Source organism: Rhodovarius crocodyli, assembly GCF_004005855.1.
Classification (GTDB): Bacteria; Pseudomonadota; Alphaproteobacteria; order Acetobacterales; family Acetobacteraceae; genus Rhodovarius; species Rhodovarius crocodyli.
Genome location: NZ_SACL01000006.1, coordinates 1 through 50,918 on the forward strand (window position 1 = coordinate 1; position 50,918 = coordinate 50,918).

Below are 50,918 nucleotides of genomic sequence, written 5' to 3' on the forward strand. Positions count from 1 at the left end.
ATCATCTCGGCGCGCGCCGCAGCAGTGTTCATTTTCTGCCGATGCATCTCGCGCACTGCACTGATTTTCTCGCGCGTCAAATAGCGATCCATGCTCACCCCTCCCCCTGCGCGCAGGGGGCGGTGGCTTCGGCGGGGAAGCCGTCGCCGACACGGGCGAGTGCTGCGTTCACGGCGTCGTCCACCAGCTGCGCCAGCTCAGGGCGGTTCTGCTTCAGCCAGGCGCGCTGACCGCTGAACTTCCCGTCAGCGATGACGGCGTCCAGGGCGGCCGTGTCCTGCGCGGCAGCGAGACGCGCCACCAGGGCATCCGCGCCTGCCTTCGCCTTGTCCTCGGCGGCCTGCTTCGGCGCCACAGGCTTGAGCACCTGCACCTTGTAGGGCTCGCGCTTCGCCTTCGTGACGGTCAGCGCCATCACTATGTCCCGGTCGATGTGGGACATGGCGCCGATCCGGATGCCGCCCACCTCCATGCCGCCGAACTTCACCTTGGGATCCCGGTAGAGGGTCATGGAGCGCCCAACATATTGCGACGCATCCGCCCCCCATGCGGCCACCATCACTCGGCGCATCATCTTGCAGGGTTTGAAAGGCCGGTTCTCGTCTCCCTCATAGTGGACAGAGACAGGCTGGTCGGCATTCCCGGTTCCCGAAACGTGGCTCACCGTGATGGTGCGCGGCCCTGAAATCAGATCATCCGCGTTGGTCTGGTCGCTTTTGGGCGCCAGGAATTGGGACATATCCATTTCTCTCTCCTATGCGCGCATGATCTTCCCGGGCCGAAGCTCCAGACGACGCGCCTCATAGGCCGCCGCCGCCTCTTCCTCGGTCAGGAATGCGCCGATGTAGATGTTCTTGTAATTGTGGGTGATTTGAGCCACCCACCGCCGGTTCGGGCCGTGCCACGACACACCACGGAACCGGGATGAGCCCGCTTTATGGCGCGCGCAGTTCACCATGTTGTCGTGGTGGGTCACGGACCGCAGGTTCACCCGGCGATTGTCCAGACCGTTCCCGTTGATGTGGTCGGTCAGCAGCCCCACCGGCGTCTGATTGATGAGGCGGTGCATCCAGATTGTGACCCGCTTGCCGTCAATCTTCACGTCGCGGGCCGCGTAATAGGTGCGCGGCTGCTTCAGGGCGTGCCACTTCCATTGGGACAGGATGGGGTAATCCTCGTCGTCAACGATGGCCTGCTGCCCGAGCGTGAGTTCGATCATCGCCATCAGATCATGATCTCCTGCTCGACGCGCCGCTCCGTGGGCAGCCAACGCATGTCGTCGGCTTCCAGGTTGGCGCGATAGGTTGCGATGTACTGGGCGGCGGCTTCCTCGAAGGCAGTCGCGGCCTCGATGATGGCGGCCTGGATGCGCGCGTCGGGGTAGACCCGGAGCGTCACCATCGGCAGGCCGCCGGAATAGCTTACGAAGTCGCACCACGCCCGGCCGGTCACGAGCAGGCTGGTTTGCACCTGCATCACGTAATCGTCCGGCATCTGGCGCGCGCAGATCGTCGCCACCTGGAACTTCTGTCGGCGGCTCTTGATCTCGATCAGGCCATTATCGCCCACCAGCCCGTCAGGCGAGCAGCCGATCGTGAAGCCCCACTCGTCGTTGGTGACGAAGCCGCATTCGGTCACGGGCGCATAGGCCTCGGCATAGCGCTGCCGTGCCTCGAGCTCGTCATCCTGGCCGCGCAGCATCTCGTCCCCGATGTAGGTAGGCTCGACGAAGCCGCTGATGCGCTGCGAGACCAGCTCGAACAGGTGCGCCCGCTGTTTGTCGTTGGCGGCCACTTTGAGCGTCGGCGTGACGATCAGCTTCATCTCGCTGGCCGTGAGCAGCCCGCACCGCAGCGCCAGCCACTCGTCGCTGCCCTGCACGACCTCGGGGTGGTAGATGATGGTCATGCCTGCCCCCGGGCCTTCTCTGCGGCGGCTATCTCCCTGACCAGCCATTCCCTCATTCGGCAAAAACGCTGTTCTGGGGTCTCTCTCCAAGAGCCCGCCTCATCGTTCATGAAGACGATTTCCCGCGCCATGGCAGGAGCGATCCCGAACGCGGTCGACACGCAATCTGCGTCTTCCGGGTCGATCCTCTCCATGCTGACGCCGCGAGCGACACCGACCGCGCCTATGAGGCAGACCTCGCCCTTCGCGTGAAGGTGGTCGGAGATGAGGCGCTTGGTGGGCATAGCGTCCAAGGCCGCCAGAGCCTCTCGAAGGAATGCGATGCCTCGATTGCCCCGCATGGCGGCCTTCACCGCGCCGCGCCAGCGGATAAGAGCCCACCCTTCGCAGGCGTCGCTGTATTCGGACCGGCTCACGGCTTCACCGCCTGCGCAGCCTGGCGGAACGCATGCGCCGCTGCCACGCGGTTGCCGTTGGCGAGGTCAGCGAACGCAGCCTGCGCCCACCACAGAGCCTCGGTTTCCTCGTCGGTGTGAACCTGGGCGGCGGCGTCTGCCGTAACGACGCTGAGCTTGCCCAGCACTGCGGCATCGGGCCAGCCGCAGCGCACGGGGCGAACCGGGCGTGTCGAGCTGGGGCGCCGGGGGAACTCCACATGCACCACCACAGGCGGCGGCACAGGCATCACGGGCGCGCTGGACGGGGCGGTCATGCGGCCTCCCCGGCTGCCGCCGCGATGGATGCGACCACCGCCGCGTGAGATGAATAGAGAGCCACCCTTGCCGGGTCGTTTGACCAGTAGGCATGCTCATCAGGGCGGTACTGCGCCAAGGGCTCTCTTTGTGCATACAGTGCCTTGGCGGCCGCGAGATGAACCTCAGCGGACCGCAGCGCAGCAAGCATCTTGCGGGCTGTTTCTTGGCTAATCATGCGGACACTCCCAGGGCGGCAGCGGTCGCGCGGCCCTTCTCGGTGAGGGTGATCGTCAGCTTCCCCTCGGCGCGCGATTTCTCGGCCATGCCGCACAGGATCAGGTTCTTCAGGCCGCGACGGTTCTGGGGCTCGATCCCGAGTGCCGTGGCCTCCAGCAGCGTCGCCGCGTCCGTGGACATCCTGGCGCCGTCGATCTCGTAGAGGGCGCGGATACCCTGGCCCTGGCACCAGCGCCGGGCGTGCTGGAGGTCGAGGAAGTTCTCGATGCTCATCTGCACGCCGTGTTCGGTCAGGTGGCCGAAAAACCAGAAGCCACGCGGCGAGGGGACGATGATAGGCTGGCCGACGCTAGCCATGGGGCGCCTCCTGCTTGGCGGATGCGCGGGCAACATCGAGCTGGACGAGGGCCAGCCGGGCGCCCTCCATCGCTTCCCCATGAACACGGAAGCTATTGCCGTTCGGACGGGGCCATGCGTCATCGACCACCCTGCGCAACGCCTTCTCCAGCAGCGCTACCTGCTCGTCGGCGGTCACAGCCGATACTCCCTGTCAGACTGGCGATAGGCCGCGCGGGCGTTGTCGAACGCGACGTGCGGCAGGCTATTCTGGGCCGCGCGTTCGCAGTCGCGCTCGATGTCCGAGACGATCCCGCTGGCCAGATCGACCATCATGGCGCCCAAGCTCAGACCGTCCTCGGTCGTCTGCTGGTCCGTGGCCATGGCGTCCGCGACGGGATCAGCCGCTTCACAGAACATGCGCAGCTGATACAGCGCGGTCAGCTTGCGCTCGTAGAACGCCTCAGCGTCGGCGTCCGAGACGGCATCAACAGCGCGCCGGTGCATCGCGTCGATCTGCTCGGCGTAGGTGGCGAGGATGGACATGGCTCAGCCCTCCCCACGCGAGGAGGCGATGGCGGTGGCCACCTTCTCCATGGCGAGGAACCGATCCGCGTCGGTCATGTCGGCGGCGCAGAACACCGCCTCGCACGCCTCCAGCAGCGCCGGGGCCGCGGCGATCAGGCGGGCGTCAGCCTCCGGAGCGCCGAGCGGACCGCTTCCAACCACAAAGGTGGTGTTCACCAAGGCGACATGGGCGCTGGGCTGTTCGATGGCAGGGTCTACCTGCTGCCAGATGCGCCAAGGCCCCGGAGTGTGGGCCGCCTTCTGCTCCGTCTTCGTCTCGCTCATCTCAGGCTCCTCTTGGAGCCAGCGGCTCCGTGTGTGGAGCTTATGTGGCCATAGCGGCCTTATATCGTCAAGGCCAAAGTGGCCACACGATGGGCAAAAAAATACCTCCTATCTCGCTGGCGCGTTTGCGGCGCGAACGAACGTGGCTAAGGCTTGGCTGAAGCGCTCGGTTGGCCTGGATTGGCAGTAGTTTTCAACCCAATAAGAGACACCTTCATGATCCACGCTTTGAAGAATGTCGTTAATTCCAAAGAAAATAGTCGCCCCCGACAGATACCCATTCATCCAGCTTTCCACATGGAAAAAACGGTCTTGCTCCCGCGATCCCAACGTCCCTGCTCTGTATCCTGACCGCCAAGCCAACCATTGGCCACAGGAAACAGACACTCCTGCGCCTCGAATTGTCACCTGCTGAGCCCCAGCGGGGAAAGACAGCGCTAACACCCCGAAAACCGCGCATAGCCACTTTTTCATAGTAGCTCCCTCCAATGCAGGGCACGCCACATCTCTTTGACGCGGGCGCGCTCTATCACCTTCTCGGTCTGCGGGTTGTATTGGCGCAGGGTGATGCGCTGATTGTCACCGCCGACGTATTCCTTGAGGTATGCCGCTGGCTGCTCGCCCTGGCCCATCTCCACCAGCACAACGGCGTAGCTCCCTGGTGTCACCGGGCGCTTCCGAGAGACGTACACCGTGTCCCCTGGCGCCCAGACCCCGGCCATGCTGTCACCCGCGACGAACAGCGCGAAGATGTCCGGTACACCCACCAGCTTCGCAGGAACGTCCACATATTCCAGGGGGCCATCCGTCAGGTTTACCTCGAACTGGCCATCCGTCCCGCAAGAGACCGTCCCCATAACTGGAACCTGCGCTGAAAGCGGTAGTCGGGCAGCCTCCATGGGCTGGCGCGTTGCAACAGGCTGCACGTCGCTTCCCGCGGCGAAAGGCTCCGCTGGGATGGGAGCCCCGGGCTTCGTAAGCAGATCCTCAGGACGGACAGTGAGCGGTGGGGCGAATTTTTCTGCCCAGTGCCGCCGCAGCTCTCTTGCGCCGCGCACGAGCTTGCTGACCGTGCTCGGGTCAGTGCCAGTGAGGCGAGCCAAATCAGCGGCCTGAAGGTGTCGCGCCGCAAGGACTTCAGCTAGACGGGTCATCGGGCCGTTATGGCCAAAAATGTCTTGATGATCACCGGCCGAAATGGCCTTGACTGTTGAGGCCATAGTGGCCACAATTCGTCCATGACCCTGGACGAGTACCGCGCCCGTGAGGGCCTCTCCTACGAGGCTTTGGCTGAGAGGCTTGGCTTTGCCGGCCCCAATGCCGCCAGGACCGTCCACCGCTATGCCGGCGGCGAGCGCATCCCGCGACCTGACGCTATGCGCAGGATTATGGAAGCCACCGGCGGCAAGGTCACGCCTACCGACTTCTACGCCGCTGCCCGGGAAAGCGCGTGATGTCATCGCCGCGCGCCCTCATCGGCAAAATCCTGCTGTGGTTCACGCGCGCCGCCGAACCCAAGCCCTTTGACTGGGCTGAGTTCGACCGCTGCCTCAAGGTCAATGAGCGCCGCCTGTGTGACCAGCTCCGGAAAAGCGTGTGATGTGCATGACCAGTTCATCCACGGCCGCCTCCATGTACGCGCCGTCTGGCGCCGTCGGTGCGGGGCGGTATTGCTCCAACGCTTCCATGATCCTGCCGCGCTGTGGACTTGCGGCGATCAGCGCCGCGACTGCGACGCGCAAGACCGCGATGGACGTGGTCGCCATCGCCAAGCGTTGCTGTTCTTCGTTCATGACTATCCTCCATGTCGTCATTCCCCTGACCATGGTGGATCACGGACCGGTTATTGCGCAATCGCGTAGGCCGGTCCGTGCTTCCTCTTCCCGCAGCGTCGCCAGCGGCTTCGGCCTGGCGCTCCGGGCAGCCGCGCGGGCCGGATATCCCCGCCTTGGGCCTCTCCTCCGTGTCTCGACTGCGGGTGTCGCTGGCGCGCCCTGCGCATTTTCCAGGGAGGTGCCCGAACAGCGCGCCAACGCTGCCCGGGCGGTTACTGCGATCTGCCATGCCCCGTTTTTTGCATCGGAGAGCATGGAATGTCCTGGTCAAATTCTGACCGAAGTTTTCACAGCATGACCGCCGCAACCGCATCCCCTGGCGACCGGGTGATGGAGGCCCTGCGGCGTCTCTACGGCCCGCTGCGCCATGCCGAGAAGCTGCTCGGCCGGCGCGCCAATTCCACCCCCAGGGCGGCCCGAAACTGGCTCGACGACAACTGCGCCATGAGCGTGGACAAGCTCGTCGAGCTGATGGCCGCCGATCCGAAATTCCATGCCGCGGTCAATGAGGTCGTCTCGACCCGCCGCGCCGAGAGGTCCCCCTGATGCGCAGAAGCATCATCTTCGTAATCGGCCTGCACGGCTTCGGGTTCGATCGAGGCGACGTGTTCCCCGAGCTGCGTCTCGGCCTGGTCTCCATCAGCTGGTGCAAGGGCCGCTGGATCGACGTCATCAACGAGGCCGCCAAGGCCAAGGCAGCGGCGGCATGAGCGGATACACCGGACGCCCGTGGTCTGGAGCAGATGACCAAGCGCTGATCGCCGCGTACTTCGCTGGCGATACTCGCCGCGCGATGGCCGAGCGCTTCGGCCGTTCCATGAATTCTGTTGCCACGCGCATCCTGCGCCTTCGCGAGTTGGCCGAACTGCCGACCGCGTTCGATATTGGGGCCTCGCGCCTTTCACCGGCCGCTGACCCGCCTGCCGGATCGCCCCACCCTGCCGACGCCATCGCGCCCCCCACAAGCAACGCGCAGGCCAAGGTTAACCCGTGCGAGGGCCGCGAGAGCGGTGAGCATGCGGGAAGGGTGGGAGCGGGTCACATCCATGACCGGATCGTCATGAGCCTCACGGCGCGTGGCGTTCCGCTCCATCGCGCCATCCGTGAGGCCGAGCTGTATCGGCAGCGGAGGTCGGCATGATCACCGCCATCCTGCAGGTTGCAGTCCTTCTGATCCTCGGCAGTGGCATCGCTCTCGTCGTCTGCGCCGGGTGCTGGATGCTCTTTGACGTGTGGAATGGCGACGATGACTGAGCCCGCCGCCGTGACCACGGACCAGATCACGACCGCCCAGGCGATGGCCCGCAGCGGCTGGACGGACTTCGACATCGCGGCCCGCACTGGCCTGCCGATCGAGCAGGTGCGTCGGCTGCTGCCGAAGGTGAAGCGCGCATGACGCTGACTCTCCGCCCCTATCAGGAAGAAGCTATCGAGGGCGTCCGCGACGCCTACCGCTCCGGTGCGCGTGCCCCGCTGCTGGTGGCTCCCACGGGCGCGGGCAAGTGCCTCGCGCGCGGTACGCCCGTCATCATGTTCGATGGCCGCGTGGTGCCAGTCGAGGATGTCGTGGTCGGTGACCTTCTGATGGGGCCAGACAGCCGCGCGCGCCGGGTGACCTCGCTGGCGCGCGGCCGCGAAGAGATGTTCCGCATCACGCCCCTCCGAGGCGGCGATCCCTACACCGTCAACCGGTCGCACGTCCTTTCACTGCGAATGACCGGCGGCTCGCTGCACACTTGCGGCATTCCAGACGGCACAGTTGTTAACCTGTCCGTCGATGAATACCTGGCCCGTAACAAGACCTTCCGCCATTGCGCAAAGGGCTGGCGTGCGGCGGTCGACTTCCCCGAGCACGAGGAGCCCTTGCGGCTCGACCCGTATTACCTTGGCGTTTGGCTCGGCGACGGCAGCAGCCGGGGCGCCTCGATCACCACTGGTGATCCCGAGGTCCATGAAGCGGTCGAGGCTTGCGCAGCGTCCCATGGGCTGGCTTTGCGGGTGGAGCCCAACAGCGCGCACAGCGTGATGCTGTTCCCGACGACCGGCAGGCGCGGCGTAGGTCGAGGTCATCGCACCAACGCCATCACCGGCGCGCTTCACCACTATGGCCTGCTGCAGAACAAGCATGTCCCGCATCGCTACCTGACGGGCTCACGCGCAGACCGCCTGGAACTGCTGGCTGGCTTTCTGGACGCTGACGGCTGCTGGACGGGTCGCGGCTTCGACGTGACCCTGAAGTGCGAACGCCTGTTGGACGGCATCATCTTTGTCGCTCGCTCGCTCGGGTTCGCCGCAAGGCGTCGCCCGGCTCGCAAGGTCTGCGGGAACAATGGGAAAGTGGGCGACTACTGGCGCTGCAACATCAATGGGCCGGTAGACGAAATTCCCTGTCGCGTGGCGAGGAAGCGCGCCGCGCCGCGCCGGCAGATCAAGAGCCAGTTGCTGACCGGCATCACCGTCGAAAGCGTCGGTCAAGGCGATTATTTCGGCTTCGAGATCGCTGGCCCGGATCGCCTGTTCCTGCTCGGCGACTTCACCGTCACCCACAACACCGTCATGTTCGGCTTCGTCTCCGGCCAGACCGCCTCTCGCGGCAAGCGCGTGCTCGTCCTGGCCCATCGGCGCGAACTGATCCGCCAGGCGTCCCGCAAGCTGCATGAGGCAGGCGTGCACCACGGCGTCATCGCGCCCGGCCATGACCAGACCGCGCACCCCGTGCAGGTCGCCAGCGTGCAGACCCTCACGCGCCGGCTCGACCGCCTGCAGCCACCGGACCTGATCGTCATCGACGAGGCGCACCACGCCATCGCTGGTCAGTGGGCCACCGTCATCGCCGCGTTCCCCTCTGCCCGGCTGCTCGGCGTCACCGCTACGCCTGAGCGTCTGGATGGCCGGGGCCTCGGCGTCGAGGTGGGTGGCTGCTTCGACGCGCTGGTCATGGGGCCCCGTGTGGCCGACCTGATCGAGCAGGGCCACCTCACCGGCACCCGCGTATTCGCCCCTGCAGATGCGCCGGACCTGACCGGCGTGCGCACCAAGGGCGGTGACTATGAGCATGCGGCCCTGAACGCCGCCATGTCCAAGCCCAGCATCACCGGCGACGCCATCCTCCACTACAACCGCCATGCTGCAGGTCAGCCGGCGATCCTGTTCTCCCCCTCCGTCGAGCATGCCCGCGAGATGGCCGAGGCTTTCCGTGCTGCAGGCTGGCGGGCGGCCTCTGCCTCTGGCGCCACGCCCACCGCTGAGCGCGACGCCGCGATCGCAGGTCTGGCCACGGGTGAGGTTCAGATCCTCTGCAGCTGCGACCTGATCTCCGAGGGCCTGGACGTGCCGGCCGTCGGCTGCGTCATCCTGATGCGCCCCACCAAGTCGCTCGGCCTCTACCTGCAGCAAGTCGGCCGCGGTCTGCGCCCTGCTGCCGGCAAGGATCGGCTGATCGTCCTCGACCACGCGGCCAACACGCTCATGCACGGCCCCATCGAGGCTGACCGAGAGTGGAGCCTGCGCGGCCGCCCTAAGCGCCAGGCTGCATCGGCTCGCCAGTGCCCGACCTGTTATGCCGTGCACGCGCCAGCACCGACCTGCCCCGCCTGCGGCCATCGCTATGCCAGCGAGGGCGGCGACGGACGCCAGGGGCCTGAGGTGATCGCGGGAGAGTTGCAGGAGCTGACGGCGGCCAAGATGCAGCCCCTCCGCAACGTTCTGTGGAAGGCCAAGACCGAGGACGACCTGCGCGCCCTGGCTCGTGAGCGTGGCTACAAGCCGGGGTGGGTGCGGCACATCATGGCCCAGCGCGCTGCGAGGCACGCATGATCGAAACCGAGATCCTGCAGAACATCCGCCTCGCCCTGGGCACGACACCCGGTGTGACGCTCTGGCGGAACAACACTGGCGCGCTGCAGGACACGACCGGCCGCCTGGTCCGCTACGGCCTGTGCGAGGGTAGCGCCGATCTGATCGGCCTGCGCACCATCACCGTGACGCCCGACATGGTGGGCCAGCAGGTGGCCATCTTTGCCGCCGTCGAGGTCAAGAACGAACGCGGCCGCCCGACCGACAAGCAGGTCAATTTCCTGCAGCATGTCCGCACCGCCGGCGGCTTGGCTGGCGTCGCCCGCAGCCCCGAGCAGGCGCGCCTCATCCTGGGGCTGCCGACATGAGGACCCCTGACCGCAAGCCCTGCTGGGCCACCGTCAATGCCTGGGCCGTCAGGGAAGAAGGCTGCCTGCCCCGCGTGCTGGCTGCCATGGACGTGAGCTACGCCCGTTCGGAGCCTTGGGGCCAGTCCCCGGGCCGCTGGACGCCGCCCTATGCGCGCGCGCTCGACGCTGGCCAGCTTCCCGGCCCGCCGAACGACAATCACGCCCGCTTCGCCGCGACCTGCAGGGCTCGTGTGGCCGGCCCGAACCGCGCCATGCGCGATGCCCTGGTGCATCTGCTGCGCATCGACGGCTGGCGGGCCCTGCTCGTCTCTGGCTACGACGGCTCCTGGCTCACCTACGACCGCGCCAACCGCGGCGATGACCTGATCACCCTGGGCATGTGGCGCTGGTCCTGCAGCTATGGGCGGGCCGGCAATCGCATCGCCCGCATCTGCGGCATCGAGGTGCCGACGTATCAGCCCCTGCAGCGCGGCACCTCCGCGTTCGCCGGCCTGTCCTTCCAAGCTCGGGAGGCAGCATGATGCCCGACGATTTCGCCAGCCAGTTCGAAGCCGCCAAGAAGCAGCTGCAGCCCGACACCAGCAACCCGCTCGGCATGCTGCAGGCGTCCCTTGGCACCAATGACAAGGGTGTGCCGCACAGCAACGTGGACAACGTGCTGCTGTGCCTGGCGCTGAACCCAGAGCTGCAGGGCTTGCTCGGCTTCAACGAGTTCCTGGAAGAGCCTCAGATACTCGCCCCGCCGCCGCGCATGCAGGTCACCGACCGGCCGGCACCGGGCCCGTATCCCCGCGCGATCCGCGCCGCCGACATCATCGCCATTCAGGCTTATGTCCAGCGCCAGCACCTCGCGCGCGTCACCCGCCAGACCGTCGAGGATGCCGTCTACACCGATGCGGAGCGCAACCGCTTCCATCCGGTGCGGCAATATCTCGATGGCCTGAGTTGGGATGGTAAGCCTCGCCTGGGTCACTGGTTGCGCTGGTCGTTCGGCGCCGAGGACACGCCCTACACCCGCGAGGTGGGCGCGAAGATCCTGATCGCCGCCGTGCGCCGCATCCGCCAGCCTGGCTGCAAGTTCGACACCATGCTCATCCTCGAAGGCCTGCAGGGTGCTGGCAAGTCTCAGACCGTGCGCGCGCTGTTCGGGGATGCTTGGTTCACCGACGCTCTGCCGCCCAACCTGCTGTCCAAGGATGGCAGTCAGTCGCTGCTGGGCGTGTGGGGCGTCGAGTTCGCAGAGATCGAGCATCTGATCCGCACGGACACAGAGAGCCTCAAGGCCTTCCTTAGCCGCCCCACGGAGCGTTTCCGGCCGCCCTATGGCCGATCGTTTATCACCCGGGGCCGCGAGTGTGTGTTCATCGGCACCACGAACCAGACGGACTATCTGCGCGACACCACGGGCAATCGGCGCTTCTGGCCCGTCGCCTGCCAGTTCGCGTCCCCCCAATGGGTGCGCGAGGTCCGCGACCAGCTCTGGGCCGAAGCCGCACACCGCGAGGCTGCAGGCGAGATCATCTGGCTGGAAGAGGAGGCACGGGAGCTGGCCATCGAGCAGCAGGCCGAGCGCCTGGCGGGCGATGTCTGGGAAGATCGCGTCCGCAAATGGCTGGACGAACAGCGCGGCCTTCGCATCGCCCATGTGACCGTGGGTGCCGTCCTCTCCGATGGCCTGGGTATCGACGCAGCCCGGATGGGGAAGAAGGAAGAGATGCGCGCGGCCGGCATTCTGGCCAAGGAAGGCCTGGTGCGAAAGCAGGTCAGGGTGGATGGCAAGCCTCGGTGGATCTGGAAATGGCCCGAATAGCCGCGCCAGCGCACCAAACCAGACTGCAGATAGGTGGGTACGCAAAGGTGGGTACGCGCGCCCAGGTGGGTACGGGTGGGTACGCCTTTCTGCACAATATCAAGGCAAACACCCATACCCTAGGTGGTGACAGTGGTTACGGCGGGTACAGCATAACCCACTGCAATCACTACCTAGTACCCACCGTAACTACCGTACCCACCTATATGGGTAAGTATTATAGAGGGGGTGGTATTCATATAGGGGTTTGGAAAACGCCCCTAGGTGGTGACGTGGTTACGCGCCGCCCCATCCCCAGCAGCAGATATCGCAATCGACATGGAGAGGTGGCCCACAGCCGCCCCCCAAAAACACGCGCGCGCGCGCGGCCTGAAGGAGGTGTGAGGTGGATCGACTGACAACAGAACAGGCGGCGATCATCGGTGCTTTCACCGGCATCGCGTGCGGGCCGTTTTCCGATATCCACAAGCTGGCCGAGCAACGGCTGGGGCGGCCGATCTGGACGCATGAATTCGCCATTGAAGGTGTGATCGTGCAGCTGAGGGAAGCTGTTCGCGAAGACTTCCTGGCCATCTGCGCCACCCCCGCGCCCGAGGGGGACGGGGCGTGAAGGAAGCTCTGATCTACGCGGGCATCTGCCTCGTGTGCGCCATAGCCGCGCTTGCAGATGGGATGCCTTGGTTGGCGTGCGCGGCCTTCTGGGTCTGCGGGCTGTGGTCGGGCGATGTGATCAACATCACCAAGCGACGCATGGGGTATACGAAGGGAGATACGCCATGAGCGCGCCCTGGGACGGCCGGCCGGAGCAGCCGGAGAAGGATGGGTGGCATTGGCTTGGCTCAGGGTGTGTCTATTGGGACGCAAAGAAGGGCGCTTGGTGGAATGGGGAGGAGCATCTCTTGCCTCGCTCTATGGCGTCCTGGCTAGGACTCTATCGAAGGACCTACCTCGGCCCCATCCCCCCGCCCTCCGAAACCGCCCGGCTGCGGGAGGCTTTGCTCGCTGTCCTGACCGACTGGGAGGTGTGCGGGGCCATGACGGACGGCACCAAGGCCCGCGTGCTGGCGGTGATCCCGGAGTGGCAGTTCGGCCCGATGCGCTCGGTCATGGAGAGCAGGCTACGGGAGGCTTTGCGGGAGTGTCTGACGGTCATGACCAGAGATGACGTCATCACCGCCCTGTCTCCAGCTGTGGCGCCCAGCGCAGCCAAGGCCGTCGAATTGCTGCTGGCATACGGTCGCGCGACGGACCGAGCCCGCGCCCTGCTCGGCAAGAAGGAGGCGGAGGATGGTTGACGAAATCTTCGTGTTCGGCAGCAATCTGGCCGGCCGCCACGGCAAAGGCGCTGCTCTCCATGCTCGACTGCATTGCGGCGCGAAGTATGGGCAGGGCGAAGGATTGCAAGGCCGCAGCTATGCAATCCCGACCAAGGACGCCCGGCTGGCCACGCTGCATCTCAGCGAGATCGAGAGGCATGTGGCCCGCTTCCTGGCATTCGCTGTTGAGAACCCGGGTCTCACCTTCCGGCTGACGCCCATTGGCTGCGGTCTCGCCGGCTATAAGCCGCAGGATATCGCGCCGATGTTTGCCGGCGCGCCGGGCAACGTGCGGATGCCGGTCGAATTCCTCGACGCGCTGACTGGACCCACCCCATGACCCCGCCTGAGCCGCCGAAGCCGTGTCCGTTCTGCGGATCGACGTTTGTGCGCGTCATCCCTGACGGCCGCGCTGGTCCTGGCACCTATGTCACCTGCTGCGAGTGCCACGCCATGGGAGGAACCGGCGTCCGCGAGCGTGCCATCGCCGCCTGGAACCGCCGCGCCGAGGATGGGAGGGAGTGATGAAGCGTCGCAGTTTCTTCGGCCTGACAGCGGGCCTGTTCATGTCGCCGGGCATCGTCTCGGCCACCAGCATCATGCCGGTGAAGAGCGTCACGCCGGTCGCGGATATGATCGAGCGCCTTGCTCGCGCTGGCGCACCTTTGCCGCCGGGCTTCTGGATACCCGAGCGTCCGATGTTCTTCGAGCGTGGCCTATACTTGTTCGGGTCGCTGGATGATCGTGGCCGAGCCGTGGCCACGATCAGCTTCGAAAAGCTCAAGCCCGGGCAGTGCATGTTCAACATTTTGGGCGTTTTCGAACGCTGTGGTGACGACCATGCCTGACCTCGCGGAGAAGCTGGAGCGGATCAGGGCGCGGCTGACCGATGAAGGGCGCCGCTTGCTGAACAATCCAATGCAAGAGTTGCTGCATGTTCACATCGGCACTCTGTACCAAGAAGTGGGCAACCTAATCGAAGCCCTCGCCGCCTCGCACCGGGAGTGCATGCATGCGCAACTACCCGGTAATTCCGGGGAGTTCGACACCGCGCAACCGGCAACCTCAAGTACCTGTAATTGCTGCGAGAAATGCGGAAATAAGGCCTCCAACCGGCCACCCCCAGCACCGCCCTATCCCAAGCCCGAGGGAGGGGAGACGTATGTGGCGCGAGGTGATGTTCACGCCCCCACGCAGATCGTCACGCGCCGTGATGGCCGATGGTATCTCGGCACCGCTGGCTACGGCGGCGTGTCCGAACAGCCCCTCTACACCGCCGCCCAGGTGCAGGAGCTGATCGAGGACGAGAACCGCAATCCGTGGAAGGCCGCCATCGCACAGGCCATGCTCGACTGGCACATGGCACCTCAGTTCGACGAGACGCCAGCCGCCGCCCTTCGCCGCTACGTCGAGATGGACAACATCGCCGCTGCCGATCCTCAGGTTTCCGAGCGCGCCGCCAAAGCCGTCTCCGATGCTGTGGCGAAGGAGAGGGAGGCGTGGAAGAGCCGTGTCTGGCAGACCCAGTGCCGGATGCCACCCAACTCAAGTGAGCGCCTTTTGCTCGAACTCATACTCGCATGGGACACAGCACGCTCGCGCGGCGGGGAGGGGTGATGGAAGAGGAAGCCATCCACCCGGCGGTAATCGCCGATTACTTCGCGGTTCGGGCCGCGCTCATCGATACCTGCGCCAATCTGGTGAGGCTCGTAAAAGATGGGAGCGTCCTCGACGCGACGGGGGCTCTCCCGGCCCTGGAACATCTGGCTGCCCTAGCGAACGCGCCCCTGCCGAAGGAGCCGGGTCTTTACACCTTCTGGCAGGCCAAAGCCTTTTCGGAGCATGCGCTGTTCGACGGCATTGCTGCGGTCCGCGCCTGTGCCGACGCCCATGCAGGCAAGTTCGCGCTGATGGACTGCCGCGATGCCATCCGAGCCGCCTGCGACGAGGCGGAACGCAAACTGCTCGCCATGCCTCCGCCGTTCCCGCCCCAGGAGCCCCGCCCATGAGCAACCGCAAGCGCACGCCCAAGGCGCGCTCCACCCTGCCGCCGCTCGACCACGGGCCCCGCGTGCAGCACCAGACTGGCAAGCTGGAGGTGGTGGAAGCCCCCGACCCCGACCGGCCGGCGCACAACGTCCGGCGCGCCCGGCGGGTCTATCACTACCACGCGGCGTGGCAGCGCGGATCGCTGACGGATGCCGAGCGGGAGGCGGCCGATCGCTACGCCATCACCTGCGAGATGGAGGAAGGGGCCAGGGACAAGCCGACGGGCGGGCCGCCGGTGCGCGTGCCGCCCTGGATGCAGGGGCAGCCGCTCATGACCCAGGTGCAGGCCGTGACGAGCCTGCGGTTCGCCCACCATGCTGTGGGCAAGGATGGCGCCGCCCTGCTGCGGCTCTATGTGCGGGACAACCTCAGCGCCGAGGTGATCGCATCGCGCCGCGGCCTGGACGGCGAGGGGCGCCAGCGTGAGACGAAGGACGTGACCATGGGCCGCATCCGTGCCGCGCTCGGTCGGCTGGCAGAGCACTGGGGGATGGTCGAGTGAGCGATATGACCTGGACCCCGGACATGTCGCAGGCCCGAAAGGGCGAACGCCTGCTGGGTGTCGTGGAAGGTGAAGTCCGCGTCATCATGTGGACCAAGACATCGCACGTGCCGATCTATGGCTGGTGTCTCGTGGATCAGGGGGGCGAGGACACGGACCTATGCAAGCCCACCCACTGGATGCCGCTTCCTAAACCTCCATCTCAACACCCCGCGATAACCCCTTGACACGACGCAGCGCATATCGTTAGGGTTTCGTCAGGATTGAGAATTGCGCCTGGAGCCTAGCGGCCCCGGGCGTTTTGCGTTTGGGGGTATCGTGGCGAGCGGCAGGACGCCAGGGACGCGGCCCAAGGGGACGAACGGCGGGGCGAAGGGCGGGGGCGACAAGCCCGCCGGCGGTCTCGGAGCGGGTGACGCCAACGGCGAAGGCCACCGTGGCGCTGGGCCAGGTCGTCCCAAGGGCGTGGGCGACGGCGAGGGCAAGAAGGCCACGTTCCGCAGCCTGCTTGCGCCCCATATCGAGAACACCGCGCGGCGCTGGCTGAAAATCATCAACGATCCCACGCACCCGCACCACCACACCATGATCCTCAAGCACGCCGAGCTGAACCGCGAGTTCAAGCAGGACCTGGACGTGACCCTTCGGGACGCGCCGCTAGAGGACCTGACGGACGAGGAACTTGCCGCCATCGTTGCACGAGGCCGCCGCGCATCTGCTGCTCCGGAGACGGGTCAGGGCTGACCTGGGCGCCTGGGCCGAGCATGCCTTGGCCGGCCAGGGGTTCGCGCCGGCGACGCACCATCGCCTGCTGATCGACGAGTTAAGCGCCGTTGCCCGAGGCGAGAATGACCGCCTCATGGTGTTCATGCCGCCTGGCAGCGCGAAAAGCACCTATTCGAGCGTCCTGTTCCCGGCGTGGTATCTGGCCCAGCGCCCGCGTCTAAACGTCATCGGGGCGAGCCACACCGCTACCCTGGCCGAGACCTTCTCGCGCCGCGTGCAGGGGCAAATCCGCGAGCACAGCCGCATGTTGGGCTATGGGTTGGCCACTGAGGCCGTGGAGCGGTGGGAGGCTACCAACCACGGCGAATACCGCGCGGTCGGTGTGGGCGGCCCGATTGCCGGCATCCGTGCGGACCTCGCGATTATCGATGACCCGGTGAAGTCTCGGGCGGATGCGGAAAGCGAGACGCTACGCGAGCGGACCTGGAACTGGTTCAACGCGGACCTGCGCACCCGCCTGAAGCCTGGCGGCGCCATCGCGCTCATCATGACCCGCTGGCATGAGGACGACCTTGCCGGACGGCTGTTGCAGGTCGAGCCCGAACGCTGGCGCGTCATCAAGCTGCCGGCCTTCGCGACGGCGAACGACGACCCGCTCGGCCGAGAGCTGGGCGCCCCGCTGTGGGGCGATGATGATTACGGCTACGGCGCCGAACTGGCCGAGAAGCGCGATACCTATGAGCGGTCAGGCGCCATGCGCGACTGGCAGGCGCTCTATCAGCAGGATCCCAGGCCCGGCGAGGGCTCGCTGTTCCGCATCTCGGCGATCGAGACCATGGAGGCAGAGCCAGCCGGGGGGCACACCGTCCGGGCCTGGGACCTTGCAGCGACGAAGCAGGCCGGCACGCGCGATCCGGACTGGACCGTGGGTGTGAAGCTGAAGCGGCTGCCGGATGGCCGGTTCGTGGTACTGGACGTGGTGCGAGACCGCGGCGGACCTGACGACGTGGAGCGCATGATCGTCAACACCGCCCAGCAGGACGGCCGAGGCGTGCGCATCTCGCTCCCGCAGGATCCGGGCCAGGCCGGCAAGACGCAGGTGCTCTACCTGACCCGCAAGCTGGCGGGCTTCACGGTCGAGAGCAGCCCGGAGACGGGCGACAAGGCAACGCGGGCGGCCCCGGTGGCCAGTCAGGTGAACGTGGGGAACCTCAGCATCGTGCGCGGGGCGTGGAACCGGCCCTTCCTGGATGAGCTGGGTGGCTTCCCGTCAGCGACGAAGGACGATCAGGTGGACGCTCTTTCGCGCGCATTCATGGTGCTCGGCCTCAAGCCTGGCCCGCTCAACATCACCTCCGCCGTGCTGGACGCGGTATGAAGTTCTCCTGGCCGTGGAGGCGGACGGCAGAGGAGCCCGCGCCGCCGGCGCCTCAGCCTGCTCCTAAGCGCTGGGCCGGCCTGGATGGGGCCGTGGCCGCCACTGCACCAGTGCCCGCTGAGCGCGCGTTCAAGCTGCCTACGCCCATGCCTGGCGTCCTGCCGGACGGCAACGACGGCATGGCGATGGATGAGTGCATTCCGGGCGGCTATGGCTGGGCGGCGCAGCAGGTCAACCTGTACAGCGCGGTCGGCGGCTTCGTCGGCTATCAGTATCTGGCCGAGCTGGCGCAGCTTCCCGAGTACCGGCTGATCTCCGAAAAGATCGCCATGTCCATGACCCGCAACTGGATCAAGCTCCAGGCGACGGGCGACGGCAAGCAGGACAAGGGGAAGGCAGACAGACTGAGGAAGCTGGAAGCGGCGATGAAGCGCTTCCGGGTGCAGGAGAAGTTCCGCGAGGCGGCCGAGCAAGACGGCTTCTTCGGCATGAGCCACATTTTCGTGGACACCGGGGCGGCTGGCGACGCACTGAGCCTGCCGCTGGTGATTGACAGCAAGACGATCCCCAAGGGCGGCCTGAAGGCGCTTCGGGTGATCGAGCCGGTCTGGACCTATCCGAACCAGTACAACAGCGTGAACCCAATGGCCGACGACTATTACCGGCCGTCGAACTGGTTCGTCATGGCGCAGGTGGTGCATTCCTCGCGCCTGCTGAACTTCGTCGGGCGCCAGGTGCCGGACATTCTGAAGCCCGCGTACAATTTCGGCGGCCTCTCGCTCACGCAGATGGCCATGCCCTACGTCAACAACTGGATCCGCACTCGCACCAGCGTGGGCGATCTGGTGCACAACTACTCGGTCATGCAGCTGGCGACGGATATGTCGAACATGCTGCAACAGGGCGGTGCAGCCGATCTCATCAACCGTGCCCGGCTGTTCAATCAGACTCGCGACAACCGTGGCGTGATGATGACGGACAAGGCGACGGAAGAGATTTCCAACGTCTCGGTTCCGCTGGCCAACCTCGACAAGCTCCAGGCCCAGGCCCAGGAGCAGATCGCGTCCATTTCCAGCATCCCTCTCGTGGTGCTGCTGGGCACGACGCCGGCGGGGCTGAACACCTCGACCGACGGCGAAATCCGGGCGTTCTACGACTGGATCAGGGCCCGGCAGGAGCAGCTGTTCGCTGACAACCTGGAACGGGTCATCCAGATTATCCAACTGCACGAGTTCGGCGAGATCGACCCGGAGATCGGCTTCGTGTTCGAGCCGCTGTGGCAGATGGACGACTTGCAGGCGGCCACGGTTCGCAAGACCGATGCCGACACGGCTGCGGTCTATATCACCGCCGGCGTGCTCGACCCGTCCGAGGAGCGCGAGCGCCTGGCGATGGCCGAGGACAGCATGTACCCGGCGCTGGACCTGGACGTGCTGCCGGATGTGCCGGATGAGGATGTGGGCGAGCCTGAAGGTGCGGCGGCGGAGGAGTAGCCATGGCGCTCAACCGCCTGCTGCCTCGCAAGCCTCGGGATGTGGTGCTGCCGGCCGTGCGGCCTAACGCGGGCCTGACGGTCGCATTCCGGAAGAAGCTGGACGCCCTCGTGGCGCAGATGCACGCGGACATCGTGCGTAAGGTCACGGCGGCGTGGAAGGCCAAGACGCCCCGGCTGGCGCAGGACGACGACGGGCCGCAGGGCAAAAGCGCGGCCATGTATCTGCGCGACGAGATGAAGCGGCTCGGGCGCCGGTGGGAAAGCCGGTTCGATACGGCGGCCCCGGAATTGGCCGCGTGGTTCTCGAAGTCGGCGTTCGAGCGGTCGGATGCTGCCATGCGCCGCATTCTGGACGATGCCGGGTTCTCGGTGCGTTTCAGCCTGAGCCCGACCGCGAATGACGTGCTGCAAGCCACAATTGGTGAGCAGATCGACCTGATTTCGAACCTCGCGGCTGAGCATGTGACCCAGGTGCAGGGTGCCGTGATGCGGTCGGTGCAGTCCGGGCGGGACCTGGGCGCGCTGACAAAGGATCTGGAAGCCCGGCTGGGCATCACCCGCCGGCGCGCGGCCCTCATAGCCAGGGACCAGAATTCAAAGGCCACGGCCACCATCACGCGGGTGCGACAGCAGGAACTCGGGATCACCGAGGCCATCTGGCAGCACTCGCATGGTGGGAAGCACCCCCGCCCGTCGCACCTCGCGGCGGACGGCGAGAAGTACGACATCGCCAAGGGGATGTACCTCGACGGTGTTTGGACGTGGCCGGGGCGGGAAGTGAATTGCCGATGTGTGTCGCGCTCCGTGATCCCCGGCTTCGACTGACTTCGGAGACAGCATGGCTCAGGTGACGATGCGCGTAAGGCGCTCGCGGTTCTTCTGGTTGCGCTTTGTGTTGCCTCTTTTCGTCAGTGCGACGTGGCGCGTGCTGCGAGGCCGCGACATGCACCGGGACGAGATGGTTATTCGGCTCCTGCGTGGCTACCGACTTGAGATGACCCTATGACGACCGTTGCAGACGCCGATATGGCGCTGGACCGCTCCGTGCGGGCCTTCGACAAGTCCGGCCACCTCATCGTGGAGATGGCGAACCTCTCCAAGGCGAATGTGGGTGGCTATCTGGGGCGTGAAATCCCCGGCTGGCGCGACCTCAGGCTGGATGCTGAACGGGTCTATCGCCTCTACCGCGATGCCGATGCGCTTGCCGCCGCAGCGCCGTCCTTTACCGGCAAGCCTCTCATGCTGGTGCACCGGCCGCAGATGGCTGGCGACCATGACCGCGAGGTTGTGGTGGGCGCCGTCGGTGAGGCGGTATGGGATGCCCCCTTCGTGCGCGCGCCCCTGACCGTGTGGGACGGCGAGGGGATCGCGGTCATCGAGAGCGGGACGCAGCGAGAGCTGTCCTGCGGCTACTTCTACCGGGCGGATATGACGCCCGGCGAAATCGACGGCGAGGCCTATGACGGTCGCATGGTGGAGATCACCGGCAACCACGTCAGCCTCGTAACGACGGGGCGCGCCGGCCCCGAATGCATCGTCGGCGACCAACTCCCGAAGGAGATTTCCATGCCTACCCTGACCCGGAAGGCCGCTCTGGTGAAGGGCGCGCTCTCCGAATTCCTTCAGCCGCGCCTCGCGGCCGACGCCACCCTGGATGGCCTCGACGCCCTCCTGGCCAAGCACTTCCTCGCCGCCGATGAGGCGGATGAGAAAGAGAAGCCCAAGGCCGAGGATGAGGACGACGAGGACAAGTCCAAGGCCAGCGACAAGCCCAAGGGCGAAGACGAGGACGAGGAGGAGGAGAAGCGCGAGCAGGCGATGGATGCTGCCATCAACGCCCGCGTGAAGGCCGGCCTTTCTGCCGAGATTGCGGCCATCCGCGCCGAGCAGTCCGCCATCCGCGAGGCCGAGCGCGCCGTCCGCCCCTATGTGGGTGAGATCGCCGTGGCCATGGACAGCGCTGCCGAGGTCTACAAGTTCGCCCTCGACAAGCTGAACGTCGAGGTGGGCGCCGATGTGCCTGCCGCGGCCTACCCCCACATCCTCAAGGCGCAGCCCGTCCCCGGCGCCTTCCAGCCGCGCAAGCCCCTCGCCATGGACGCCGCCGGCGCCAAGGGCCTGGCGGAGCGCATCCCGGGCGTCAACCGCCTGAAGAGCGCGTAAGGAGCCACGCACATGCCTTTCCAGACCCAGGTCAACCTGACGCAGGCTCCGGCCGTCGAAGGTGACTTCGCTTCCGCCAACCCCCGCTTCACCTACAACGCTGGCGAAGGCCAGATCGTGGCCGGCCCTCTCGGCGTGACCGTCGGCCGCTTCGTGTGGGTGGACCCGAGCGGCACCACGGCCACCAACTACGGCTCCGGCCCCGTCGCGGGCTTCATCCATCGCGAGCAGCAGGGCCTCATCACCACCTTCCTGGCCGAGTCCTCCATGCTGATCCGCCCCGGCATGCCGGTGACGGTGATGACCGGCGGTGACTTCTGGGCGCGCTCGGCCACGGGCGGCATCATCGGCCAGAAGGTGTACGCGAACTACGCGACCGGCGTCATCACGACCGGCGCGACTGGCTCGCCGCCCTCCGGCGCGGTGACCACGGCGTCCATCGCCGCCGGCTCCGCCAGCGTCACGGCTTCCATCACCGACAACGTGATGACCGTGACCGCGGTGGGCTCCGGCACGCTGGTTCCGGGCGCGATCCTGTCCGGCACCGGCGTCGTGACCGGCACGACCGTCGTGCGCCAGCTGACCGGCACGACCGGCGGTGTGGGCACCTATCAGGTGTCGATCTTCCAGACGGTGGCCTCCACGACCGTCAGCGCCTCCTACGGCACCATGACCGTCACGGCCGTCGCTTCCGGCGCCCTCGCGGTGGGTGACGTGCTGAGCGGCACCAACGTCACGGCCAACACCATCGTGACGGGCTTCGGCACCGGCACCGGCGGCACGGGCACCTACTACGTCAACCTCACGCAGACGGCTGCCTCCGCCACGGTGAATGCCACCGGCGCGGTCGAGACCAAGTGGATCGTCGCGTCGAACAGCTTGCCCGGCGAGCTGCTCAAGATCTCCTCGCAGCCGCTGGGTTAAGGGAAACCGACATGCGCAACGCAGATTTCGCCGCCCTGGAAAGCCAGTGGGGCATTTTCATGCCGGAGGCGCGGGAGTACCTGCCCGACGCCTACCGCCACAATTTCGCCCTCGCCATGGACGCGCAGCCGACGCTGGTGACCACGGCGAACAGCGCCATCCCGGCCTATCTCACGCAGTGGGTGGACCCGGAGATCGTCAAGGTGATCGTCGCGCCGATGAAGGCCGCCGAGATCATGGGCGAGGTCCGCAAGGGCACCTGGCTGGACACGACGGCCCTGTTCCCCGTCGTGGAGAACACCGGTGAGGTGAGCTCCTACGGCGACTACAACAACAACGGCCACGTCGGCGTGAACGCCAACTGGCCGCAGCGCCAGTCCTACCTTTACCAGACCATCACCGAATGGGGTGAACTGGAACTGGAGCGGGCCGACCTGGCGCGCCTGAACTGGGCGTCGCAGCAGAACCTGGCCTCCGTGCAGGTGCTGAACAAGTTCCAGAACAAGACCTATTTCTTCGGCGTGGCCGGGCTGCAGAACTACGGCATCCTGAACGACCCGAGCCTGTCCGCGGCGCTCCAGCCCGGCCCCAAGGCCTATGGCTCTCAGGCGCACGGCCCGTGGGTGACGGCCGGCGTGGTGACGGCGACCGCCAACGAGATCTACAGCGACATCCAGTCGCTCTACATCCAGCTGGTGGCGCAGCAGGCGCAGGGCGCGATCGACATGGCCACGCCGATGAAGCTGTGCATGTCGCCGGGCTCGTCCATCGCGATGACCGCGACGAACTCGTTCAACGTGAACGTCGCCGACCTGCTGAAGAAGAACTTCCCGAACCTGCGCATCGAGACGGCGCCGGAATACGCGACCGCGGCCGGCAACGTCGTGCAGCTGATCGCGGATCAGGTGCAGGGTCAGGACACCGGCTACTGCGCCTTCAACGAGAAGCTGCGCGCCCATCCCGTGATCCGCGAGATGAGCGCCTTCAAGCAGAAGAAGACGCAGGGCACCTGGGGCGCGATCATCAAGCAGCCCTTCGCCATCGCGCAGATGCTGGGGCTCTGATCCATGGCCGATACCGTGACCATCGCCAGCAAGCTGCCGCATGGCCTGCGCCTGGACCTGATGCCCGAGGTGGACACCCGCGCGAGCGGGCGCCCCGGCGAGACGGAGGCTGTCCAGCGGCCTCCCGTGGCCAGCGTGACCCTGCGCGGGTGCGCGCTTCCGGTGGGCGTTCCTCTGCCCGAGGACGCCCCCACCATCGCCGGCGGCTTCGCCCTGACGCCGGACGTGCCGGCCGACTTCTGGGCGAAGTGGCTGGAGCAGAACCGGGACTACGCCCCGGTGAAGGCTGGGCTGATCTTCGCGGCGTCCAAGGGCGCTTCCGTCGCCGCCGAGGCGCGCGAGAAGAAGGCGGTCCTGAGCGGCTTCGAGGGTATGAACCCCGACAAGCCGGCGCCCGGCATCCAGCCCGGTAAGGCCGCCTGACCATGGCCGATGGCGTCGTCACCTTCGACTATGCGGCTTGGGTGGCGCGCTATCCCGAGTTCTCCACGGTCACGCAGCCGCAGGCTGATGGCTTCTTCGCGGAAGCCTGCCTGTATCTGGACAACACCGCGTCCAGCATCGTGTGCGATCTGGGGCAGCGCGCCACGCTGCTGAACATGCTCACGGCCCATCTGGCTGCGCTCTATGCCGGTGTGGGTGGCCAGCCCGCTTCGCCGCTGGTGGGGCGTGTTACGAACGCCACGCAAGGTTCGGTGAGCGTGGGCGTCGATGCCGGGCCGGTGACGGCCTCTCAGGCGTGGTTCGTACAGACCAAGTACGGCGCGGCCTACTGGCAGGCGACGGCGCGGTACCGGACCATGCGCTATGTGCCGGGCCCGGTGACGCCGATCCCGTTCGGCTGGCCCGTGGTCGGGCCTGATTGGGGGTTCCGATGAACGCCCTCTCCGGCGGCGCCAAGCTACAAGCCAAGCTGGCCGAGTTGTCGCAGCAGGTCAGCAAGAAGGCCGAGCTGCGGGTGGGGTTCCTGGAAGGCGCGACCTATGAGGACGGTAAGCCCGTCGCCATGATCGCGGCCATTCAGGAGTTCGGCGCGCCCAAGGCCGGCATCCCGCCGCGGCCCTACTTCCGCACCATGGTCTCGGAGAAGTCCTCCGAGTGGGGCGACAAGGTGGGCAAGGTGCTGGTTGCAGCTGAGTATGACGTGGACCGTGCCATGGGTTTGATGGGCCAGGGTATCGCTGGGCAGCTGCGAGCCTCGATCATCAAGACCAACTCCCCGCCGCTCAGCGATGTGACCCTGCTGCTGCGCGAGCGGTTCGGCAACCGCCGCGACGAAATCACCGGCGCGGACGTGGCCCAGGCTCGACGCGACGTGGCCGCGGGCGTGAAGCCCAGCGTCACCGGCACGCAGGCCAAACCCCTCGTGTGGACCGGCCACCTGCTGAACAGCGTGGACTATGAGGTGCGGTCGTGAACCTGCATTCCATCGTCTATGGCGCCATCGGCACGGTGAACCCGCATGTCCTGGCCACGCTGCAAGCCAGCCAGGGCTACACGACGCTGCCCGACGGCACGCAGGTGCCCAACTACGACGCGCCGCAGAACGTGATGGTGCAGGTCCAGGCGCTGTCCTTCGCTGACCTCAAGCAGATTGAGGGCCTGAACATCACCGGGGACGCGCGGGCCATTTACCTCGCCGGCGACTGGCGCGGTGTCGTGCGGCCCGGCCAGAATGGCGGCGACCTGATCACCATCGGGACGGACCGCTTCCTGGTCGCGCAGACGCTGGAACAGTGGCCTGATTGGACGAAGCTGGTCGCGGTGCTGCAGGTCTGATGCCCACCACCATCAGCCTAACGGAAACGCAGATCCTCACGGTTCTGCGGTCCTTCCTGCTCGCCGTGCTGCCGAGTGGCACAGAGGTCGTGCGGGGCCAGACGAACCGTGTGCCCGAGCCCATCGGGCCGGATTTCGTCGTCATGACGCCGATCATGCGCGAGCGGCTAGCGACCAACGAGACCAACTACCACGATGCGGCCCTGACCGGCAGCGCGACGGGTCAGACCTTGGACGTGACGGCCGTGGATTTCGGCGAGGTGGTCATCGGCGCCCCGCTTTATGGCCCCGGCATCCCCGCCGGCATCTACGTGTCCTCCTTCGGGACTGGCACGGGGGGCGTCGGGACATACAACCTGAATGCCCCCATCGCCCCCGTCTCTGGCGACCTGTTCGCGGGCACCGGGCAGGCCATGCAGGCCACGCGTGTGACGGTGCAGATCGACGTGCACGGCCCGCTCTCGGGCGACAACGCGCAGCTCATATCGACGCTGCTGCGCTCCGACTACGCCTGCCAGTTCTTCGCCGATCAGCGCAGCGATGTGGCGCCGCTCTATGCGAGCGATCCCCGCCAGGCGCCGTTCCTCAACGGCGAGAAGCAGATCGAAACCCGCTGGACGCTGGATGCCGTCCTGCAAGCCAACCCGGTTGTCACCACGCCGCAGCAGTTCGCCGGCGAGGTGGTCATCGACTTGAACCCACTCCCGTAGGAGCCCCGCCGCAATGGCCACCATCCCCGTAAGCGCGATCGTCTCGGTCACGCCGCAGGTCGTCAGCGCCGGCGGCTCGGCCCTCGACCTGAACGGCCTGCTGCTGACCACCAGCACGCGCGTTCCCATCAACTCGGTGCTGTCCCTGTCCTCCGTGGCGGATGTGGAGAGCTACTTCGGCGCGTCCTCGACCGAGGCCGCCGCGGCGGCGATCTACTTCAACGGCTTCGACAACAGCAACGTGAAGCCCGGCGCCTTGCTGTTCGCGCAGTATCCGACCGCCTCGGTGGCCGGCTATCTGCGCGGAGGCAATGTAGGCGCCCTGGGCCTGGATGCCGTGAAGGCGCTGTCCGGCGTGCTGACGGTCTCCGTGGATGGCACGGCCAAGACCAGTTCCAGCATCAACCTCTCGACGGCCACCAGCTTCAGCAACGCTGCCTCGATCATCCTGGCGGCGTTCACCAGCCCCGGCTTCACGGTCACCTATGACAGCGTGAGCGGCGGGTTCCTGTTCACCAGCGCCACGACCGGCGCCAGCAGCTCCATGAGCTATGCCACCGGCACGCTCTCGGCAGGCCTGCTGCTCACCTCGGCCACGGGCGCGGTCACCTCCGCCGGCGCCGTGGCGGCTGTGCCGGGCACCTTCATGAGCGCGGTCGTGGCGCTGACCCAGAACTGGGTTTCCTTCACGCACCTGTTCGACCCGGATGTCAGCGGCAACACGAACAAGCTGGCCTTCGCTGCCTGGACCAACGGGCGCGGCAACCGCTTCTGGTATGTGCCCTGGGACACGGATGTGACCCCCACGCAGTCCACGGCGGCCACCGGCTCCCTGGGCTATCTGCTGGGCGCCAGCGACTACAGCGGCACCACGCCGGTCTATGCGCCGGACTACAAGCTGGCGGTGTTCTGCCTGGGCTACGCGGCCTCGCTCGACTTCGCGCAGACCGATGGCCGCGCCACGCTGGCGTTCAAGTCCCAGACCGGCATGACCGCGACGGTGACGAACCAGACGGCGGCGGACAACCTGATCGACAATGGCTACTCGTTCTACGGCGCCTATGCCACGGCGAACGACCAGTTCGTGTTCGCCTATCCGGGCAATGTCAGCGGGCCGTATCTGTGGGCGGACAGCTACATCAACCAGATTTGGCTGAACAATGGGCTGCAGCTCGCCATCATCAGCGGCCTGACCCAGGCCAAGAGCGTCCCCTACAATGCGCGGGGATACGCGCTGATCGAAGCGTGGTGCCTCGATCCGATCAATGCCGCGGTGAACTTCGGTGCGATCCAGCCCGGCGTCACCCTCTCTGCGGCGCAGATCGCTCAGGTGAACAGCGCGGCGGGCTTGAAGATCGACACGATCCTCAGCACCCGTGGCTGGTATCTGCAAGTCAAGGATGCATCGCCGCAAGTACGGGCGGCTCGTGGCAGCCCGCCGGTCACGCTCTGGTACATGGACGGGCAGTCCGTGCAGAGCCTGAACCTTGCTTCGATCATGGTCCAGTAAGGAGAAGCTGACATGGCAACGATCACCTCCGCCAACAGCGAACTTCTGCTGGCGGTCAACGGCCTGTTCACGGTCCCTCAGGCCATCCAGGGCTATTCGACCGACGAGGCTTTCACGACCGACGCCGCGGAGCCGGCCGAGGTCATGATGGGCGTGGACGGCAAGATGAGCGCCGGCTGGGTGCCGACGGTCACTGTGCAGAGCATCACCCTGCAGGCGGACAGCACGTCCAACGCCTTCTTCGACCAGTGGGACGCCGCGGAGAAGGCCGCTCGCGAGGTCTATTTCGCCCAGGGCATCCTGCGGCTGCCCAGCGTGGGTGTCTCCTACGCCTTGCTGAACGGCGTGCTGACCAGCATCCCCCGCATGCTGAGCGCGCGGAAGGTGCTGCAACCTCGGCAGTTCCGCATCACCTGGGAAAGCGTAACGGTGGCGCCGGTCTGATGGCACGGAAGGAACTGACCTACGTTGTCGAGGCCGAGGGGCGCGACAAGGGCAAGCACTTCTTCATCCGCGAGATGAGCGCCAGCCAGGCCGAGGAGTGGGCCATGCGGGCGCTGATGGCGCTGGCCAAGGCTGGCGTGGAGATGCCGGATGAGTTCGCCAACGCCGGGCTGGCGGGAATTGCGGCTGGGGGCTTCCAGGCGATGGGCCGCATGCATTTCAGCGACCTGAAGCCTCTGCTCGATGAGATGATGGCCTGCGTGCAGTTCATCCCCGACCCGAGCAAGCCGATGGTCAAGCGCCCGCTGATCGAGGATGACATCGAGGAGCCCTTTACCCGCCTGCGGCTCCGCAAGGAGGTGTTCGAGCTCATCACGGGTTTTTCGCTAGCCGCCGCCGCATAGACCACCAGTCGGACGGCGGCGCTGGCCGCGCATTTGTCGAATACCCCAACGTGCCGCGCGTGATCGCCGCGGTCATTTCCAGCCGCCTCGCCACCCTGCGCGAGTTGCAGACGGTCTATGGGCCCGAAGACGCCTATGCGCTGCTGGAAATCCATGCGGTGGACCAGATAAACCGCAAGATAGCGAACGAGCCGAAGTAGTTCTTGTTGAAGCCTTTCCGTAATTATAGTATTGTTTGTCATGCCCAAAACGCCTCAGCACATTCTGGACCAGAATAAGGCGTGGCGAGAAGCGAACAAAGACGCGGTAAAAGTCAGAAAGGCTGCGGCATACTTAGCCAATAAGGAAAGAATTTCTGCCGAAAGGAAGGCGGCGCGCGCCATAGGCCGTGAGGCCCTGAGCGTCGGCGACAAACTGTGCCGGCGTTGCGGCATAACAAGGCCGGCGGTTGAGTTCTCGCGCTGCGCCGATAACGCTGACGGTCGCTCCTATCGCTGCAAGGCGTGCGATAAGGAATACACAGCCGCCAACCGGGAGAAAGCTAAAGAGCACTCCCGCGCTTGGTATCTGGCTAATCGAGAGCGCCACAGAGAAAATGGCATAAAATGGCGGTCAGATAACGCAGAGGCGGTCAAGGCTCAGCGAGCCAAGTATTACGCAGATAACGCTGAAATAATTAGGGCCAAAGCTAGAGCGGCGGCTTACAATTCTAAGCCTGGGCGGGCGGAGTATATCAAGGCTTGGGCCAGGGCCAACGCCGAAAAGAGGGCGCTCTCCTCCAAGCGATACCGCGCCAAGCACCCGATTTCGCCGGAGAAGAGGGCTGCTCTTAACCGCGCTTATCGAGCGGCAAACCCTGAGAAAATGCGGACCCTGGCCAGACTTAAGCGGGCTCGCAAGCGGCAGGCGGAAGGCACTCATTCAGCCGAAGAGGTCGCTTCACTATTCCGACTGCAGCGAGGACGCTGCGCAAATTCCGCATGCAGACTGCCCGTGAAGTCAGGCTTTCATGCAGACCACATAATTCCGCTAAGCCGAGGCGGATCGAACTACATACGAAATATACAACTGCTTTGCCCGTCGTGTAACCTTCGGAAGCACGCGAAATTGCCCGTGGAATGGGCTAAATCGAATGGGCTGTTGCTTTGATATTTAAGGAGTAACCATGGCGAGCATTATCGATGCCTTAGTGGTTACCTTAAATTTGGACCCCAAGGGCTTCAAGCAGGGCGAGCGCGAGGCCGGGCAGGCCCAGCGCCGCATGCGCGAGGACGCGACGCGCACCCAGAAAGAGATCGAGGAAGTCGGCAAGCGCGTCACGCAGTCGCTGAACACGGCGCGCAACGCGGCCATTGGCCTGTTCGCGGTGTTCATCGGTGGCCGCGGCATCTCCAGCTTCGTGCGCGAGACCAGCGAAGGCAGCGCGGCCCTGGGGCGCCTGTCGCGAGACCTGGGGATTACGACCGAGCGCCTGTCTGCCTGGGAGGGTGTGTCCCGGCGAGTGGGGAACACGGCGAACGAGGTCACTGGCGCGTTCCAGAACATTCAGGATCGCATCCAGCAAGCCCGGCTGCTGAACAACCCCGGCGCGGTTGCGGGCTTCATGAACGCCCGCATCGCCCTGGCGGATGGCCCCAATGGCGAGCGGCCGCGGACCACGGAAGCCATCTACGAGGATGTGCTGCGCTATATCGCGCGCGCCCCCCGTGCCGAGCGGCTGACCCGCGCGCAGTCTATGGGTTTCGGCCAGGAGACGGTGAACCTCGCCCTGGCGCCCAACCGCGCGCAGATGATGCGCGAGGAAGCGCCGAACCAGATCAGCCGGCAGCAGGTGGAGAACGCCACCCGGCTGCGCGAGGCTCTGATCCAGCTTGATCGGGCTGTCGCCAGCACGGCTCGGCAGATATTGGACGCGCTATCTCCGGCCATTACGGCGCTGCTGACCAAGGTGCGGGAGTTCGTGCAGTATCTGGGCGGGGATCAGTTCGTCCCCTATCTCAATCAGGCTCGCGACGGCATCAAGCGGTTCGCCGACTACCTGATGAGCGATGAGTTCTTCAACGACCTGAAGTCGCTCAAGGACAGCTTCGGCGAGCTGGCGCAGCTGATCGTCCGAGTGCTCCGCTTCCTGCGTCTCATCCCCGACCCAGACCTGACGCCGGAAGAACAGGCCGCCGAGGAAGCGCGCCTCCCGCGCGGCATCACCGGGCAGCTTCCTGGTGCGGCAGGCACGACAGCGCCGGCAGGTGCGCGCCCGGAGCCGCCCCGCCCTGGCGCCACGACCGATCGGCAGCGTCAGGCCTACGACTACTTCATCAGCCGCGGGTGGACCCCGGCGCAGGCGGCCGGGATCGTTGGCCACCTGACTGGCGAGAGCGGGGCAGACCTGGATACGAACGCCTTCAACCCAGCCGGCGGAGGCCGCGGCGCCATGGGAATTGGCCAATGGCGCGGCCAACGCATCGCTGAGTTCGAGCGCCAGTATGGACGCACGCCGCAGGGTGCGCCGCTGGAAATGCAGTTGGCGTTTGTGGATTGGGAGCTCCGCAACACAGAGCGTGCGCAGGGGGACGCACTCCGTGCCACGACCGATCCGCGAGAGGCTGCGGACCTGATATTCCGGCGCTATGGGCGGCCGGGCGCCGAGGACCGCACCGGCCCGCGCCGCCAGTCGAACGCCCTGGGCATTTACCAGCAGTTCAACCGCCCGGTCGCGCCGCCGGTGCCTGACCCTGCACTGATGGACAGCACGCGCCCGGGGGCCGCAGTGCAGAACAAGATGTGGGGTGGCTCATCGGTCAGCAATGAGACCGCCATCAACGGACCGATCACGGTCAACACGCAGGCGACCGACGCGAACGGTATTGCTCGCGACATCGGGGCTGCCCTGAAGCGTCACGCCTTCGTGGATCAGGTCACGCTGGGGCTGGCTTAGCGCCTTACCAGCCGTTGGAGCCCCGAGCGCACCAGTGCCACCGGTAGTTGGCAGCGATGTCATCCGCCGCCCCATAGCAGAGCCCGAAGCGGCGCAGGCGGCGCGTGAGGTCGGTGCGGATGGCGCAGAAGTCGGGCTGCTGGGGATCAGACGAATAGCTGCCGCGGCACATATCCTCGGCCCGGCCCCATAGTTCGATCAGGTCTGCGGGCCAGAACCTCTCTCGCGGCGCCCGGTCCTGCCCAACCGCTGGCACGGCGAGGCAAAGCACAAAGACGGCGGCGGCAAGACGCATGGCTTTCATGCCGCCGAATGTGGCCCCAACCGCGCCGGCCGCGCAATCATCCATAGGAGGCATGAGTGGCCCTGACGCCCGTCGATGTGCCTCGCTACCCCAATGTCCCCCAGGCACCGGGCGTTCCTCCGTTACAGCGTGCCTCGCAGGTGCTGAACACGGTCTCGCTGCTGGTTTCGGACGTGCTGAACATCCTCGACATCTTCAGCGGGCCGCGCTGGGGCATCTTCGACGAGGAAGGCACGCCGCTCCTGACCGGGGATAGCGTGTTGAACGTGGACTACAAGCAGGAAGCCCGCATGTCGGACTTCCCGGTCGAGAAGGGCCAGTTCGCCACCTACAACAAGGTGCAGCCCCCCTTTGACGCCCGCATCGGCTTCACTGTGGGTGGCAATGATGACGACCGCGCCGAGTTCCTGGCGCGTGCACAGAAGCTGGTCCAGACCATCCAAATGGTCTCGCTGGTAACGCCGGAAGTCACCTACGAGAGCTGCAACGTCATCCATTGCGACTATCGCCGGTCCTCTCGCAGCGGACCGACGCTCCTGACGGTCGAGCTCTGGTTGCAGGAGGTGCGCCAAGTCGCATCCTCGGCCTTCACCGAGAACACCCAGAATGAACCGACCGCGCCCACTGACACCACGGGCCCGGCGCCAACGACGCAGCAGCCCGAAGGCGCGGCGCCCAGCAGCGGCAGCGATGTGCGGCCGGCCACGCCAACGCCCGGGCAGACGACCGCGGCCGGCGCTCAGGCCAATCCATGGGGAGACGGTCCGCAATGACGCTGACTGCGGTCGTCCCCACGAAGCCCGTGCCGGCCCAGGTGATCCAATGCACCCTGGCGAACCAGCGGGTGCGCATCCAGCTGCAGCAGCGGCCGACCGGCCTGTTCGCTGACGTGTATCTGGCCGACGTGCTGGTCATCGCCGGCATGCTCTGCCGTGTGGGGGTGAACCTGTTCCAGTCGGTCTACCAGGGCTTCACCGGCAATCTTGCCTTCTTCGACACCCAGTCCGAGACGCCCGGCCTGATCCCCGGCGCCGATACCGGGCGCGTCTCCTACCAGGGCCTCGGCGGACGCTACTTCCTGGGCTACCTGACGTGAGCCAGAGCCTTTCGCGGCGCCACCTTCAGGCGCACATTCTGCTCCGCCCGACCACCGACGCCGAGGGGCGCACGATCAATCCGCCATTCATCGAAGGTGGCCACGAGGTCACGCTTCGTGGCTACCGGATGGCGGCGGCGATCAAGAAGAACGGCGAGCTCTCCATGGGTGAGCTGCAGCTTCGCATCGCTGGCCTACCGCTGTCCTTGATGAACCAGTTGGCCACCCTCGGCCGCCTCCCGCTGGCTACCCGGCGCAACATCGTCACCGTCAGCGCAGGTGACGACCAAAGCGGCCTGGGCGTCTGCTTCCAGGGCACCATTACCGGGGCCTGGGCCGACTTCAAGGGCGCGCCGGAGGTGGTGTTCTACATCACTGCCATGGCGGGGTTGGACGCGTCTCTGGCCATCATCCCGCCGAGCAGCTTCTCCGGCACCGCAGACGTGGCCACGATCATGGCCGGCCTGGCGCAGGTGATGGGCTACGGCTTCGAGAACAACGGCGTCACGGCGCAGCTCTCCAACCCCTATTTCCCCGGCACCGCCATGGCCCAGATGCGGGCCTGCGCCGAGGCCGCGGGCATCGAAATGACGGTCGAGAACCAGACGCTCATCATATCGCCTCGCGGCGTGGCGCGCGGCAGCCGCATCCCCCTGGTTTCGCCTTCCACGGGCATGATCGGCTACCCGTCCTTCACCAACACCGGCATCGCCGGCGCTACGCTCTACAATCCGAGCATCGGCTTCCACAGCCTCATCGAAATCAAGAGCGACCTGCAGCCTGCCTGCGGGCGCTGGCGCATCACGTCGCTGACCCACGAGCTCGAAAGCGAGACGCCGGGCGGTTCCTGGTTCACCAACTTCATGGCTTCGGAGCCGCGGTATGTCCCAATCCGTGCAGGCTGAGCCGCTTCAGCGCATCTCGTCTGCCGAGGGCGACGCCAATGCGCAGCAGTTCCTGTTCCAGTCGCTCATGGCCGGCACCGCCACCTCTGCCCTTGTCCAGGTCAAGGCCGTCACCGGAGGGGGGCCGGGCCAGCCCTGCACGGTGGATGTGCAGCCGATGGTCCATCAGGTTGACGGGGCGGGCAACACGGTGCCGCACGGCATCATCCACAGCCTTCCCTGCGCCCGCATCCAGGGTGGCGCCGCTGCGGTGATCGTGGATCCCGTGGTGGGGGACATCGGGGCCGCCATCTTCGCCAGCCGGGACATTTCGGCGGTCAAGGCCAGCCGGGTGCCGTCCCAGCCTGGCAGCCTGCGCCGCTTCGACATGGCGGACGGCATGTATTTCGGCACCCTGCTGGGCGGCGAGGTGACGGACTACGTGCGCGTGCAGGCTGGCGCGGTCGCGATCAAGACGACGGCGGTCACCATCGAGGCTACCTCGGTCGCCATCACCAGCGACACGCTGACCCACAACGGCAAGGACATCGGCGCCACGCACAAGCATGGCGGGGTGACGCCTGGCGGGGGCGAGACGGGAGTGCCGGTGTGAAGACGCTGCTGCTCGATACCGAACGCTGGGACCTGGTGCTGGACGCCTCGGGCAACATCGCCCTCGCATCCGAGCCCTACGCCCTGGCGCAAGATGCGGCGAGCGCATGCAGGCTATTCCTGGGCGAGCTCTACTACGACACCAGCAAGGGCATCCCCTACTGGTCGGAAATCCTGGGCCATCAGCCGCCGCTCTCGCTCATCAAGGCGCGGCTGGTCGCTGCGGCGCTCCGGGTGCCGGGCGTGGTCGAGGCGCAGGTCTACATCAGCTCCGTGGCGGGGCGGCAGGTTCGGGGCCAGGTTCAGGTCACCGACACCGCAGGCAATCTGACGGCAGCGGGGTTCTAAAATGAGTGGCACGACGAGTGTGCCCGGGCTGACCTTCGGCCCGGAAGGCTTCACTGCGCCTGCTGAACTGGCGGTCCTCGACGGCGTGATGGCCGACATGAGCGCGGCATTCGGGGGCGGGCTGAACCCGAACCTGGACACGCCGCAGGGCCAACTTGCCAGCAGCTTCACCGCGATCATCGGCGACAAGAACAGCCAGATGATCGAGGTCCAGAACATGGTGGACCCGGCCACGTCCGAGGGGCGCTGGCAGGACGGCATTGGGCGCATCTACTTCATCGAGCGCAACCCGGCTGAACCGACGACGGTGACGGCAACCTGCGTCGGCGCCGCCGGCACGGTCATCCCGGTCGGCGCGCTGGCGCAGGCGACGGACGGCAATCTCTACCGCTGCACCACGGCGGTGACGATCCCGAGCCTAGGCAGCGTGGACACCACCTTTGAGTGCACGGTGACCGGGCCGATTGCCTGCCCGGCAGGCTCGCTGAACCGCATCTATCAGACGATCCCGGGCTGGGACACGATCACCAATGCCGGCGATGGCATCCCCGGTGCCGATGTCGAAACGGCCTCGGCCTTCGAGGCGCGCCGTGCCGCCTCCGTCGCGCTGAACGCCCAGGGCAGCCTGCCTTCGGTGCGCGCCGCGGTGCTGAACGTGCCGAACGTGCTGGATGTCTACACGGCGGAAAACACTACCTCGTCGCCGCTTTCCATCGGTGCGGTCGTCCTGGCGCCTCACTCGCTCTACGCGGCGGTCGTCGGCGGGGAAGGCCAGGCCATCGGTGAGGCCATCTGGGCGAAGAAAAGCCCCGGCTGTGACACCAACGGCAACACTACGATCACGGTGCAGGACACCACCTACAGCCCGCCCTATCCGTCCTACACGGTGAAATTCGAGGTCCCGGACCCGGTGCCGGTGCTGTTCACGGTCCGGATCGCCAACAGCGCGACGGTGCCGAGCGATGCTCTGACCCAGATACAGGCGGCCATCGTCTCGGCCTTCTCGGGCGGTGATGGCCAGGCGCGGGAGCGGATCGGCGGCACGGTATATGCCAGCCGCTACTACAGCCCGGTGGCCGCGCTCGGCTCTTGGGCCCGCATCGTCTCCATCCAGATCGGCGCTGGCGCTGCGTCGGCCTTCACCGGGGCTATCGGTGGCTCGACGCTGACGGTCAGCGCCGTGGCCTCGGGCGCTCTGGCCGTGGGGCAGCGCGTCGAGGGCGCGGGCGTCACGCCTGGCACCCGCATCACTGCCCTGGGCACGGGGACGGGCGGAACAGGCACCTACACCATCACGCCGGCGCAGACGGCCAGCAGCACCGCCATGACGGGCGTGGCGCTGGGCGACAGCGTGGCGGTCGAGATCGATGAAGTGCCGACCGTGGCCGCGGCGGACATCTCTCTGGTGCTGGTCTGATGCAGAACCCGGACGCGACCATCATCAGCCAGTACGCCAACAGCCCCACGCTGCGCCTGCTGATCGAGACCGCCAACCAGTGGATAGACCCCGGCGCGGACATCGACGCTTTCTACGATCTGGTTTGGAACGTCGATACCGCCCAGGGCTACGGCCTGGACGTGTGGGGGCGCATCGTTGGTGTCGGCCGGAACCTGACCATCGGCAGCCCCCCGCCGTATTTCGGATACGAGACAGGCACAGCGAGCTTCCGCCCCTTCAACGAGGCCCCCTTCTGGAACGGCACGCCGGTCACGCAGAACTATCGCCTGGCTGACGACGCCTATCGGGTGCTGATCCTGACCAAAGCGATGGCGAACATCGCAAGGACGGACATCCCCACCCTGAACCAGCTGCTGGGGCGCCTCTTTGCCGGGCGCGGCCGCGCCTACGTCAATGACCTTGGCGCCATGCAGATGCGCTTCACCTTCGAGTTCTACCTGGAGCCCTACGAGCTCGCGATCATGACCCAATCGGGGGCGTTGCCGCGCCCGACCGGCGTTGACGCGACCATGATCCAGATCCCAGCCGGCGGCACCTTCGGGTTTGCTGAAGGCGGCGCGGGCTCCCCGTTCGGCTCCGGTACTTTCCTCTCTCAGGGAGCTATCGCCCATGTTGGCTAGCGGCATTCCTACCCGCGTGTCGGTTCCTTTCGCCAACAGTGGCGATCGGAACACCATCCCCGTTCCATCCCAGATCGGCGTCACCCCCGGCCTCGCCAGTTTCACCACTGGGTTCCCGCCGCTGACCATGACGCCGATCGAGGCGGGCGGCGTTCCTCCCTTCGGCCAGGATATGAACGGCATCCTGTATGCCATGTCGGCTTGGAACCGCTGGCAGGCAGCCGGCGCCCCGGTGGCCTATGACGCGGCGTTCGCGACCGCGGTCGGGGGTTATCCGAGGGGGGCACGTCTCGCGTCCAGCGCCGCTGATGGCCGCGAATGGCTGAACCTGATCGACAACAACACGACTGACCCGGACGCTGGCGGTGCGGGCTGGATGTCGCTCGGGGGCGGCAACGACAACTTCACCGCCAGCGCGACCCTGACGCTGCGCCAAGCCGGGCTGGTTTCCGTCACAGCGGCGGCGGGGAACGTGACACTGTCCCTGCCGGCTGCGACGGCGGCGGGCGGCCTGGCGTTCGGCTACGAGATCAAGCGCTACGACGGCACCGGCAACAGTGTGACGATCTCGCCCGCTGGCTCCGACACCATCGACGGGGCGGCCAGCTTCATCTTGGCGCGCGGGAACAGCGTGACGCTGGTGAGCAATGGCGTGAACGGGTGGTTCACGCTGGCCGAGGCCGTGGTGGATCGCTCTCTGGCCGGTACGGGTTGGATGCAGCTTCCCGGTGGCCTGATCATGCAGTGGGGAGACGCCAACGCATCCAATGCGAGCGATGTGTGGGTGACATTTCCCCTCACCTTTCCCACGGCCCTCTACTCGCTGACGGTCGGGCATCTGTCGAACAACACGTTCGGAGCGGTGGGCGCGAACACGGCCACAACGGCCGGCTTCTATTTGGCCTCCTACGGCCCGTCCGGACGGACCAATGCCGTCACCAACTACATCGCTTTGGGGGCCTGACATGGACGTCTTCTGGTCAGCCACCGCGCGCGGCTTTTTCCTGGCCGGCACACAACCCTCCGACGCCGTTGCGGTCACTCCCGAGCAGCATCGCCAGCTTCTGGCAGGACAAGCCGCAGGTCAGGAAATCGCAGCGAACGAAGATGGCGCCCCAGTACTGCGCGATCCAGTGCCGCCGGCCATGACGGCCGATGAAGCACGAGCGCAGCGTGATAGGCGGCTCGCGGCCTCCGACTGGACGCAGATCGCGGATAGCCCCCTGGCCGCCCCGGAGCGCGCCGCCTGGGCTACCTACCGCCAGGCGTTGCGGGATGTGCCGGAGCAAGAGGGCTTCCCGGCGGCCGTCACTTGGCCTGACCCGCCGGGCTGAACGCTCATGCTCGGGATGACGTACTTCGACTGGCCGGTAACGGTCGGCGACAATGACGTGCGCCTATTCTTCGTCCCCGAGGGCGACACGTCCATGGATCTGACGGGTAGCACGCTGCGCCTGTCGATCACCTGGAGCGGGGGCGAGATCGTCCTGTCCAGCGCCTCGCCGGTCGTCATCGACGACCTGCAGTATGGCATCTGGCTGGAAGATCAGGCGAACCCCCTCACCACGGGCTTCTTCGGCGTGCGGCTGACGGTCGAGCAGACCGATATGTTGCCAAATGAGCCAAACTGGTTCGGCCGCGCCGGCACCTACAACCCGCCCCCGGAACGAGCGCGATACGAGGTGCAGTACGAGGTGGATGGCGCTTCGGCCGTCATCGTCGCGGGCACCGTCATCGCCACGAAGTGGATCACCCCGAATGGTTGAAATCTACGCGCCTGGCGAGAGCCGGGTGGCCGTTGCCGCGCGCGCAGCGCGGGATGAGGCCGTGCAGGCAAGTGCCGCGACGGAGCGGACCGCTATTGGGGCGACGGCCTATTCCGCCACGTTGGCGCCCCTGGTGCTGACTGAGGACCGGAACGGCGTGATGGTCACCACGACCTTCGCGCCCGGCGTCATAACCGAGGTGTACGGCGCGCCCATCAACGAGACCTGGGTGACCACCATCACCGCCGGCAGCGTCGTAAAGGAACGGGTCTGATGTCTGTTACGGTCTCGATCCCCACAGTCGGCGGCATGCCGGTCGAAGATGCCAACCCCCTGCCGGTGCTTCCCGCCCGCGTCGCCAATGTGGTGACCGGCGCGCTGACCTCCGGCGGCCTGACCGGCGACGCGTTCATCCCCCTGGCGCCCGACTTCAATATCTCGATCTGGGGCAACTGGACGGGCTCGATCGCGCTGGAGCGCAGCCTAGACGGCGGCGCGACTTGGCTTCCCTACACATACAGCGACGGCACTGCCGTGGCGTGGAGCCTCAACATCAGCACGTCCTGGGCGGAGCCGGAGGCGGCGATCCGCTACCGGCTTCGCGCCGGCAACATCACCGGCACCGCCAACTGGCGCCTGAGCCAGTAGGAGACCCCACACATGGCAATCCTGATGGCGCCGGGGCTCTCTCGTGGAGCCTCGCGCAGCTTGTCGCGCCTGTCCCTGCATCGCCACGGCCTGACCTAGGCCTCTCTCCAATCCGACCCGGCAACCTGCCCCACGATGGGAGCGGGGCGCTTTCGTGCGCGTAGCGGCGCCGAACCAGAAGGCAAATCCCCATGAAAATCACGGTTGTGCCGCTGCCCGCAGGGGTGGTGACGCTGCTCTGCGCCGACGCGGTGCGGAATTACCTCACCGTCGTCAACATCGACGTGAACGACGCCTCGATGAGCGACAGCAGCAGCGTGACCGCCGGGAGCGGCTGGCCGCTGCCCGCCGCGTCGAACGCCGGCGGCCAGGGCGGTGGTTACGAATGGAGTGCCAGCCAGACCCCGCGCGGCGCGCTTTACGGCATCAGCACCGTCGGCACGCGCATCTGCGTGATGGAGGGCTGATCCATGGCGATCATCCAGCCGCCTGGGATCAATGCGCGGCGCGCCGTCGTCCTGAAAACGCCACAGACACGTCGCGCCCAGCGTGTGCACATTCGTGGCTTCACTGGCATCACGGGCCGCACCAGCCACGTCACGGCCGCCATGGCCGGGGGCTATACCTGGGTCCGCGCCTGGTTCGCTAATGACAGCGCGACACCGTTCACGGTGGACAAGCTGACGTTCGCGGCCACGGCCGTGGCGACGGACAGCAATCCGCGCGATGCTGGCGGAACCTCCATCGGCGGCTGGGTGCAAGGCTGGTTCGATGGCGCCGGGGTGGACACACTGCCGGGATCTACCGCACAGACCGCGGCCAGTATCACGGTTCCGGCGGGGACCGCCGCCAATCCGTCCTATGTCTGCTCCGATTGGCTGCTGCTGGCGCCCATCGACCGTGCCGACGGCGACTGGCGACGCTACCTGATGTGCCGCGCCTACACCTCCGGGGCGTCGCGCTGGGCCACGCGGCCGGACCTGACCTGGGACAGCCCCACCGTCAATCTCGGCCGCCTGTGGACGATGTATGATGGCGCTGGCGACCAGACCACCACAGCCACACTGCTGACCGAGGGGCTGCGCGGCGCAACGCTGGCCCTGGAGGCGATCAGCGACCGCAGCGGTCATGTGTTCATGGCCGTCGGTGACAGCCTGACGCAGGGCCAGGGCAGCACCAGCGATTACGCGACCTGGGGGCATATCGCCAGCGCGGCCCTCTCCACCTCGGCCCTGCCGATGAGCTTTGTCAACGCGGGCTGGTCAGGCCAGACGACCCTTCAGTTCTACGACCGGGGGCGTGGCGAAATCGCCCGGTTCCGTCCCACGATCTGCGCCATCGCGCCGTGGTCGCCCAATGACACGCTCGACCTTGCCAACGCCCAGCGCGGCTACTCGCGTGCGATGGCCATGGCGCAACAGGTTCGGGACGGCGGCGGCATCCCGGTGTTCTGGACGCCGATGCCCACCGACCGCATCACCACGACCACGCAGGAGGATGCGCGGCTGTGGGTGGTCAACAAGCTGCGGGGCCTGCGGGACAGCGGCAACATCCTGCTCGCGGATTTCGACGTGCTGCTGACGGATGGCGCCTATCCGGCCCGCATCAAGGCATCGCTCACCGTGGACGGCACCCACCTCAATGACGCCGGATATGCGTTGTGCGGGGGAGCCATGCAGGCGGTTCTTCGGCTGGTGGCGGCGTGACCGAGCGCGCCCTTGGCAAAGGGGACGGATAACTGATGCCCCAGACCGCAGAGCTGGCCGAAATCAAAGATACCCTGCGCCAGTTGGCCGACAGCATGGCCAAGGCCGAGGAACACCGCACTGCAAATCGACAGCAGCGAGACGCCTCCATCGTTGCGGCCATCGCTGAGGTGAAGGGCAAGGTTGAGGCCCCATGGAGCCGGTTCGTCGCCCCCGTTGGCACGATGATCGGCACCCTCATCCTGGTGGGCGGCCTGCTCATCGCCTACGGGCGCAATGACGCAGCGCTCGTCGCGCGTGTGATCGCGGTCGAGCAGTCGGTGCAGACCGCGGGCCGCCTTCGCGACCAGCAGCAGGAGGGAATGCGCGACAGGCTGCGCGCCCTGGAGCAATCGGATCAGGTCGCCAGCGAGCGCACAAACCAGATGCTCCAATCCCTCGCCACCATCACCGCCCAGCTCCAGGCACAGACCGTGCGGCTGGAGGAAGTGCTTCGGCGGCAGGACCGGCTGGAAAACCGCCTGGGCGCCAGGCCGGGCAGCGAGGCACCGGAGCGACCGACCGCCTTTGAGGCGCCGCTCACCGGGCGCGACATCTGAACCATAGGAGGCCGTGATGGCTGACCCGAAAGCGAGCCGGGGGTTCAAGAACAAGAACCCCACCAATCTGCGCTTCATCCGTGACCCGAAGCGAGCATGGAACGGGCAGCTTGGCCTGGGTGATCAGTGGATGCCTGAGCATCTGCGCGGCATGGCCGAGTATGCGACCCACGCTCTCGGCATCCGCGCTGGCGTCGGCCAACTGGTGGTCAACCAGACGCGCAACGGGCTCGACACGATCTGGAAGCAGATCAATTCCTGGGCGCCGGAAAGCGACGGAAACGACCCCGTGGTCTATGCCCGCAGCGTCGCCACGGCGCTCGGGGTGGACATGCACGCCAAGATCGACGTGCGCCCTTATCGCGTGATGAAGATGGTGCTGGCCGCCATCATCAGCATGGAGTGCGGGGGCATGCCCTACACCCAGGCTGAGATGGACGAGGGCATGGCGCTCTACGGCATCACGGAGTTCAGCCAGCCGGCGCCCGTCTCCACCATCCGCCAAGCCGCCACAACACCCAGCGGAACGGCGGTCGCGAAGGCGCTGGGCACCTTGACCCCGCTTGCTGCGTTGGCTCCTGTCGCCACGGCGGTGGGCGGCATCCCGTGGCAGACGCTGAGTGTGCTGCTGATTGCGGCCGGCATCGGCATCGCCGTGTGGCAGTGGCAGCAGCGCAAGGACAAGGCGGCGTGATTGCCCTCTTTGCCGGGCTGTGGAGCCGCATCCACGTCTACGTCGCCATCGCAGGCGCAGCGGTGGCCATCCTGACCGGCGCCTACATGATCGGCAAGCAGAGCGCGCGCACGGACGAGATACGCCGCTCGGCCGAGCGGATCGCAAACCAAGCCAGGGAGAGAGCGCATGTGGAGGTGGACGTGGCTCGCGAGCCTGATCCTGCTGAGCGGCTGCGGCGTGACTGGAGCCGTTGATTGCTCGGCATGGCGCCCGATCCTGACGCACACGCCGCCACGCGATATGCCTCGCGCCCAGGCTGCTGAGGCAGGCTTCGACGTGCTGACCGATGAAACCGTGCGTGCGCTCCTGGCCCACAACGAGACGGGACGCCGCCTCTGCGGGTGGGGATAGCGCCCGTTTTATGCTCATGCGAGATTAGCCCGGTCGTTTCCCGTGCGCGGAGGGCTGGATGCAAATCGTAGGCAAGGCAGCGCTGAACACTATCAAGGGGCACGCGGAAGGCCTCTGGGTGGAATTCAAGCAGAGTGGGTGCACTATTATTATTGGCGAGGGGTGCGACCTTAGCCAGCTGAAAATCCACTGCCACGCCCGCGATTGTACCGTTAAGATCGGCAGGAACTCCATCATCAAGGGCGACATTTTTCTGAAATCACCGGGGCGATACGTGGTCATCGGAGATAACCTACGAGCCCGTAGCGCCACCTTCATGAACGTCACGGGTGGCGACATCACCATTGGCGACGACTGCCTGTTCGCGAGGGTGAAGTTACGCACGTCCGATAGCCATCACATCAGGGATGCGGCGAGCGGCGAAATCCTCAACCCGCCTGGCGATATCAAGGTCGGCAACCGGGTCTGGCTTGCGGAGGATGTGCTGCTGCTGCGGCGCGCCGAAATCGGGGACGATTGTGCTATCGGCACACGGGCAGTCGTCACGGGGAAAATCCCGCCCGGCTGCGTGGCAGCGGGCGCCCCGGCTAAGGTGCTGAGAGAGGGCATCCGCTGGGAGGAATGATGAGTGTATGTTCACTTTCCACGAAGCCGTTAGCCTGACAAACATAGCCAAGAAGCCAAGTAGGTAGAGGCCACATGATCGACGTGCCCGAGGGCGACATTGAAGGTAATCTGGTGGTGAGCGGTCTGCGTCGCCTTGCGGATGCCATCGAGCGCGGAAATTTTGGCTTAGTGGAAACTGCGGTCCTCGTTATCAATGGCGAAAACGTAAACGTGTTCCCGCTGGGGGACAAAGCTGGGAAGGCGCACGCTGTGATGGCGTTGCAGCTAGGCTCACAGTTGTTGCTTGAGCCGCTGGTTCGTGCCGCCTCGCCCTTTGGCGAGGCATGAAAGACAGCCCTTAGTCCATCGCTGCCGCAGATAGCAAAACCGCCCGGAGTTGCCCCCGGGCGGCTGATCCGTGTGCCGTAGCGACACGGGGTTCCGCCGGTAAACCGACGGCGCGGGTTCGACGGGCCTTCTGAGGCGATCCCCCATATCTCCCGCCCGGAGAGCGTGCCCGAGGCGTCCCCCAGTGCCGTGTTCCCCAAACTGAAACTGCGGCGGGTTCCCTACAGCGCCGGGCTACCGGATCGAACGGATGCCCCACACCCAACACCAGAGTAGCGCCTAGGCCTAGGTCGGCCAGCCGCCGCAGCCCCAGCATTCTAGCCGGGGCGGGGTGGGAAGTCGAGAACAGAACGTGATTCCCCACCTGCACGACTGCACGGATTTTGCACGGATCGGAGCGCGTATTTGCGACTCTGGGCGCACTCTTGCGGACAATGCCGGGCCCGGATAACCTCGACGGACCAAGCAATATCAATGAGTTGATGGTGCTGCCAGAGAGGATTGAACTCTCGACCTCTCCCTTACCAAGGGAGTGCTCTACCACTGAGCTACGGCAGCAGCGTTGCGGCGCCTTCTAAGGGGGTGCCTGCCGGTTGGCAAGCCCCCTCCCGCACCGCAAATCCCCTCCTACTCGGCCGCGAGGCGCGAGATCAGCGGAACCTCGCCCTCCTCCTCGCCATCCCAGTAATGCAGGCGCTCCGCACGCACCTTGATCAGCACGATGCCCGGCGTGTCGATGCCCTGCGGCCACCAGCGGTCCAGATCGCTCGTCCAGTGTTCGGCGAATCGCGCCTTGTCGCGGATCAGCGCCGCGCGGCCGCTGACGGAAAGGAAGAACGGCCGCATGCCCAGCAGGCCGGACGTGCCCTGGAAGCTCAGGTTCACATGCGGATCGGCGGTGATGTCGCTCACCATCAGGGCCGATTCCTCGGTGAAGAACCAGGAATCGCCGTCGTATTCGACATCGCGGTTGTTGCTCATCGGCCGGGCCGCTACGGCGCCGCCCTTCGTGCGCGTCACCAGCATCGCATAGTCGATGTCGCGCATCTTCTCGGAAACCTGTTCGATCGTCATGGTCATGGGCTTGGTCCTCCTTCCTGGGGGGAACGCCCCAGGGCCGCCCCGGTCACCCACCTATCCGCCACAGCAACGTTGACGGGGCGGGCCGGAAGAAGGCATCCATGCGCCCCATGAGCGCCCCTGACGCCCAAGCCGCGAAGACCCCCGCCCCCAAGGGCGGCGATGAGCGCGAGGCCCGCCTGGCCGCCGCCCTGCGCGAGAACCTGCGCCGCCGCAAGGCCCAGGCCCGCGCCCGTGCCGATTCCCCCGCCCCCGACCCCAGCCAAGCCGAAACGAAGCCCCAGACCTGATTTTCCCGCCATTGCCGCCCCCCGGGCAGTGGACTAGACCGTCGCAGCCCGAACCCTGAGGGGGAGTTCCGCCATGCCCATCATGCCCGATACCTGGATCCGCCGGATGGCGGAGGAACATGGCATGATCGAGCCGTTCTCTCCCGCGCAGAAGCGGGAGGGCATCATCAGCTACGGCCTGTCCTCCTACGGCTATGACGCGCGCTCGGCCGATGAGTTCAAGATCTTCACCAATGTGGACAATGCGGTGGTGGACCCCAAATCCTTCTCGGATACGGGTTTCGTCAGCCGCAAGCAGGATGTCTGCATCATCCCGCCCAATTCCTTCGTGCTGACGCATACGGTGGAATACTTCCGCATCCCGCGCGACGTGCTGGTGATCTGCCTCGGCAAATCCACCTATGCCCGCTGCGGGCTGATCGTGAACGTGACGCCGCTGGAACCCGAATGGGAGGGCCAGGTGACGATCGAGATCAGCAACACCACCCCCCTGCCCGCCAAGGTCTATGCCAATGAAGGCATCTGCCAGTTCATCTTCCTGAAGGGCGAAGGCGCGCCCGAGGTCAGCTACGCGGATCGTGCCGGCAAATACATGGGCCAGCGCGGCGTGGCCCTGCCGAGGCTCTGAAGCATCATGGACCGTATCCGCATCCGCGGCGGCCGTTCGCTGAACGGCACCATCCCCGTCTCCGGCGCCAAGAACGCCGTCCTTGCCCTCATGCCGGCGGCCCTGCTGGCCGACAGCCCGCTGCACCTGTCCAACGTGCCGGATTTGGCCGACGTGGCCACCATGTCGGCCCTGCTGCGCCAGCTCGGCCTGTCCGTCGAGCATGACAAGGCCGCCAAGACCCTGGTCATGAACGGCAGCGCGACCTCGAACGAGGCCCCCTACGACATCGTGCGCAAGATGCGCGCCTCCGTGCTCGTGCTGGGGCCGCTGGTGGCGCGCCACGGCATCGCGCGGGTTTCCCTGCCCGGCGGCTGCGCCATCGGCACCCGGCCCGTGGACCTGCACCTCAAAGGTCTGGAGGCCATGGGGGCCACCATCACCGTCGAGGCAGGCTATATCGAGGCCCGCGCGCCCGAGGGCGGCCTGAAGGGCGCGCGCATCATCTTCCCCGTGGTCAGCGTGGGCGCGACCGAGAACCTGATGCTGGCCGCGGCCCTCGCCGATGGCGAGACCGAGCTGGTCAATGCCGCGCGTGAGCCCGAGATCGAGGACCTGGCCCTGTGCCTGATGCGCATGGGCGCGCGCATCGAGGGCTTAGGCACCGGCCATCTGCGCATCCAGGGCAGCACCAGCCTGACCGGCGCGCAGCACCCCGTGCTGCCCGACCGCATCGAGGCCGGCAGCTTCGCCTGTGCGGCCGCCATCACCGGCGGTGAGGTGCTGCTGGCCGGCGCGCGGCTGGAGCATCTGGGCACCGTGGCCCGCGTGCTGCGCGAAGCAGGCGTGGGCGTGAACGAGGAACCGGCCGGCCTGCGCATCAGCCGCCTCAACGGCCTGCACGGCGTCGATGTGGTGACCGAGCCCTTCCCCGGCTTCGCCACCGACATGCAGGCGCAGTTCATGTCCCTGATGTGCCTGGCCCAGGGCGCCAGCATGGTGACGGAGACCATCTTCGAAAACCGCTTCATGCATGTGCCCGAGCTGAACCGCATGGGCGCGCGCATCAACGTCCATGGATCGAGCGCCATCGTGCGCGGCGTGCCCTCGCTGTCGGGCGCGCCGGTCATGGCGACCGACCTGCGCGCCTCCATCTCGCTGGTGCTGGCCGGGCTTGCCGCGCGCGGCGAGACCATCGTGAACCGCGTCTATCACCTCGACCGCGGCTATGAGCAGCTGGAGCAGAAGCTGGCTGCCGTGGGCGCCGATATCGAACGACTGAGCTGATCCCATGGACCTCCCCCTGTCTTCCCCCCAGATCGCGACGGTCACCGCCCCGCTCATCATGGCGCTGCCCAAGGGCCGCATCCTGAAGGAGCTGCTGCCGCTGCTGGAGCGCGCGGGCCTGGCCCCCGCGCCCGACTGCTATGAGGAGAGCAGCCGCCGCCTGCGCTTCGAGACGGCGGATGCGAATGTCGAGGTGATCCGCGTGCGCAGCTTCGATGTCGCGACCTTCGTGGCCCATGGGGCCGCGCATCTGGGTGTCGCGGGCGGCGATGTGCTGGACGAGTTCGACTACAAGGAGCTGTACGCGCCGCTCGACCTCGGCATCGGCCGCTGCCGCGTGTCGGTCGCGGAGCCGGTGGGCGCCGAGCCGCTGGACACCGCGCGCCTGTCGCGCATCTCGGTCGCCACCAAGTATCCGAACATCGCCCGCCGCCATTACGCGGCCAAGGGCGTGCAGGCGGAGATCATCCACCTGAACGGCGCGATGGAGCTCGCCCCCTCCATGGGCCTGGCGCGCGTCATCGTGGACCTGGTGCAGACCGGCGGCACGCTGAAGGCCAACGGCCTGGCCGAGACCGAGGTGATTTCCGAGATCACCTCCAAGCTGATCGTCAATCGCGGCGCGCTGAAGACCATGCCGGATGAGATGGGCGCGCTGCTCGCCCGCTTCCGGGGGGCCATCCAGTGATCCGGCTTTCGACCACCGAGGCCGATTTCGAGCCGCGCTTCGCGGCGCTGATCGAGCAGGCGCGCGAGACCACCGCCAAGGTGGATGCCGCCGTCTCGGCCATCATCGCGGATGTGCGGGCCAACGGCGACGCGGCGCTGATCGACTACACCCAGCGCTTCGACCGCTGGAAGCCGGGCGCGCTGCGCATCACCGACGCCGAGCTGGCCGAGGCCGAGGCGAGCGTGGAGCCCGCCCTGCTGGAGGCGCTGGACCTGGCCGCCGCCCGCATCGAGGCCTTCCACCGCGCCCAGATGCCGGCCGACCTGGAGATGAAGGACGCGCAGGGCCTCACGCTCGGCATGCGCTGGGGCGCGCTGGATGCCGTGGGCCTCTATGTGCCGGGCGGCAAGGCGGCCTATCCGTCCTCCGTGCTGATGAACGCCATTCCGGCGCGTGTCGCCGGCGTGGGCCGGGTGGTGATGTGCGTGCCGACGCCCGACGGCGTGACCAACCCCCTGGTGCTGGCCGCCGCCCGCCGCGCGGGCGTCTCTGAACTCTGGCGCGTCGGCGGGGCCCAGGCCATCGCCGCCATGGCCTGGGGCACCGAGAGCATCGCGCCCGTGGACCGCATCGCCGGCCCTGGCAACGCCTATGTGGCCGAGGCCAAGCGCCAGGTGTTCGGGCGCGTCGGCATCGATTCGATCGCCGGGCCTTCCGAGGTCGTGGTGATCGCCGATGCCTCCAACGACGCGGCCCATGTCGCGATGGACCTGATGGCCCAGGCCGAGCATGACGAGGCCGCCCAATCCATCCTGATCACCGATGACGCGGCCTTCGCCGAGGCGGTGGTGCAGGCGGTGGAACAGGCGCTGGCCACCCTGCCCCGTGCCGGTATCGCGGGCGAGAGCTGGCGCCGCCACGGCGCCGTGGTGCTGGTGCGCAACTGGGACGAGGCCTGCGAACTGACCAACCGCCTGGCGCCCGAGCATCTGCAGATCATGGTGGACGCGCCGCGCGCGCTGTTCAGCCGCATCCGCCATGCGGGTGCCGCGTTCCTGGGCCCCTGGTGCCCGGAGGCCGTGGGCGATTACGTGGCCGGTCCGAACCACGTGCTGCCCACCGGCCGCTCGGCCCGCTATGCCTCCGGCCTGTCGGTGTTCGACTTCCTGAAGCGGACCACCTGGGTCGAGGCCGACCGCGCCGCGCTGGAGGCCGTGGGCCCCGCCGCGGTGGCCCTCGCACGGGCCGAAGGCCTGACCGCGCATGCCGAAAGTGTGGCCCAGCGGCTGCGCCTCAATCGTCCGACTTGACCTTGACGCGGTTGGGAACCATGTTCCGCGCCGCAAATCCCCTCAACTAACGCCCGAAAGGCGCATTCGAATGATCAATATGCATGTCTAAGGAAGACATGATGGAGTTCAGCGGCCAGGTGGTTGAGCTTCTGCCCAACGCCATGTTCCGCGTGAAGCTGGACAACGACCACATGGTCCTCGCCCATACCTCGGGCAAGATGCGCAAGAACCGCATCCGCGTGCTGGCCGGTGACCGGGTGAATGTCGAGATGACGCCCTATGACCTGACCAAGGGCCGCATCACCTTCCGCTTCAAGTAGCTCGTACCAGGTGGAGACGGCGATCATGCGCCCTCCCCTCATCCTGGCCTCCGCCAGTCCTCGCAGGCTGGAACTTCTGGCACGCATCGGGGTGACACCCGACGCGGTGCGGGCGGCTGACATCGACGAAACCCCCGGAAAGACCGAGTTGCCGCGCCAGCTGGCGCAGCGGCTGTCGGCCGGCAAGGCCATGGCTGCCGCGCAAGTGAGCGAAGACGGGGCGGGTGAACTGATCCTGGCCGCCGACACAGTGGTGGGGGTGGGCCGGCGCATCCTGGGCAAGCCCAGGGACGCGGAGGAGGCCCGGGCATTCCTGGAACTGCTCTCGGGCCGCCGGCACCGGGTCTATACCGGGGTCGCATTGCTGTCGCCCGACGGCAAGCTGCGCACGCGGCTGGTCGAGTCCATCCTGGCCTTCCAGCGGCTGACGGCGCAGCAGATGGCGGCCTATGTCGATTCCGGCGAATGGCAGGGCAAGGCCGGCGGCTATGCCATCCAGGGCCAGGCCGAGATGTTCTGCCGCTTCATGTCGGGCTCCTGGTCCAACATCGTGGGGCTGCCGCTGTTCGAGACCGCGCAGCTGCTGCGCGGCATCGGCTGGCTAAAGCCGTGAACGATAACCACTGGCTGAAGCCGTGAGCATCGAGATCCGCGTCTCCCGCTCGCCGGGGGAAAGGCGGGTGGCCCTGCTGCGCGACGGCGTGCTGGCTGAGGCCTGGGTGGAGCGGCCCGCCCGCCCCGATGGGGTGGGCGATGTCGTGGCGGCGCGGGTGGCGACACTGGCACCCGCCATGGCCGGTGCCTTCATCCTGATGCCCGACGGCAGCACCGGCTTCCTTCCCGAATCCGAGGCCAGCCGCGACCGCCGCCCCTTGCGGGAGGCCGTGCAGGAAGGCCAGCTGGTGGTCTGTCGCGTGACCCGCGCGGCGCAAGGGCTGAAGGGCCCACGCCTGTCCGTGCGCCGCGCGCCCCCGCTGGCGGCCCGCGAGCCCGGCCTGCTGGAACGCGGCCCCGGTGCGGCCCAACGCCTGCGCGCCGCCTTCCCGGACGCGGCCTTCCTGGCCGACGACCGGCTGGAACCCGGCGCCACCTACACACCCCGCGCCTTCGACGACGCGCTGGAGGCCGAGTTCGACGCCCTGGCCCTGCCCGCTGCGCCCCTGCCCGGCGGCGGCACGCTGCGTATCGAAACCACCCACGCGCTGACCGCGCTGGACGTGGATGCCGGCAGCGCGGCCGGCAGCACGGACAGGCTGGCCCAGCGCCGCCTGAACGAGGCCGCGATCAGCGAGGCCGCGCGGCAGATCCGCCTGCGCAACCTGGCCGGCGCCATCCTGCTGGACATCGCGGGCCTGCCCGCCAAGGAGCGCGCGCTGCTGGAGGAGCCCCTTCGCGCCGCCCTGCGCCCGGACACGCTGGCGGAGTTGCTGGGCACCGGGCCGCTCGGCCTGTTCGAGATCAGGCGCGCGCGCATCCATCCGCCGCTGGCGGAGACCCTGCGCGGACCGCTGGCCCAGGGGCTGGCCCTGCTGCGCCAGGCCGCGCGCGAGGCCGCGGCCACGCCGCACCGCCGCCTGGTCCTGTCAGCCCCCGGCGCGACGCTGGACGCCCTGCGCGACCTGCCCGGCGCGCTGGAGGAGTTCCAGGCGGGCGCCGGCCATCCCATCACCCTCGCCGTCGGGGAGCCCGCGATCCATGACTGATGCCAAGCCCTGCCCGATCTGCCAGAAGCCCGCGGTTCTGGCGTTCAAGCCCTTCTGCTCGGCGCGCTGCCGGCAGGTCGATCTGGGGAAGTGGCTGACCGAGAGCTACTCGGTGCCCGCGCAGCCGCCGGGTGAGGAAGACGACGGGGCCTAGCCCCAGAGCGCCTTCGCCGCCTCGGGCGCCATGCCCGCGTTGGAATGCGCCACGCCGGGCACGGTGCCTAGGCGCCAGCCGAAGGGCACGCCGAGCCGGGATGCGGCATCGCGCCCCGCCGCGAAAAAGGCCCGCCCGCGCGCGAGGCGATAAGCCCCCTGCGCATTGGCCTCCGGCGTCTGGCGCAACTGCGG

80 protein-coding genes and 1 tRNA gene (1 of these 81 running past the window's edge) are annotated in these 50,918 nt (G+C 66.8%); 65 read left to right on the top strand and 16 right to left on the bottom strand.

Going from position 1 to position 50,918, the window contains the following annotated elements:
- Positions 1-94 precede the first annotated feature (94 nt).
- The 11 genes from EOD42_RS26185 to EOD42_RS16690 form a co-directional block, all read right to left on the bottom strand.
- Positions 95-511: a hypothetical protein gene (locus EOD42_RS26185; protein ID WP_206020386.1), complete on the bottom strand. Its 417-nt coding sequence runs from the start codon at positions 509-511 to the stop codon at positions 95-97.
- 243 nt (positions 512-754) lie between these two features.
- Positions 755-1,225, bottom strand: coding sequence for an AP2 domain-containing protein (locus EOD42_RS16645; RefSeq protein ID WP_127788700.1), 471 nt, complete (start codon positions 1,223-1,225; stop codon positions 755-757).
- Positions 1,225-1,908, bottom strand: coding sequence for a lambda exonuclease family protein (locus tag EOD42_RS16650; protein WP_127788701.1), 684 nt, complete (start codon positions 1,906-1,908; stop codon positions 1,225-1,227). The genes EOD42_RS16645 and EOD42_RS16650 overlap by 1 nt, the downstream gene beginning before the upstream one ends.
- A complete protein-coding gene (locus EOD42_RS16655; RefSeq protein ID WP_127788702.1) occupies positions 1,905-2,324 on the bottom strand; it encodes a hypothetical protein in 420 nt (139 codons plus the stop codon). Before EOD42_RS16655 ends, EOD42_RS16650 begins: the two co-directional genes overlap by 4 nt.
- Positions 2,321-2,620 (bottom strand): hypothetical protein, encoded by a 300-nt coding sequence (locus EOD42_RS16660; RefSeq protein ID WP_127788703.1) that lies wholly within the window; start codon positions 2,618-2,620, stop codon positions 2,321-2,323. Before EOD42_RS16660 ends, EOD42_RS16655 begins: the two co-directional genes overlap by 4 nt.
- A complete protein-coding gene (locus EOD42_RS16665; protein ID WP_127788704.1) occupies positions 2,617-2,838 on the bottom strand; it encodes a hypothetical protein in 222 nt (73 codons plus the stop codon). Before EOD42_RS16665 ends, EOD42_RS16660 begins: the two co-directional genes overlap by 4 nt.
- Entirely contained in the window at positions 2,835-3,197 is a 363-nt protein-coding gene (locus EOD42_RS16670; RefSeq protein ID WP_127788705.1) for a hypothetical protein, read from the bottom strand. Before EOD42_RS16670 ends, EOD42_RS16665 begins: the two co-directional genes overlap by 4 nt.
- The gene (locus EOD42_RS16675) at positions 3,190-3,375 is read right to left on the bottom strand and encodes a hypothetical protein (RefSeq protein WP_127788706.1); all 186 of its coding nucleotides are present in this window, start codon (positions 3,373-3,375) and stop codon (positions 3,190-3,192) included. Before EOD42_RS16675 ends, EOD42_RS16670 begins: the two co-directional genes overlap by 8 nt.
- Positions 3,372-3,722 carry a hypothetical protein gene (locus EOD42_RS16680; RefSeq protein ID WP_127788707.1) on the bottom strand — a complete coding sequence of 117 codons (351 nt, stop codon included), beginning with the start codon at positions 3,720-3,722 and terminating at the stop codon, positions 3,372-3,374. The genes EOD42_RS16675 and EOD42_RS16680 overlap by 4 nt, the downstream gene beginning before the upstream one ends.
- A 3-nt stretch (positions 3,723-3,725) precedes the next feature.
- Entirely contained in the window at positions 3,726-4,028 is a 303-nt protein-coding gene (locus EOD42_RS16685; protein ID WP_127788708.1) for a hypothetical protein, read from the bottom strand.
- Between the two features lie 470 nt (positions 4,029-4,498).
- A complete protein-coding gene (locus EOD42_RS16690) occupies positions 4,499-5,248 on the bottom strand; it encodes a S24 family peptidase (protein WP_127788709.1) in 750 nt (249 codons plus the stop codon).
- A gap of 18 nt (positions 5,249-5,266) precedes the next feature.
- Here EOD42_RS16690 and EOD42_RS16695 point away from each other — a divergent pair, with 18 nt between their 5' ends.
- Complete coding sequence (locus EOD42_RS16695; protein ID WP_127788710.1) at positions 5,267-5,482, top strand: helix-turn-helix domain-containing protein; 216 nt, start codon at positions 5,267-5,269, stop codon at positions 5,480-5,482.
- 102 nt (positions 5,483-5,584) lie between these two features.
- Here the strand turns inward: EOD42_RS16695 and EOD42_RS16700 are convergent, their stop codons facing one another.
- On the bottom strand, positions 5,585-5,821 hold the full coding sequence (locus EOD42_RS16700) for a hypothetical protein (RefSeq protein ID WP_127788711.1): 237 nt from the start codon (positions 5,819-5,821) through the stop codon (positions 5,585-5,587).
- Between the two features lie 336 nt (positions 5,822-6,157).
- On the opposite strand from EOD42_RS16700, the gene EOD42_RS16705 reads away from it, so the two are divergent.
- From EOD42_RS16705 to EOD42_RS16865, 36 genes are all read left to right on the top strand, one after another.
- Positions 6,158-6,409, top strand: a complete 252-nt coding sequence (locus EOD42_RS16705) for a hypothetical protein (RefSeq protein WP_127788712.1) — start codon at positions 6,158-6,160, stop codon at positions 6,407-6,409.
- Positions 6,409-6,573 carry a hypothetical protein gene (locus tag EOD42_RS26015; protein WP_164867981.1) on the top strand — a complete coding sequence of 55 codons (165 nt, stop codon included), beginning with the start codon at positions 6,409-6,411 and terminating at the stop codon, positions 6,571-6,573. Before EOD42_RS16705 ends, EOD42_RS26015 begins: the two co-directional genes overlap by 1 nt.
- The gene (locus EOD42_RS16710; protein WP_127788713.1) at positions 6,570-7,004 is read left to right on the top strand and encodes a hypothetical protein; all 435 of its coding nucleotides are present in this window, start codon (positions 6,570-6,572) and stop codon (positions 7,002-7,004) included. The genes EOD42_RS26015 and EOD42_RS16710 overlap by 4 nt, the downstream gene beginning before the upstream one ends.
- A 105-nt stretch (positions 7,005-7,109) precedes the next feature.
- Positions 7,110-7,259, top strand: a complete 150-nt coding sequence (locus tag EOD42_RS26020) for a hypothetical protein (protein ID WP_164867982.1) — start codon at positions 7,110-7,112, stop codon at positions 7,257-7,259.
- Positions 7,256-9,679, top strand: coding sequence for a DEAD/DEAH box helicase family protein (locus tag EOD42_RS16715; RefSeq protein ID WP_127788714.1), 2,424 nt, complete (start codon positions 7,256-7,258; stop codon positions 9,677-9,679). Before EOD42_RS26020 ends, EOD42_RS16715 begins: the two co-directional genes overlap by 4 nt.
- Complete coding sequence (locus EOD42_RS16720; RefSeq protein ID WP_127788715.1) at positions 9,676-10,026, top strand: VRR-NUC domain-containing protein; 351 nt, start codon at positions 9,676-9,678, stop codon at positions 10,024-10,026. Before EOD42_RS16715 ends, EOD42_RS16720 begins: the two co-directional genes overlap by 4 nt.
- Positions 10,023-10,550: a hypothetical protein gene (locus EOD42_RS16725; RefSeq protein WP_127788716.1), complete on the top strand. Its 528-nt coding sequence runs from the start codon at positions 10,023-10,025 to the stop codon at positions 10,548-10,550. Before EOD42_RS16720 ends, EOD42_RS16725 begins: the two co-directional genes overlap by 4 nt.
- Entirely contained in the window at positions 10,547-11,839 is a 1,293-nt protein-coding gene (locus EOD42_RS16730; RefSeq protein ID WP_127788717.1) for a virulence-associated E family protein, read from the top strand. Before EOD42_RS16725 ends, EOD42_RS16730 begins: the two co-directional genes overlap by 4 nt.
- 385 nt (positions 11,840-12,224) lie before the next feature.
- The gene (locus tag EOD42_RS16735; protein WP_127788718.1) at positions 12,225-12,449 is read left to right on the top strand and encodes a DUF7736 domain-containing protein; all 225 of its coding nucleotides are present in this window, start codon (positions 12,225-12,227) and stop codon (positions 12,447-12,449) included.
- A complete protein-coding gene (locus tag EOD42_RS26025; protein ID WP_164867983.1) occupies positions 12,446-12,619 on the top strand; it encodes a hypothetical protein in 174 nt (57 codons plus the stop codon). The genes EOD42_RS16735 and EOD42_RS26025 overlap by 4 nt, the downstream gene beginning before the upstream one ends.
- 254 nt (positions 12,620-12,873) lie before the next feature.
- Entirely contained in the window at positions 12,874-13,134 is a 261-nt protein-coding gene (locus EOD42_RS16740) for a hypothetical protein (RefSeq protein WP_127788719.1), read from the top strand.
- On the top strand, positions 13,127-13,495 hold the full coding sequence (locus EOD42_RS16745; RefSeq protein WP_127788720.1) for an A1S_2505 family phage non-structural protein: 369 nt from the start codon (positions 13,127-13,129) through the stop codon (positions 13,493-13,495). The genes EOD42_RS16740 and EOD42_RS16745 overlap by 8 nt, the downstream gene beginning before the upstream one ends.
- On the top strand, positions 13,492-13,680 hold the full coding sequence (locus tag EOD42_RS26655; RefSeq protein WP_127788721.1) for a Lar family restriction alleviation protein: 189 nt from the start codon (positions 13,492-13,494) through the stop codon (positions 13,678-13,680). Before EOD42_RS16745 ends, EOD42_RS26655 begins: the two co-directional genes overlap by 4 nt.
- Positions 13,680-14,003, top strand: a complete 324-nt coding sequence (locus EOD42_RS16755; RefSeq protein ID WP_127788722.1) for a hypothetical protein — start codon at positions 13,680-13,682, stop codon at positions 14,001-14,003. Before EOD42_RS26655 ends, EOD42_RS16755 begins: the two co-directional genes overlap by 1 nt.
- On the top strand, positions 13,996-14,772 hold the full coding sequence (locus EOD42_RS16760; protein WP_127788723.1) for a hypothetical protein: 777 nt from the start codon (positions 13,996-13,998) through the stop codon (positions 14,770-14,772). Before EOD42_RS16755 ends, EOD42_RS16760 begins: the two co-directional genes overlap by 8 nt.
- Positions 14,772-15,164 (top strand): hypothetical protein, encoded by a 393-nt coding sequence (locus EOD42_RS16765; protein ID WP_127788724.1) that lies wholly within the window; start codon positions 14,772-14,774, stop codon positions 15,162-15,164. Before EOD42_RS16760 ends, EOD42_RS16765 begins: the two co-directional genes overlap by 1 nt.
- Positions 15,161-15,706 (top strand): hypothetical protein, encoded by a 546-nt coding sequence (locus EOD42_RS16770; RefSeq protein ID WP_127788725.1) that lies wholly within the window; start codon positions 15,161-15,163, stop codon positions 15,704-15,706. The genes EOD42_RS16765 and EOD42_RS16770 overlap by 4 nt, the downstream gene beginning before the upstream one ends.
- A gap of 86 nt (positions 15,707-15,792) precedes the next feature.
- Positions 15,793-15,933 (top strand): DUF551 domain-containing protein, encoded by a 141-nt coding sequence (locus EOD42_RS26660; protein WP_408902166.1) that lies wholly within the window; start codon positions 15,793-15,795, stop codon positions 15,931-15,933.
- 238 nt (positions 15,934-16,171) lie between these two features.
- Positions 16,172-16,450: a hypothetical protein gene (locus EOD42_RS16780; protein WP_127788727.1), complete on the top strand. Its 279-nt coding sequence runs from the start codon at positions 16,172-16,174 to the stop codon at positions 16,448-16,450.
- Complete coding sequence (gene terL / locus EOD42_RS16785) at positions 16,401-17,810, top strand: phage terminase large subunit (RefSeq protein ID WP_127788728.1); 1,410 nt, start codon at positions 16,401-16,403, stop codon at positions 17,808-17,810. The genes EOD42_RS16780 and terL overlap by 50 nt, the downstream gene beginning before the upstream one ends.
- 92 nt (positions 17,811-17,902) lie before the next feature.
- On the top strand, positions 17,903-19,303 hold the full coding sequence (locus tag EOD42_RS16790; RefSeq protein WP_164867985.1) for a DUF1073 domain-containing protein: 1,401 nt from the start codon (positions 17,903-17,905) through the stop codon (positions 19,301-19,303).
- A gap of 2 nt (positions 19,304-19,305) precedes the next feature.
- Positions 19,306-20,130: a phage head morphogenesis protein gene (locus tag EOD42_RS16795; RefSeq protein ID WP_127788730.1), complete on the top strand. Its 825-nt coding sequence runs from the start codon at positions 19,306-19,308 to the stop codon at positions 20,128-20,130.
- 177 nt (positions 20,131-20,307) lie between these two features.
- A complete protein-coding gene (locus tag EOD42_RS16800) occupies positions 20,308-21,468 on the top strand; it encodes a DUF2213 domain-containing protein (RefSeq protein ID WP_127788731.1) in 1,161 nt (386 codons plus the stop codon).
- A 12-nt stretch (positions 21,469-21,480) separates the two neighbouring features.
- A complete protein-coding gene (locus EOD42_RS16805; RefSeq protein ID WP_127788732.1) occupies positions 21,481-22,392 on the top strand; it encodes a structural cement protein Gp24 in 912 nt (303 codons plus the stop codon).
- Positions 22,393-22,403: 11 nt separating this feature from the next.
- Positions 22,404-23,456, top strand: coding sequence for a major capsid family protein (locus tag EOD42_RS16810; protein ID WP_127788733.1), 1,053 nt, complete (start codon positions 22,404-22,406; stop codon positions 23,454-23,456).
- A gap of 3 nt (positions 23,457-23,459) precedes the next feature.
- Complete coding sequence (locus EOD42_RS16815) at positions 23,460-23,879, top strand: hypothetical protein (RefSeq protein WP_240655191.1); 420 nt, start codon at positions 23,460-23,462, stop codon at positions 23,877-23,879.
- A 2-nt stretch (positions 23,880-23,881) separates the two neighbouring features.
- On the top strand, positions 23,882-24,334 hold the full coding sequence (locus EOD42_RS16820) for a DUF4054 domain-containing protein (protein ID WP_127788734.1): 453 nt from the start codon (positions 23,882-23,884) through the stop codon (positions 24,332-24,334).
- Entirely contained in the window at positions 24,331-24,873 is a 543-nt protein-coding gene (locus EOD42_RS16825) for a hypothetical protein (protein ID WP_127788735.1), read from the top strand. The genes EOD42_RS16820 and EOD42_RS16825 overlap by 4 nt, the downstream gene beginning before the upstream one ends.
- Entirely contained in the window at positions 24,870-25,235 is a 366-nt protein-coding gene (locus EOD42_RS16830) for a hypothetical protein (RefSeq protein ID WP_127788736.1), read from the top strand. Before EOD42_RS16825 ends, EOD42_RS16830 begins: the two co-directional genes overlap by 4 nt.
- Complete coding sequence (locus tag EOD42_RS16835; RefSeq protein ID WP_127788737.1) at positions 25,235-25,945, top strand: phage neck terminator protein; 711 nt, start codon at positions 25,235-25,237, stop codon at positions 25,943-25,945. Before EOD42_RS16830 ends, EOD42_RS16835 begins: the two co-directional genes overlap by 1 nt.
- Before the next feature lie 13 nt (positions 25,946-25,958).
- Positions 25,959-27,455: a DUF3383 domain-containing protein gene (locus EOD42_RS16840; protein ID WP_127788738.1), complete on the top strand. Its 1,497-nt coding sequence runs from the start codon at positions 25,959-25,961 to the stop codon at positions 27,453-27,455.
- A gap of 12 nt (positions 27,456-27,467) precedes the next feature.
- Positions 27,468-27,899 carry a phage tail fiber protein gene (locus tag EOD42_RS16845; protein ID WP_127788739.1) on the top strand — a complete coding sequence of 144 codons (432 nt, stop codon included), beginning with the start codon at positions 27,468-27,470 and terminating at the stop codon, positions 27,897-27,899.
- Entirely contained in the window at positions 27,899-28,303 is a 405-nt protein-coding gene (locus tag EOD42_RS16850) for a hypothetical protein (protein ID WP_127788740.1), read from the top strand. The genes EOD42_RS16845 and EOD42_RS16850 overlap by 1 nt, the downstream gene beginning before the upstream one ends.
- Positions 28,304-28,353: 50 nt before the next feature.
- A complete protein-coding gene (locus EOD42_RS16855) occupies positions 28,354-28,503 on the top strand; it encodes a transcription elongation factor GreA (protein ID WP_127788741.1) in 150 nt (49 codons plus the stop codon).
- Between the two features lie 664 nt (positions 28,504-29,167).
- Positions 29,168-29,452 (top strand): HNH endonuclease, encoded by a 285-nt coding sequence (locus tag EOD42_RS26665; RefSeq protein WP_127788960.1) that lies wholly within the window; start codon positions 29,168-29,170, stop codon positions 29,450-29,452.
- 16 nt (positions 29,453-29,468) lie between these two features.
- Positions 29,469-31,238, top strand: a complete 1,770-nt coding sequence (locus tag EOD42_RS16865) for a phage tail tip lysozyme (protein WP_127788742.1) — start codon at positions 29,469-29,471, stop codon at positions 31,236-31,238.
- Between the two features lie 4 nt (positions 31,239-31,242).
- On the opposite strand, the gene EOD42_RS16870 is transcribed toward EOD42_RS16865, so the two are convergent.
- Positions 31,243-31,542 (bottom strand): hypothetical protein, encoded by a 300-nt coding sequence (locus EOD42_RS16870; RefSeq protein ID WP_127788743.1) that lies wholly within the window; start codon positions 31,540-31,542, stop codon positions 31,243-31,245.
- Between the two features lie 56 nt (positions 31,543-31,598).
- Between EOD42_RS16870 and EOD42_RS16875 the strand changes: the two genes are divergently transcribed.
- The 19 genes from EOD42_RS16875 to EOD42_RS16965 all read left to right on the top strand — a co-directional run bounded on the left by EOD42_RS16875 (position 31,599) and on the right by EOD42_RS16965 (position 43,321).
- On the top strand, positions 31,599-32,315 hold the full coding sequence (locus tag EOD42_RS16875; protein WP_127788744.1) for a phage baseplate protein: 717 nt from the start codon (positions 31,599-31,601) through the stop codon (positions 32,313-32,315).
- Positions 32,312-32,638, top strand: a complete 327-nt coding sequence (locus EOD42_RS16880; protein ID WP_127788745.1) for a phage baseplate plug family protein — start codon at positions 32,312-32,314, stop codon at positions 32,636-32,638. Before EOD42_RS16875 ends, EOD42_RS16880 begins: the two co-directional genes overlap by 4 nt.
- On the top strand, positions 32,635-33,543 hold the full coding sequence (locus EOD42_RS16885) for a baseplate hub protein (protein WP_127788746.1): 909 nt from the start codon (positions 32,635-32,637) through the stop codon (positions 33,541-33,543). Before EOD42_RS16880 ends, EOD42_RS16885 begins: the two co-directional genes overlap by 4 nt.
- Positions 33,521-34,135: a Gp138 family membrane-puncturing spike protein gene (locus EOD42_RS16890; protein WP_127788747.1), complete on the top strand. Its 615-nt coding sequence runs from the start codon at positions 33,521-33,523 to the stop codon at positions 34,133-34,135. The genes EOD42_RS16885 and EOD42_RS16890 overlap by 23 nt, the downstream gene beginning before the upstream one ends.
- Positions 34,132-34,482 carry a hypothetical protein gene (locus EOD42_RS16895; RefSeq protein ID WP_127788748.1) on the top strand — a complete coding sequence of 117 codons (351 nt, stop codon included), beginning with the start codon at positions 34,132-34,134 and terminating at the stop codon, positions 34,480-34,482. Before EOD42_RS16890 ends, EOD42_RS16895 begins: the two co-directional genes overlap by 4 nt.
- 1 nt (position 34,483) lies before the next feature.
- Entirely contained in the window at positions 34,484-35,899 is a 1,416-nt protein-coding gene (locus EOD42_RS16900; RefSeq protein ID WP_127788749.1) for a baseplate J/gp47 family protein, read from the top strand.
- Positions 35,899-36,561 carry a DUF2612 domain-containing protein gene (locus EOD42_RS16905; RefSeq protein WP_127788750.1) on the top strand — a complete coding sequence of 221 codons (663 nt, stop codon included), beginning with the start codon at positions 35,899-35,901 and terminating at the stop codon, positions 36,559-36,561. Before EOD42_RS16900 ends, EOD42_RS16905 begins: the two co-directional genes overlap by 1 nt.
- Positions 36,551-37,525: a gp53-like domain-containing protein gene (locus tag EOD42_RS16910; protein ID WP_127788751.1), complete on the top strand. Its 975-nt coding sequence runs from the start codon at positions 36,551-36,553 to the stop codon at positions 37,523-37,525. The genes EOD42_RS16905 and EOD42_RS16910 overlap by 11 nt, the downstream gene beginning before the upstream one ends.
- A 1-nt stretch (position 37,526) precedes the next feature.
- Entirely contained in the window at positions 37,527-37,895 is a 369-nt protein-coding gene (locus EOD42_RS16915) for a tail fiber assembly protein (protein ID WP_127788752.1), read from the top strand.
- Positions 37,896-37,910: 15 nt separating this feature from the next.
- On the top strand, positions 37,911-38,327 hold the full coding sequence (locus EOD42_RS16920) for a hypothetical protein (RefSeq protein ID WP_127788753.1): 417 nt from the start codon (positions 37,911-37,913) through the stop codon (positions 38,325-38,327).
- Entirely contained in the window at positions 38,320-38,601 is a 282-nt protein-coding gene (locus EOD42_RS16925) for a hypothetical protein (protein ID WP_127788754.1), read from the top strand. The genes EOD42_RS16920 and EOD42_RS16925 overlap by 8 nt, the downstream gene beginning before the upstream one ends.
- A gap of 35 nt (positions 38,602-38,636) precedes the next feature.
- Positions 38,637-38,975, top strand: coding sequence for a hypothetical protein (locus tag EOD42_RS16930; RefSeq protein ID WP_164867986.1), 339 nt, complete (start codon positions 38,637-38,639; stop codon positions 38,973-38,975).
- Positions 38,976-39,166: 191 nt separating this feature from the next.
- On the top strand, positions 39,167-39,442 hold the full coding sequence (locus EOD42_RS16935; RefSeq protein ID WP_127788756.1) for a hypothetical protein: 276 nt from the start codon (positions 39,167-39,169) through the stop codon (positions 39,440-39,442).
- A gap of 3 nt (positions 39,443-39,445) precedes the next feature.
- A complete protein-coding gene (locus tag EOD42_RS16940) occupies positions 39,446-40,681 on the top strand; it encodes an SGNH/GDSL hydrolase family protein (RefSeq protein WP_127788757.1) in 1,236 nt (411 codons plus the stop codon).
- Between the two features lie 35 nt (positions 40,682-40,716).
- Positions 40,717-41,280 (top strand): hypothetical protein, encoded by a 564-nt coding sequence (locus EOD42_RS16945; protein ID WP_127788758.1) that lies wholly within the window; start codon positions 40,717-40,719, stop codon positions 41,278-41,280.
- A 16-nt stretch (positions 41,281-41,296) separates the two neighbouring features.
- Positions 41,297-41,974 (top strand): hypothetical protein, encoded by a 678-nt coding sequence (locus tag EOD42_RS16950; RefSeq protein ID WP_127788759.1) that lies wholly within the window; start codon positions 41,297-41,299, stop codon positions 41,972-41,974.
- Positions 41,971-42,210: a hypothetical protein gene (locus EOD42_RS26030; protein ID WP_164867987.1), complete on the top strand. Its 240-nt coding sequence runs from the start codon at positions 41,971-41,973 to the stop codon at positions 42,208-42,210. The genes EOD42_RS16950 and EOD42_RS26030 overlap by 4 nt, the downstream gene beginning before the upstream one ends.
- A 215-nt stretch (positions 42,211-42,425) precedes the next feature.
- Complete coding sequence (locus EOD42_RS16960) at positions 42,426-42,992, top strand: acyltransferase (protein WP_127788761.1); 567 nt, start codon at positions 42,426-42,428, stop codon at positions 42,990-42,992.
- Positions 42,993-43,066: 74 nt separating this feature from the next.
- Positions 43,067-43,321: a hypothetical protein gene (locus EOD42_RS16965; RefSeq protein WP_127788762.1), complete on the top strand. Its 255-nt coding sequence runs from the start codon at positions 43,067-43,069 to the stop codon at positions 43,319-43,321.
- Between the two features lie 483 nt (positions 43,322-43,804).
- Here the strand turns inward: EOD42_RS16965 and EOD42_RS16970 are convergent.
- Together EOD42_RS16970 and EOD42_RS16975 are read right to left on the bottom strand one after the other, a co-directional pair.
- Positions 43,805-43,879: transfer RNA gene (locus EOD42_RS16970), tRNA-Thr, on the bottom strand.
- 69 nt (positions 43,880-43,948) lie between these two features.
- Positions 43,949-44,401 (bottom strand): pyridoxamine 5'-phosphate oxidase family protein, encoded by a 453-nt coding sequence (locus EOD42_RS16975; protein WP_127788763.1) that lies wholly within the window; start codon positions 44,399-44,401, stop codon positions 43,949-43,951.
- A gap of 110 nt (positions 44,402-44,511) precedes the next feature.
- Here EOD42_RS16975 and EOD42_RS16980 point away from each other — a divergent pair, with 110 nt between their 5' ends.
- From EOD42_RS16980 to EOD42_RS17020, 9 genes are all read left to right on the top strand, one after another.
- Positions 44,512-44,691, top strand: coding sequence for a hypothetical protein (locus EOD42_RS16980; protein WP_127788764.1), 180 nt, complete (start codon positions 44,512-44,514; stop codon positions 44,689-44,691).
- Between the two features lie 73 nt (positions 44,692-44,764).
- Positions 44,765-45,319, top strand: a complete 555-nt coding sequence (gene dcd / locus EOD42_RS16985) for a dCTP deaminase (RefSeq protein WP_127788765.1) — start codon at positions 44,765-44,767, stop codon at positions 45,317-45,319.
- Between the two features lie 6 nt (positions 45,320-45,325).
- Positions 45,326-46,585, top strand: a complete 1,260-nt coding sequence (murA, locus tag EOD42_RS16990; protein ID WP_127788766.1) for a UDP-N-acetylglucosamine 1-carboxyvinyltransferase — start codon at positions 45,326-45,328, stop codon at positions 46,583-46,585.
- Positions 46,586-46,589: 4 nt separating this feature from the next.
- Positions 46,590-47,273, top strand: a complete 684-nt coding sequence (gene hisG / locus EOD42_RS16995; protein ID WP_127788767.1) for an ATP phosphoribosyltransferase — start codon at positions 46,590-46,592, stop codon at positions 47,271-47,273.
- Entirely contained in the window at positions 47,270-48,565 is a 1,296-nt protein-coding gene (gene hisD / locus EOD42_RS17000) for a histidinol dehydrogenase (protein WP_127788768.1), read from the top strand. Before hisG ends, hisD begins: the two co-directional genes overlap by 4 nt.
- An 83-nt stretch (positions 48,566-48,648) precedes the next feature.
- Positions 48,649-48,867, top strand: coding sequence for a translation initiation factor IF-1 (gene infA / locus EOD42_RS17005; RefSeq protein WP_127788769.1), 219 nt, complete (start codon positions 48,649-48,651; stop codon positions 48,865-48,867).
- A 25-nt stretch (positions 48,868-48,892) separates the two neighbouring features.
- Complete coding sequence (locus EOD42_RS17010; RefSeq protein WP_127788770.1) at positions 48,893-49,480, top strand: Maf family protein; 588 nt, start codon at positions 48,893-48,895, stop codon at positions 49,478-49,480.
- A gap of 22 nt (positions 49,481-49,502) precedes the next feature.
- On the top strand, positions 49,503-50,570 hold the full coding sequence (locus tag EOD42_RS17015) for a ribonuclease E/G (protein WP_240655192.1): 1,068 nt from the start codon (positions 49,503-49,505) through the stop codon (positions 50,568-50,570).
- The gene (locus EOD42_RS17020) at positions 50,563-50,724 is read left to right on the top strand and encodes a DNA gyrase inhibitor YacG (protein ID WP_127788772.1); all 162 of its coding nucleotides are present in this window, start codon (positions 50,563-50,565) and stop codon (positions 50,722-50,724) included. Before EOD42_RS17015 ends, EOD42_RS17020 begins: the two co-directional genes overlap by 8 nt.
- Here the strand turns inward: EOD42_RS17020 and EOD42_RS17025 are convergent.
- Positions 50,721-50,918: the end of an alpha/beta hydrolase gene (locus EOD42_RS17025; protein WP_127788773.1), read on the bottom strand. It continues 678 nt past the right edge of the window; only the last 198 of its 876 coding nucleotides appear in the window; the start codon falls outside the window, past its right edge; its stop codon occupies positions 50,721-50,723. The two genes, EOD42_RS17020 and EOD42_RS17025, sit on opposite strands and share 4 nt — an antisense overlap.

Bases quoted from the DNA above. Each gene is read 5' to 3' on its own strand.
- EOD42_RS16770 (WP_127788725.1), top strand. From the start codon at position 15,161: ATGAGCAACCGCAAGCGCACGCCCAAGGCGCGCTCCACCCTGCCGCCG.
- EOD42_RS26665 (WP_127788960.1), top strand. From the start codon at position 29,168: ATGCGGACCCTGGCCAGACTTAAGCGGGCTCGCAAGCGGCAGGCGGAA.
- EOD42_RS16670 (WP_127788705.1), bottom strand. From the start codon at position 3,197: ATGGCTAGCGTCGGCCAGCCTATCATCGTCCCCTCGCCGCGTGGCTTC.
- EOD42_RS16960 (WP_127788761.1), top strand. From the start codon at position 42,426: ATGCAAATCGTAGGCAAGGCAGCGCTGAACACTATCAAGGGGCACGCG.
- EOD42_RS16925 (WP_127788754.1), top strand. From the start codon at position 38,320: ATGGTTGAAATCTACGCGCCTGGCGAGAGCCGGGTGGCCGTTGCCGCG.
- EOD42_RS16930 (WP_164867986.1), top strand. From the start codon at position 38,637: ATGCCGGTCGAAGATGCCAACCCCCTGCCGGTGCTTCCCGCCCGCGTC.
- EOD42_RS26655 (WP_127788721.1), top strand. From the start codon at position 13,492: ATGACCCCGCCTGAGCCGCCGAAGCCGTGTCCGTTCTGCGGATCGACG.
- EOD42_RS16685 (WP_127788708.1), bottom strand. From the start codon at position 4,028: ATGAGCGAGACGAAGACGGAGCAGAAGGCGGCCCACACTCCGGGGCCT.
- EOD42_RS16905 (WP_127788750.1), top strand. From the start codon at position 35,899: ATGCAGAACCCGGACGCGACCATCATCAGCCAGTACGCCAACAGCCCC.
- EOD42_RS16940 (WP_127788757.1), top strand. From the start codon at position 39,446: ATGGCGATCATCCAGCCGCCTGGGATCAATGCGCGGCGCGCCGTCGTC.
- EOD42_RS16795 (WP_127788730.1), top strand. From the start codon at position 19,306: ATGGCGCTCAACCGCCTGCTGCCTCGCAAGCCTCGGGATGTGGTGCTG.
- EOD42_RS16730 (WP_127788717.1), top strand. From the start codon at position 10,547: ATGATGCCCGACGATTTCGCCAGCCAGTTCGAAGCCGCCAAGAAGCAG.
- EOD42_RS16810 (WP_127788733.1), top strand. From the start codon at position 22,404: ATGCGCAACGCAGATTTCGCCGCCCTGGAAAGCCAGTGGGGCATTTTC.
- EOD42_RS16690 (WP_127788709.1), bottom strand. From the start codon at position 5,248: ATGGCCTCAACAGTCAAGGCCATTTCGGCCGGTGATCATCAAGACATT.
- EOD42_RS26015 (WP_164867981.1), top strand. From the start codon at position 6,409: ATGCGCAGAAGCATCATCTTCGTAATCGGCCTGCACGGCTTCGGGTTC.
- EOD42_RS17020 (WP_127788772.1), top strand. From the start codon at position 50,563: ATGACTGATGCCAAGCCCTGCCCGATCTGCCAGAAGCCCGCGGTTCTG.
- EOD42_RS17010 (WP_127788770.1), top strand. From the start codon at position 48,893: ATGCGCCCTCCCCTCATCCTGGCCTCCGCCAGTCCTCGCAGGCTGGAA.
- EOD42_RS26020 (WP_164867982.1), top strand. From the start codon at position 7,110: ATGACTGAGCCCGCCGCCGTGACCACGGACCAGATCACGACCGCCCAG.
- EOD42_RS16695 (WP_127788710.1), top strand. From the start codon at position 5,267: ATGACCCTGGACGAGTACCGCGCCCGTGAGGGCCTCTCCTACGAGGCT.
- EOD42_RS16965 (WP_127788762.1), top strand. From the start codon at position 43,067: ATGATCGACGTGCCCGAGGGCGACATTGAAGGTAATCTGGTGGTGAGC.
- EOD42_RS16665 (WP_127788704.1), bottom strand. From the start codon at position 2,838: ATGATTAGCCAAGAAACAGCCCGCAAGATGCTTGCTGCGCTGCGGTCC.
- EOD42_RS16740 (WP_127788719.1), top strand. From the start codon at position 12,874: ATGACGGACGGCACCAAGGCCCGCGTGCTGGCGGTGATCCCGGAGTGG.
- EOD42_RS16765 (WP_127788724.1), top strand. From the start codon at position 14,772: ATGGAAGAGGAAGCCATCCACCCGGCGGTAATCGCCGATTACTTCGCG.
- EOD42_RS16920 (WP_127788753.1), top strand. From the start codon at position 37,911: ATGACGTACTTCGACTGGCCGGTAACGGTCGGCGACAATGACGTGCGC.
- infA (WP_127788769.1), top strand. From the start codon at position 48,649: ATGTCTAAGGAAGACATGATGGAGTTCAGCGGCCAGGTGGTTGAGCTT.
- EOD42_RS16815 (WP_240655191.1), top strand. From the start codon at position 23,460: ATGGCCGATACCGTGACCATCGCCAGCAAGCTGCCGCATGGCCTGCGC.
- EOD42_RS16825 (WP_127788735.1), top strand. From the start codon at position 24,331: ATGAACGCCCTCTCCGGCGGCGCCAAGCTACAAGCCAAGCTGGCCGAG.
- EOD42_RS16880 (WP_127788745.1), top strand. From the start codon at position 32,312: ATGACGCTGACTGCGGTCGTCCCCACGAAGCCCGTGCCGGCCCAGGTG.
- EOD42_RS16705 (WP_127788712.1), top strand. From the start codon at position 6,158: ATGACCGCCGCAACCGCATCCCCTGGCGACCGGGTGATGGAGGCCCTG.
- EOD42_RS16840 (WP_127788738.1), top strand. From the start codon at position 25,959: ATGGCCACCATCCCCGTAAGCGCGATCGTCTCGGTCACGCCGCAGGTC.
- EOD42_RS16975 (WP_127788763.1), bottom strand. From the start codon at position 44,401: ATGACCATGACGATCGAACAGGTTTCCGAGAAGATGCGCGACATCGAC.
- EOD42_RS16945 (WP_127788758.1), top strand. From the start codon at position 40,717: ATGCCCCAGACCGCAGAGCTGGCCGAAATCAAAGATACCCTGCGCCAG.
- EOD42_RS16820 (WP_127788734.1), top strand. From the start codon at position 23,882: ATGGCCGATGGCGTCGTCACCTTCGACTATGCGGCTTGGGTGGCGCGC.
- EOD42_RS16890 (WP_127788747.1), top strand. From the start codon at position 33,521: ATGTCCCAATCCGTGCAGGCTGAGCCGCTTCAGCGCATCTCGTCTGCC.
- EOD42_RS26660 (WP_408902166.1), top strand. From the start codon at position 15,793: ATGTGGACCAAGACATCGCACGTGCCGATCTATGGCTGGTGTCTCGTG.
- EOD42_RS16650 (WP_127788701.1), bottom strand. From the start codon at position 1,908: ATGACCATCATCTACCACCCCGAGGTCGTGCAGGGCAGCGACGAGTGG.
- EOD42_RS16805 (WP_127788732.1), top strand. From the start codon at position 21,481: ATGCCTTTCCAGACCCAGGTCAACCTGACGCAGGCTCCGGCCGTCGAA.
- EOD42_RS16725 (WP_127788716.1), top strand. From the start codon at position 10,023: ATGAGGACCCCTGACCGCAAGCCCTGCTGGGCCACCGTCAATGCCTGG.
- EOD42_RS16755 (WP_127788722.1), top strand. From the start codon at position 13,680: ATGAAGCGTCGCAGTTTCTTCGGCCTGACAGCGGGCCTGTTCATGTCG.
- EOD42_RS26185 (WP_206020386.1), bottom strand. From the start codon at position 511: ATGACCCTCTACCGGGATCCCAAGGTGAAGTTCGGCGGCATGGAGGTG.
- EOD42_RS16900 (WP_127788749.1), top strand. From the start codon at position 34,484: ATGAGTGGCACGACGAGTGTGCCCGGGCTGACCTTCGGCCCGGAAGGC.
- hisG (WP_127788767.1), top strand. From the start codon at position 46,590: ATGGACCTCCCCCTGTCTTCCCCCCAGATCGCGACGGTCACCGCCCCG.
- EOD42_RS16700 (WP_127788711.1), bottom strand. From the start codon at position 5,821: ATGAACGAAGAACAGCAACGCTTGGCGATGGCGACCACGTCCATCGCG.
- EOD42_RS16760 (WP_127788723.1), top strand. From the start codon at position 13,996: ATGCCTGACCTCGCGGAGAAGCTGGAGCGGATCAGGGCGCGGCTGACC.
- EOD42_RS16845 (WP_127788739.1), top strand. From the start codon at position 27,468: ATGGCAACGATCACCTCCGCCAACAGCGAACTTCTGCTGGCGGTCAAC.
- EOD42_RS16910 (WP_127788751.1), top strand. From the start codon at position 36,551: ATGTTGGCTAGCGGCATTCCTACCCGCGTGTCGGTTCCTTTCGCCAAC.
- dcd (WP_127788765.1), top strand. From the start codon at position 44,765: ATGCCCATCATGCCCGATACCTGGATCCGCCGGATGGCGGAGGAACAT.
- EOD42_RS16870 (WP_127788743.1), bottom strand. From the start codon at position 31,542: ATGAAAGCCATGCGTCTTGCCGCCGCCGTCTTTGTGCTTTGCCTCGCC.
- EOD42_RS16715 (WP_127788714.1), top strand. From the start codon at position 7,256: ATGACGCTGACTCTCCGCCCCTATCAGGAAGAAGCTATCGAGGGCGTC.
- EOD42_RS16980 (WP_127788764.1), top strand. From the start codon at position 44,512: ATGAGCGCCCCTGACGCCCAAGCCGCGAAGACCCCCGCCCCCAAGGGC.
- murA (WP_127788766.1), top strand. From the start codon at position 45,326: ATGGACCGTATCCGCATCCGCGGCGGCCGTTCGCTGAACGGCACCATC.
- EOD42_RS16950 (WP_127788759.1), top strand. From the start codon at position 41,297: ATGGCTGACCCGAAAGCGAGCCGGGGGTTCAAGAACAAGAACCCCACC.
- EOD42_RS16720 (WP_127788715.1), top strand. From the start codon at position 9,676: ATGATCGAAACCGAGATCCTGCAGAACATCCGCCTCGCCCTGGGCACG.
- EOD42_RS16745 (WP_127788720.1), top strand. From the start codon at position 13,127: ATGGTTGACGAAATCTTCGTGTTCGGCAGCAATCTGGCCGGCCGCCAC.
- EOD42_RS16865 (WP_127788742.1), top strand. From the start codon at position 29,469: ATGGCGAGCATTATCGATGCCTTAGTGGTTACCTTAAATTTGGACCCC.
- EOD42_RS16645 (WP_127788700.1), bottom strand. From the start codon at position 1,225: ATGGCGATGATCGAACTCACGCTCGGGCAGCAGGCCATCGTTGACGAC.
- EOD42_RS16850 (WP_127788740.1), top strand. From the start codon at position 27,899: ATGGCACGGAAGGAACTGACCTACGTTGTCGAGGCCGAGGGGCGCGAC.
- EOD42_RS16935 (WP_127788756.1), top strand. From the start codon at position 39,167: ATGAAAATCACGGTTGTGCCGCTGCCCGCAGGGGTGGTGACGCTGCTC.
- EOD42_RS16710 (WP_127788713.1), top strand. From the start codon at position 6,570: ATGAGCGGATACACCGGACGCCCGTGGTCTGGAGCAGATGACCAAGCG.
- EOD42_RS16915 (WP_127788752.1), top strand. From the start codon at position 37,527: ATGGACGTCTTCTGGTCAGCCACCGCGCGCGGCTTTTTCCTGGCCGGC.
- EOD42_RS16800 (WP_127788731.1), top strand. From the start codon at position 20,308: ATGACGACCGTTGCAGACGCCGATATGGCGCTGGACCGCTCCGTGCGG.
- EOD42_RS16680 (WP_127788707.1), bottom strand. From the start codon at position 3,722: ATGTCCATCCTCGCCACCTACGCCGAGCAGATCGACGCGATGCACCGG.
- EOD42_RS16835 (WP_127788737.1), top strand. From the start codon at position 25,235: ATGCCCACCACCATCAGCCTAACGGAAACGCAGATCCTCACGGTTCTG.
- EOD42_RS16660 (WP_127788703.1), bottom strand. From the start codon at position 2,620: ATGACCGCCCCGTCCAGCGCGCCCGTGATGCCTGTGCCGCCGCCTGTG.